Below are 43,473 nucleotides of genomic sequence, written 5' to 3' on the forward strand. Positions count from 1 at the left end.
TCTGTTTGCTCACAAAACGGGCATTTTACCTCAACCGTTGCCATCAGGCTCTTCTTCTAAATATTTAGGAAAACAGATGAACATTCTACCTGACGATCACCGAGTTGAATACGTGACCAAAAATCTGTGAGCAATACGCGCGGTAACGCATCGTTCCTAAATATTCTACACCACAGCCTTGAATCGGTTCCGGGCTAGCGCTGACCGCTGCCATGACGCGACCTTCACGCAGCAAGGTTGCCGAGTGTTCCTGATCCTCGACAAGGATATCGAGCAAAATACTGGATTGGTGACAGGCATCGTCCATCGCATCCAGAAACCATCCGTCTATTGAATCCGCATTCACAGCCACTGAAAGACTCTGCCTGGCCGGCATTTCAAGCGTGCTGAAAAGCTCACTCTCCAACATATCTATCTGTTCAGCGTGTCTAAGTAACGCTTGCCCCGTCAGCGTTGCCCGACACGGATTGCCCCTTACGATCAGTACCTGACCAAGCTGATCTTCTAACTGCTTGATACGCTGGCTGATAGCAGACGGTGTGACGTGGAGTTTACGAGCCGCAACTTCAAAGCTGCCGCTACGGACAATCTCCATGAACGCTCTCAAACAGGGGTAATTCAAGTGCATGGTTATTTTTTCTTAACAATATCATGATGATTTAATTTGCCTTAATTAAAGGTTCGATACAACTTTCACAACGTGACGAATGCCATATGCGATGTTGAAGAAAACTCAGGGGGATGTGGAGCAAAAATTACGGAAGGATTGAAGATGTCACCCGGCAACCGTTAGGCTGCCGAGTGACGGTGTCACTTTTATTTTAACAACGCACGAGGTGACACGTGCTGCTGTTCCAAACGAAAATGCTCTATCGCCTGCGCTAACGACATGGACTGATCTTCCAGCGAACTGGCCGCAGCCGACATTTGCTGTACCAGCGCGGAGTTTTGCTGCGTGACGCCATCCATTTCATTGACGGCAATCGTGACCTGACTAATGCCTTTCGCCTGCTCATCCGATGCCGTGACAATCTCACCGATGATACTTTGTACCGAGCTGACGGCGTGTGTCATATCCTGCATGGTTTTACCGGCATCGTTCACCAGTTTAACGCCGCTTTCAACACGCTGACTGGATTCCTCAATCAGTGCAGCAATCTCTTTCACCGCACTGGCGCTGCGCTGTGCCAGGCTGCGAACTTCCGATGCCACAACGGCGAATCCTCTTCCCTGCTCGCCCGCTCGCGCCGCTTCTACCGCGGCGTTCAGCGCCAGAATGTTGGTCTGGAAAGCGATGCTGTTAATCATGGCGGTAATATCACCAATCTTCTTCGCACTCTCATCAATCTGCGACATCGTCTGAACCACCTGACTGACCAGCGATTCGCCGCGCTGAGCAATCTTCGTGGCATTCTCTGTCAGCGTCGTGGCCTGATGAGCATTGTTGGCATTGTGTTTCACCGTAGCGGTGATCTCCTCCATACTCGCCGCGGTTTGTTCCAGCGCAGCGGCCTGCTGCTCCGTACGCGATGCCAGATTGAGGTTACCGCTGGCAATTTCCGCCGCGCCTTGTCGCACGGAATCACTGGCGTCTTTGATCTGTCCGACCACCTGACGCAGCTGTGACTGCATCGTATTCAGCGCGAAGAACAGACTGTTACGATCGTTGGGTTGCACGTCAATCACATTACTCAGTCGACCTTCAGCAACCGCCAGCGCAATGGTGGCCGCTTCGCGTGGTTCACCACCCAGTGGTTTAAGCACTTTACGGCTGAATACCCAGCCCAGCAGCGCGCTCACCAACAGGATACTGATCACCATCATGATGACGGCATTCATTAACTGGCGTTCAGACGCCGCCATCACCTGGCTCACAGGGACAACAATGGCCAAATGCCATTTATCTGTGCTGTTGCCGATAGCAATGGGTTGCCAGGTAATCAGGGCTTCTTCACCCAAAATGGCATCGTCGTGTTGTACCACTGAGGACGTGAAGTTGTCCGTCGGCCCTTGCCAGGCTTTGCTCGTCTGGGATTTATCCGGATAAGAGATGACTTTACTCTCACTGGATAGCAGCATCGCGTAGCCGCCGCCTTCCCAAGGCTTAATCTGGTTAACTTTTTGCTGTAATGACGCAAGGGAAATGTCTGACGTAACGACGCCCCACAGTTTACTCTGGCTGACAATCGGTGCGGCGACTGATGTCAGTAGCGTAGGTACGCCGTTGTAAGCATAAGAGTAGGGTTCGATGAGCGTATCTTTCTGGCTCTTTTGCGGCAACAGATAATAATCGCCCTGGCCGGGAGTCAGGTAGGACTGCAGAGGGTGCATCTTGTAATTACCAGCCTGATCGCGGTCAACAAACCAAGCGTAGCGGCCTTTAGGTGCCTGACCCGGCTGATCGGCAAACTCGGCGTCACGACCGTCAAACACATTCTCTTCAAAAATGACTGAAATCGAGAGGTATTCTGGGTTATCCCGCAGGGCATATTCCATCATTTTATCGACCACCGCGCGGTCTTTAATACCTGCAGCGGGCAATGCAGCCAGCCCTTGTCCGAGGTTATGCGCCACATCTCGGGCGTAGTTGAGTTCCTGTTGAATTCTTAATGCTTCGCTTTGGGCTATCTGCTGTAAATAGCGTTCGGCCAGAGATTTTTGTTCCTTACTAGACTGCCAGCTGAGCACCCCAATGGTGACGGCGAAACCGAGTGCGATAGTTAATGCGCCAGTTAGCAGCACTTGAGCGCGGGTGCTCATTGGTTTTTTTTGTATTAATTGTTTGGCCATTATGGCTCCCCTAGAGTTGATACTTATCGTAATCAACATTCCGTTGCAATGAGCTCCTACTATTTGTTTATCGGCGTCTTTTTTTTGAACTTTAGTTACACAGATGTGAACAAAATGGTGGTATCGGGAGTCTGTGGTCGTTGAGGTGTACTTGCCCTGTTTCGCTGGGTTAATGGCCGTCTGATGGAGGGTTCGGTTCCAGGTTTTTGTGCATGTTAAAACCGGTGATTTGGAAGCCATTTTTTTCATATAACGCCTTGGCAACCGGATTATGTGCAGCCACTCTTAGCCCGATTTCGCCAATACCTAATGCCGTGAGCGCGACGTCCATTGCGGCAAGAGAGGCTTTACCGAAACCACGGCCCCGCCACGCGGGCAGAAGGCAAAAATCAGAGACCCAGGCTGCGTGTTCTTTCAGAACTACCCACAAGTAGCCAATGATGACGCCTGCATTATCTGAGGAATGAATGCACCATAACTTATTGGCTCTCGTGTGAACACCCTGCGGTAGCGCAATATCGATCGATTGCGTGGCGATCGCCCTCGCCTTTTCCGCCTCATATCCCCGGGATTCTTGTAGATCCTGGGCATATTCAAGAATAAAAAACTGGCGATATTCGGGGTAATCCCCCTCAGCCATATCCGTTAAATTTACCATTGTGTTCACTTTCCCAGTTCAGAGTAACGGCCAGTCTCGCAACCGTAATTTATCAAATCACTTATGATCAACGTAATCAATAGCGTGGAACAGATTGCGCGGTTCGGGTAACACGAAACGGAACCGCGCAGAAACATCAGGATGGGGTGTCAGATGCCGTTCTGGCCGCACGTTCACGGGCGGAAGACGAACAGATAAATGCCAAAATCACCATGACAAGTACCGGCAGCATGGCGATGCGTAACCCCGCAACCTCGCCAAGGAAGCCCAGTGCAGGCGGGCCGACGAGGAAAGCAAAGTAGCCCAACGTTGCCGCAATCGTGACGCGAACGGCACTGTTTTCTCCGCTTCCTGCGGCAGAAATGGTGAGCGGGAACCCCAGCGATGCACCGATACCCCAGAAGATAACCGCAGCGGCGGCCAGCAGCGGCGCATTAGAGAAAATGACCAGTGTCAGCCCAAGTGCGGCGGAAGCGGCGCTGAAACGGAGCATATTGACCTTGCCGAAGCGATCGACAAAGTATCCGCCGGCAAAGCGCCCCAGCGTCATACCGGCAGTGAAGCCGACATAAACCAGCGTCCCCGACGTGTGACCAAAGTTGTGACCATCGATCATCAATAGTGGCAACCAGTCGTTGGCAGAACCTTCGGCAAGCGCCATCGCAAGAATAACCACACCGAGAATCAGCAAACGGCTGTCTTTAAGTTCGTTGAAGACCTGCGTCTTGTAGTCGCCCTTTTCCTCTTGCTCAGAACGGGCCAAATCGCTCAGCCACGGCATTTGGCGCATCAGCACAATCGCGGTAAGTATCGACAGTGCTACGGCCACCACAAAATGCAGCGTAGTATTGATGCCAAACGCCGTCATCGCCATCCCTGTCAACGCGCCGACCAGCGTTCCCAGGCTAAAAAAACCGTGCAGCGTGGTCATCAGGCTTTTATTCAGATGCTGTTCAAACGCCGCCCCTTCAATGTTGATAGCAATATCAACCAGACCAACTCCCGCGCCGAAAATCAACAATCCCATAAAGGCGCTGGGCGTGCTTTGAATCGAAAGCGACGCCGCAAGTATAAGTAGCCCAAGAAGCAGCAGCAGGAATCCTCCGGCCATGGTTTTACGGATGCCGAGGACATTAATGACTTTACCTGCCCCCAATACGCCGAGCATTGAACCACATGAAAAACCAAACAAAATCATGCCCATCGTTTCCGTTGAGGCATTCAGAACGTCACGCATCACAGGGGTTCGGGTCACCCAGGTTGCCCACGTAAAACCGGGAATGAACATCAGCCCGAACAGTGCAAATTTATTGATAGCGGGTTTTGTGGTCATAGCTCTCGTCGTCTTTATTTAAATGGCTTCGTACATATGTACGAATAACTATCGCACGAATATACACCGTTTTGCATCTGTTTCATCAGGTTCTTTTTTTAATCGGAAATGCCTGACAAGATCGCGCCAAGCGAAATCAGGAGGTCAGTTTGATTACCGTATTGAGGATGTCTTCACGGCTGACAGCTTCATTATTGAGATAGTTATGGATCGTATATCCTTCAATCACCGCATCCAGTGAACACGCGGTTGCAATGCTGAAATGGAGGTGAAGCGATTTTCTGCTGCGCGTCATCCACTCCTGCAATATCAGCCGATACTCTTCTTTTCGCGATGCCAGCGCGTACAGTTCAAAACTTAACGTCAGGTGACGCGACGTTGCCCAGATATCTCCACAGATCAGATCAACCACGGCTTCACGCGCGCTGTCGATATCCTTTGCCTGCTTGAGGCGGACACGGAATGCATGTGAGATACCATCGACCATATAGATGAACGCGCTGCTCAACAGCAATTCAATACTGCTGTAGCGGTAGGTTAGCGTCCCCGGTGACAATCCGGCCTGCTGCGCTATTTTTCGGTAGGTTGCCCCTCTCACGCCGTGATCCAGTATGACTTCCAACGCAGCTTCAAGAATTCTGCTTTGTGTATCTTTGCCATCATGCGTTGCATCGTGTGATGGTGACGTCATCCTGTTTCCCCTTAGCTGGCAATTCTGACTGTCATAACGTTTATAATAAAAAAAACCGCCAGTGAGTGCGATCCCACTGGCGGCTTTATGGTAAACGAAAAGCGGCTTAGCCTCTCAATTTACTGTGGTATTCGCCTTTTAATGTGTTGATTTCAGCCAATACCGCTTTGGCTTCGCTCAATTTACCGGCATCCGCCAGAGCCTGTGCGCTGTCCACTTTTTGCAAAATCTTATCCAGACCTTCCACATAGGCTTTTCTGTCTGGGCCATCGGCAGGCTGTTTGGCGAAATCAGGTGGCACCTGCGTTTTAGCGTGCTCGACGTGCTCACGGAATGTGCTCAGCGCGGTTTTCAGCGCAGCGGCATCGTCCGCTTTAGTGGCGGCGGTATAACTTTTCTGCATACCACGCATGTCTTCCGACGTGCTAGCGTTTGCCAAAACAGGGGTCAGCAAACTACCGGCCAACAGCACAGAAAAACAGATCTTGGTCATTTTATTCATCTTGAACTCTCGCTTGTGTTCCACAGCACGACATACTCAGAGAATCTGACCACCACAAACCGGCCAGCCCAATGTTGCTCTTGTTATATTGCGTCCTACGCCATAGCCCGTATCACGCAGCGATGACAATGCTAATTTTATGGTTATTATCGTAAAGATGTTAAATTATTTTTAATCGTTTCGCTGTTTTTAATTGTATAAATGTAAAAAGGCTTACTGACACGACGCCAGTAAGCCTTTTGATCAACACAATTTTTATCGGAACAGCCTGGCTCAGCTGTTTGTTCTTAGTCCAACTACTCGAACTTAATTCAACTGATAGGCCAGCGTAATCTCGGCCTTGAGCACTTTTGATACCGGGCAGCCCGCTTTCGCTTTTTGGATGATGCTATCAAACGTCGCTTCATCAATACCCGGCAATTTCACCGTACTGTGCAGTGCGATTTTGGTGATAGCGAACCCGCCATCGACTTTATCCAGCGACACATCCGCCGTGGTATCGATCGACTCAGGTTTATGTCCTTCTTCACCTAACATCAGCGAGAGCGCCATAGAGAAACAGGCCGCATGGGCCGCGCCAATCAGCTCTTCCGGGTTCGTGCCGGGCTTACCCTCAAAACGGGTATTGAAGCCGTAAGGTTGCTGTTGCAATGCACCACTTTCCGTTGAGACGGTGCCTTTTCCCTGCTTGATATCCCCTTCCCAATGCGCTTGCCCTTTCTTATGAATCGTCATGCTGTCTCCTCTTCATCGTTCTAGATTAGCCATTGGCAGCTATCCGCGTTGGCGCGAAATAATATTGTCGACCTACCCTTTAAACCGTAGAACACCTTCTGAATAAATCCAAGTAAATTATTCACGCGCATAATCATTTTGCTCTATAGAAATAAACCCAGTGATATATTCACTGCTTTACTTTTTTAAGATAAAACCGATTTACCTATTTATACAAAAGACCGATTATTCAGGTGCCAAAAAATGGATTTCCGTTTTAGCGTTTTTATTTTTACCACTCACCTATGTTATTAATCTTGAATCATATTGGATGTGAAACATGAATAAAATAACCTCATTAGCCTTGTCTGCATTATGCGTTATTCCCCTAATTAATACCGCTCACGCCCAGTGGGAGCTGGACGACATCTGTTACGGCTACGCTACCGCAACAGGCTCTGGCTATCAGGGCGGTGCCCTTTTGCTGGATCCGATCCCGCAGAACATGGAGATCACGGCGTTAAACCGGAATCAACTGGATTACCGTGGCGTGAAGGCATCGCTGGCTGGGGCCTACCTAAAAGTGAATGGACCAAAAGGCAGTACGGTGGTTTATGTCACTGACCTCTATCCCGAAGGTGGCGATTGTGCATTGGATTTATCGTTTAATGCTTTTGAGAAAATAGGCGATCTGCGAGATGGGAAAATTAATATCGACTGGACGCTGATCGAAGCGCCAGTAAATGGCAACGTTATTTATCGTATAAAGGAAGGTTCAAATCCTTATTGGGCAGCGGTGCAATTCAGGAACGTAAAATATCCCGTTATTGAAATGAAATATATGCGCAATAACCAATGGATTGCTGCACAGAAAACCGATTATAACCACTTTATTGTTGAACACGTTGGAATGAACGATATTCCCATTGAATTTACCGACGTAAAAGGTAATGTCCTCAGCGATACGCTGCCGCCGATGTCACAAAGCACCTCATCCGCTTACCTGATCACGGGTAACGTACAGCTTTAATTCTCACGGCCTTGAGGGAGGCTGACGTCGCGCAGCATCCCTCGTTTCCGCAAATCACTACTGAAAGAAAATGCATCATTTTTATCAGCATTTTCATCATATTATCTGGATGTGGTCAGTTGCACGTGCGTAAACTTCTCGTTTCCCACTTTTTCTATTGCTCAAATATTTGTTAGTTTTATCACTTCTTTAAGCGTTTGATTCGCCATCATTCGCACTACAGTATACCCTGTCGCAGATTACACTCTATTTTCTGCTTTAGGCATCATTACAAAAGGTCTCTTTTGCGTGGCAAAATTATTTTTACGTAGTGGAAGTTTGGATGATTTTCTGGCGCTGGGTGAGAACGGGCAGCCAGTTTACTCATCAGCACTTCAATTGCGGGAAACGTTACGTCTCAGAAAACAACAGCAGATTGCCGATTGCCTGGCGATTCCCCAACCCAACGAGCATGGCGACCGCATTGACTGGTATTCGCCGGTTGACGGTAAAGTCACCTCCTGGATTGCCGCGAGCGAAGAAGAACGAGAAAAGGCGTTGGCGTTACTGGAAACCTATCAAGCTGCGGTGGCCGACATCAGCCAGCGTGCGCAAAATGCAGAAAAAGCAGGGCAGAAACTTTTTGGTGTCCTGCTGGCAAAAGCGATACAGTTCCCTGGCGCGAACCACGTCTATTTGGTTGATGGCAAACCCGTCTTAACGTTCTGGGGCTTCGTCAATCTTGATAAGAAATCCCGTCTTGATGCATTGGACTGCCTGCGACCTGTCATCAAGGAAGCGGAACCGCTTTTTGTTGCTCCCGTTCCCGCAGCAAGTACACCAACACTGCCGCTGGTTGAACCCGTTTCCGAGCCTGAACCTGAACCACAGCCGGTCAGCCCACCGGAAGCCGTCGAGCCCGCGCCAGCCGTCGCCGCGGCGATACCAGCCCGCCTGCCGTTTTTCCGCCTGTGGTGGCTGTTACCTGCCGCCGCGCTGTTAGCGATTTTGTCATTGCAAATACGTGGCTGCGTGTCAGGACAAGACGACAAGCCAGCATCCGATTTAGCCGCGACGGTCAAGCCAGAAAAACGCGCCCTGCCATCTTCTACTCCAGCTGAACCTGCGCCGCAGCAAGAAAGCACACCTGTTCCACCTGTCGCAGAAAAAGAGGTCGTGAAAGCCGCTGAGCCACCAGTTTCTGCTGCGCCTGTAGCAGAAGCGGTCAAACCAGAAACTCCTGCGGCCACGGAACCAAAAGAACCTGTTGCGCCGCCAGTTGAGCCCGTTGTTGAGCAAGTGCCAGCGATTCCTGCGGGCAAAGACGATCTCGTCATGCCAGCCGACGAGGTGAAAATCGGCTCCATCAAATTCCTGAACGGCAACTGGCGCGTCATTGTTGATGGCAAAGCGCCGATTACCGGCAGGCCGCCTAGCCTGCGCTACCAGATTCAAAATGGAAAAGGCACGGCACGTATCACTCATGGTGACGGTGTCACGTGTCGCGCTAACGTTGAGGCAGGATTAATGAGCTCTGGCAATCTGATTATCAACAGCCGTTCCGGTGCCCGCTGTTCCGATAATTCTCGTTTCCAAATGCCAGAACTGGTCTGTAAACAAGGCGCTTCCGGCGCTGCGGCGGAGTGTATCGGTCGTTACGACACAGACACCGTTTTCCCGATGACGATAAAGCGCGAGAGTAAATAATCATGCTGGCGACAATTACCGATTATAAACAACGCATTACGTTGATTCAGGACAGCGGAATTCAGTTTTTGGATTTTGCCTTAAAGCCGCAGTTTTCGGCTGAGCAGCCTAACCGCTATGTGCGTAAAAGTGCCAACGGCCCTCTGCTGCACCTGCTGTACGATGAACACTCGGACAAATTCCTGCTGCCTTCTGCCACTGGGATGCCGCCGGAGGTAGTGAAGCCTGAGCTGAGTATTTCGCTTGAGCAATCGCTGAAGCTGCTGGAGAACATCTGGCTGCCGCTGCCTTTCTTCCGCTTTAATCCGCCGCGCACCTTCATGGGCGGGCCGGATAACTGGGCGCGGATGCAGATTCTTGCGTTAGATAAGCCCGACCAGGACGGCAACACGCACCGTATTTGTCTGGCGTTCGATACCAAAACTTACCCGGAAGGCCACGAATACGAGTCGCTGGCACCTAATGCCAATGACATTAAAACCGGCGGGAGTTTCGCGCTGGCTTATCACAGCGACGAACTGGGTGAATTCCTTGATGAAACCTGGGTCGACGGCTGGCTGCGCGAAGTCTTTACTCAGCGGGTTAAAGCGTTGGAAAACCGCGACAGCCACGATGTGAAAGTGGCGCTCAGAGGGTTTGAATATCAGGCACATTACCTGAATGTGTTGGATATGCTGGGAAATCAGCTCGAAATACCGGAAATCCGCATTAATACCAGCACGCTGCAGGAACCGGCGGTCAACGTTGACCTGATTTTGGATGTCGGTAACTCGCATACCTGCGGCATTCTGGTTGAGGATCATGCAGACGAAAGCAACGGTCTGAAGCAGACCTATGAACTGCAATTGCGCGATCTGAGTGAGCCACATTATCTGTACAACGAACTGTTTGAGAGCCGCGTTGAGTTCTCGCAGGCGAAGTTCGGTAAAGAAAACTTCTCGGTAGAAAGCGGCCGCGATGACGCCTTTATCTGGCCATCAATCACCCGTGTCGGACGCGAAGCCAGCCACATGGCGCTGCTGCGTCAGGGAACGGAAGGATCGAGCGGGATTTCCAGCCCGCGCCGCTATCTGTGGGACGAAGAAAGCTATGCGCCAGGCTGGCGTTTCAGCCAGACCGACGCGCATTCGCAGACCGAACCGTTAGCGACAGCCATGCCGTTGACCATCATGCTGAATGATGAAGGCCAGCCGCTCTACAACCAGCCGCTGGAAGAGCGTTTACCGGTGTTTTCACCGCACTACAGCCGCAGTTCGATCATGACATTCATGCTCTCCGAATTGCTGGCACAGGCGCTGATGCAGATGAACAGCGCCGCTCAGCGCTTGAAGATGATCCACAGCAGCGCGCCGCGCCAGTTGCGAAATATTATTCTGACGCTGCCTTCCGCGATGCCGAAACCCGAGCGTGAAATTTTCCGTCGCCGTATGCATGAAGCGATCGCGCTGGTCTGGAAAGCGATGGACTGGCATCCGATGGATGAGGATTTCACCACGCCAGCCGACAAGCAGCAGAGCCGGGTTCCGGTGCCTGACGTGCAAATCGAGTGGGACGAAGCCACATGCGGACAGATGGTTTACCTCTATAACGAAGCGCAGGTGAACTTTGGCGGCCGTGCGGAAGATTTCTTCGCCAGTATGGCGCGCCCCGATAAAGAACTTGATGAGGGTGAACCCGCTGGCAAAACGCTGCGCATTGCCTCAATCGACATCGGCGGCGGCACCACCGACCTCGCCATTACGCAATATCTGCTCGATGACGGTGTCGGCAACAACGTTAAAATCATTCCCCGCCTGCTGTTCCGTGAAGGCTTTAAGGTAGCTGGCGACGATATTCTGCTGGATGTGATTCAGCTTTACATCCTCCCTGCGCTACAGGCTGCGCTGAAAACCGCTGGAATGGCCAGCCCGGATGCGCTGATGGCGAAGCTGTTCGGCAATGAAGGCCGTATGGACGCACAGCTCACGCTACGCCAACAGGTGACGTTGCAGGTCTTCATCCCGATTGGCCGGGCGATTCTGGAAGCCTATGAGCGCTTTGATCCGCTGGACACCAGCGCCGAGATCGAATCCACCTTCGGCGAATTGCTGGAACAGGCACCAACGGAAAAAGTGCTGGAATACATCAATACAGAAGTGCAACGCGAACTGCCAGTCAGTGACAAGGTCTTCGATATTTTGCAGGTGCCGCTGATTCTCAAACTGAGCAAACTGCACGGCGAATTCCTGTCTAACAAGATGAACATCACGCAGAATCTGCGCCTGATGTCTGAAGTGGTGTCGCTGTATTCATGCGATGTGCTGCTGCTGACCGGTCGCCCTTCGCGCTTCCCGGGGATTCAGGCACTGTTCCGTCACCTGCAGCCACTGCCGATTAATCGGATGCTGTCGCTGGATGGTTATCACACCAATGACTGGTATCCGTTTAACAAACGTGGGCGCATCGACAACCCGAAATCCACTGCCGCCGTCGGCGCGATGCTGTGCCTACTGGCTCTCGATCTGCGCCTGCCGGGCTTTTACTTTAAGGTCGGTGATTTCCAGCCTTATTCTACGGTGCGCTATCTCGGCATGATGGACAGCAGCAACGCGCTGACGCTGGATAACGTTTACTATAGCGATATCGATCTGGATGCGCCGGATTTCGAGCTTGACCCGAAACTCAGTTTCCAGGTGCGTGGCTCACTCTGCCTCGGCTTCCGCCAGTTGGACAACGAGCGCTGGCCTGCGTCCTCACTTTATATGCTCTCAATCGTCGATCAGGATTTGGCGCGTAAGGTCGTCGGCGACAGTAAGCTTCGTGTCCGACTGGCCGTAACGAAAGGCGATGATCAAGACAGCCCCGAACGCTTTGAGATTGCCGATGCGGTGCTGGAAGACGGCACCCGCGTTCCACCACAGCATTTACGACTCAAATTGAACACATTATCCGCTAACGGCTCAGGTGCGACCCATTATTGGATCGATAGTGGGAGTGTATTTAAAAAATGAAACGATTAACGCCCAAACAGCTCTCTACCCGACTTCACGGCCAGCTACAGGCCGTCGCGCAAGGTGTTGAACAGGCTATCGACTGGGTTGAAAGCACACGCCAGAACGCCCCGCGTCTGGATATCGAAGCCGACCGCCTGATCGTCAAACTGCGTCGTAATCACAATAAAGCGCAACACCTGTCCGACGTGGCGCAGAAAGAGATCGCCATCGGCTTTTTTGGCCTGTCTCAGGCGGGAAAATCTTACCTGATCGCGTCGCTGGCCGGGGGCGAAAACGGCAAGCTGGAAACCGCTTTTGAAGGGCAACAGCTGGATTTTATCGATAACATTAATCCGTCCGACCGCGCAACCGCGCTAGTCACTCGCTTTAGCCGACAGTCAGGCGTGAAGAACAAATCGTTTCCCGTTCAGCTGCAACTGCTCAGCGAACTGGATATCGGTAAGATCATGGCCAACGCGTTTTTAAACGATCTCAATCAAGAGACCACGTTTGAAGAACTGGACGAGCGCCATATTGCCGAACACATTAAAACGCTGTTGATGCACCGTCAGCCAGAACTGGTTGAGGGGATGAGCCGCGATGAAGTCGTCGAACTCTGGGACTATCTCGCGCGGCACGATGTTAAGCGGCAAAAACAGTTGGAAGCCCACTTCTGGCCAGTTGCGATTGAATTAGCGCCTTACCTCACCGTTGACGATCGCGCCCAGCTCTTCTCCGTACTGTGGGGCGAGCTGAATTCACTGACTACCGCATATCGTCATTTCAGCCACACGCTGCAACACCTGTCCGGTACGCGCAAGCTGTTAGCGCCGCTGCGGATACTGGTGGATGATGAATTAAATCCGGCAGACGGTCTGATCGACGGTTCTGCGCTGGAACGCTTGCACAGTGCCGACGATCCCGGCGTGTTAGTGCGGCCGGTTCAGAATGGCCGTGCGGGGAAAACGACGGAGCTTTCGCTGGCTGAATTAACAATGCTGACGGCGGAGCTGCTTATCCCACTGCATTTGCCGCCTAAAGAAGCGCTGTTCGAGCAGGTTGATGTGCTGGACTTCCCCGGTTTTGGTGAGATTCGCGAGGCGCGGAACGAGCCACCAGCAAGACAGCAAAGCACACAGCATCCACTTGCGCACACGCTATTGCGAGCGAAACGCGCCTATCTGCTGGAGCGCTATACCGATAATCAGGAAATGAACGTACTGATGGTATGCAGCGCGGCGGGCAACCGCGCTGACGTTAAAGTGGTCGGCAAGGCGCTGGACCACTGGGTTAAACAGACGCAAGGCGAAAACGCGCAGGTTCGTAGCCACCGTAAACCGGGGCTGATTTGGGCGGTCACCCGTCACGATCGCCGTATTACGCACGGGCAAAACTATGATGCCGCGGTACAGCGCTATGTCGGTAATCCGGGCGACGCCTGGGGAACGATGCTGGCGATGGATAAACGCGGCGTGGCGCGGATGGCAACGTGGCTGGGCGCGGAAGTTCACCGGGATGTAAAACTAGGGCGCATCAGCGAACAGCTTAGCGAACTCCAACGAGAACTCAGCGATAACCTGCTGGGTAATTGGTATCTGCCCGTTGATGTTGACGATCCGGCGGAAAAACAACGCATTGCAGAGACCTTGCTCAAATCGCTCCAGACTCGCACCGGCGTGCACGGTGAACTGTTGGAACGGCTGCTGCCTTCGCGTGATGAGCTGCGCCGCCTGTACCTGCAGCAGAAAGGGGCAAGCTATGGCGGTTTCCACGCTGATGCCGAAGACCTTTCCACCCCATCAGCGCATAGCGATCCGTTTGGTGTCGGAATCGAAATCGATCTGTTTGCTGATGAACCGATCGCTATCGATCAGCCTGCACCGCCGATTTTGACGATCGATCACGGCTATGAGGCAGATTACGCGCATGGCGTTTATCGTTACTGGATTAACTATCTACGTGGCCTGCCGGAAAATGCCCCGCTTCTCGATTTGTTGAACGTGCCGAAAGCGACGATCGAAATGCTGGTTGAAGAATTGATTACCGGCAGTATCCGTTTGCGGATCGAAGAGGCACTGGTCGATATGCTGGTCGACGGTGAGCAATTGGGTATTAATCGCGAGAATAAAGCTGACCGGCAGGTTTCACGCGTGCTGACCATTCTCGGTGACTTCGTTGCCTGGCTCGGCTTCCAGCAGCTCGATGAATCCCTGCGCCCTGCCAGCCGCATCAATCGTGGTCATAAGATTTTCGCTAAACCCGAAAAGCAGGCCGTCAGCTTTGGTGCTTCACAACGCTTAACCAAGTTGTCGCTCACGCCGACCAACAATACCGCGTTTTATATCTATGACTGGCTGGTGGGTCTGAATGAAATGATCATCCAGAATGCGGGCTATTCCGCTGCGCGAGAAGTCAGCGATGAACAGCGTGAGCAGTTGGGCACGATTCTGGCGTTGATTAAGCCTGCTGAAAAATAATATTCGGCCTATTGCTATCGCCCGAGAAAACATGGCGTGACATTGTCACTAACTTTTACGCCATGTTTTCTCTGTAATACCTTCCCTCTACATGCCTTTACCGCGCCTATCGTTCTGAAAAATCTTATTGACGAACGCTGGATTCAATCTATACCTAAGTTGATATCTTTCAATTAATAAGCGTTGACGTTCCTCTATCTGTTAGCCATTTCCACGGCGTGGGAGTGGGTGACCTTAACAGGAGTGGTTATGACGATAGAACAAGCGCGCGAGGAAGACGGCATTTCGGTAGAGAATGGCGAGCATGATCCTATTCTGCTGAAAATAAGGGAATTTTATCGAGAACTGACAGCCGAGAAATTAACGGAGCTGGGTGATATCTATCATCAGGATATTCACTTTATCGATCCCGTTTCCAGTCACAATGGGTTGAATGCGTTACATCGCTACTTTTCTCATTCACTCGACAATCTGAGCTACTGTCAGTTCGAGATCGCTGATGTCCATACCTTCCGCGGTGGTGCAACGATGTTCTGGACGATGCACTATGCGCACCCGTCGTTAAAGCGTAACGCGTCGCTGACATTAGCAGGCTGTAGCCACCTGCTCTTCGCCGACAACAAAGTGATCTACCACCGTGACTATTATGATATGGGCGAGATGCTTTATCAGCATGTTCCCCTGCTTGGTTCGCTTATCCGCTACCTGAAATCAAGAATTCAGTCATGAGACAGCACCAACAGCAGCGTAAACGTAGTAATGGGCACAACCGCAGCGGGTTTTGTGGTGCCTATGGGTACAACGGTTTCCGCAAAGATGGCGTCAAAAGCGTGCTGAATGTCGCCAGCCAACTCCATCAGAGCGTGCAAGATGAATAGCGCCTTATATGTTGGCAAGGTTCGTCATCGACGCTTTACGCCCGTCACGCATTGTTTTGACTATGCGTTATTCATGACGTTAATCGACTTGGATGAGATTCACGCTTTGCCGCATGTCGGCATTGCACTGGAGCGCTTTTCCCCTGCGTCATTTTGTCGCGGCGATTACCTCGGTGGCGGCGATATAAAAACCAAAGCGCAGGATCGGATTGCAGAACTAACCGGAGAACGCCTCACGGGGAAGGTGCTATTGCTGTGTCAACTGCGCTATCTGGGCTGTTATTTCAATCCGGTCAATTTCTATTATTTGTACGATGAGCATAACGAACTACGCTGGTTATTGGCAGAAGTGCGTAATACGCCCTGGAACGAACGCCATACTTATGCCGTCGTCCCCGATGGCTCTACGCCGGTTTCCAAAGCGTTTCATGTGTCGCCTTTTAACCCGATGGATATGGTGTATCACTGGCGGCTCACTCCGCCCGACGCGCGTCTGAGGATCCACATCGAGAACCACAGACAAGGACGCGAGTTTGACGCGACGCTGGTGCTGCATCGTCAGCCGCTCACTCGTGCCGCCCTGCGCACTCAGCTTTGGTCTTTGCCGTTAATGACGATGAAAACCGCCTGCACCATATATTGGCAGGCTTTGAAACTGTGGATTAAACGCTCGCCCATTTATCCTCATCCGCAGTCTGGAAAGAAGGACAACCCATGAGTTCAACGGAAACACAGTTGGTGCGCCACCCAAGCAATATCGCTCGCTATATGCGGGCCAGAAAAGTGGTCTTTCTTCTGCTTAGTCGACTAGAAGGCGGAGGGTTGCGCCTTCACGAACCAGAAGGCAATGAAACGTTATTCGGGGATCGGCACGCGGCACTGCAAGGTGACATCACGATACATAACCACCGTGCTTATCGCCGTGTCTTGCTGGGTGGCAGCATCGCTGCGGGTGAAAGCTATATCGATGGCGACTGGAGCTCAAGCAACCTCACGCTCGTTCTCCAGCTTTTGGCGCAGAATCAGGCGCTAGTCGATACGCTTGAAACGCGCTTTGGCTGGCTGATGGGGCCATTTCATCGTGTCATCCACTGGTGCCGTCGTAATCGTCCGCAGCAGGCACAGAAAAATATTGCCGCCCATTACGATCTGGGTAACCATTTTTACCGCAGCTTTCTCGATAGCGAGATGCTCTACTCCAGCGCCTGGTATCAGCAACCCGAAATGACGCTGGAAGACGCACAGCGCGCCAAGCTGCGTCGCCTCTGCGAACAGTTGGCGCTCTGTGAAACGGATCACTTACTGGAAATTGGCACTGGCTGGGGAGGATTAGCCGAGCTGGCCGCGCGTGAATATGGCTGCTATGTCACCACCACCACGCTGTCACAACAGCAGTATGACTACGCGGTTGAGCGCATTCAGCACGCGGGGCTGAGCCATAAAGTCACGGTTCTGCTACAGGATTACCGCGCCTTAACCGGCCAGTATGACAAACTGGTCTCGGTCGAAATGATCGAGGCGGTCGGAAAGGCTTATTTGCCCACCTTCTTCAAGCGCTGCCAGCAACTGTTGCGCCCACAAGGCCGCATGGTGCTTCAGGCAATCACGATTGCCGACCAGCGCTATAGTCACTACAGCCGCAATGTCGATTTCATCCAGCGTTATATTTTCCCCGGCGGTTTTCTGCCCTCGATTACCGTGATGACCACCACCATGACGCGGCATACCGACTTTATCACCCGCGACCTGTTTGATATCGGTCAGGACTATGCCCGCACCCTCAGCGAATGGCGACAGCGATTTTATCAGCAGTGGCATATGCTGAGTGCTCAGGGCTTTGATGAAACGTTCCAACGCCTGTGGGTGTTTTACCTTTGCTATTGTGAGGCGGGCTTTCGCGCACGCACTATTAGCACGGTACAGCTCACCGCAGAAAGACCATGAGCACAAAGCATCGCGACTGATTCTCTACACTCAACCCTAAGAGGCAAAAGACAATGAAACTGAAGGCACTTATCCTGACAGGCGTGTTCTTTTCCTGTTCCACCTTCGCGGCAAGCACCACGGTGACGCTGAATGAAGCACTGCCAACGGGCACGGGGGGAAGTATCGGTGAGGTATCCATTGCGGAAACGCCGTACGGCCTGCTTTTCACGCCGAACCTGAAGGGATTAGAAGCGGGTATTCATGGGTTCCATGTGCATGAAAATGCCAGCTGTGAACCTGCCGAGCAAGACGGCAAACCAGTTCCCGCTCTGGCGGCAGGTGGTCATCTCGATCCGACAAAAACCGGCAAACACCTTGGCCCGTATAACGATCAGGGACATTTGGGCGACCTGCCCGGTCTGGTTGTGAATGCAGATGGCACGTCAACCTATCCGATTCTGGTCCCCCGGATAAAATCACTGTCTGAGGTGAAAAATCATGCGTTGATGGTTCACGTCGGCGGAGATAACTACGCGGACACGCCAGCAAAACTGGGCGGTGGTGGAGCCAGAATGGCGTGTGGTGTGATTAAGTAAGGCATAACACGATGCCATATCGTTTGTGACATGGCATCGCACATTAACAGCGGGAGTTAGCGGATCGCACGTTTTAATATGCGGTTAGCGCCACTGAGGAAATCATCGGCAACCTTATTCACCTCTCCGTTACCGTAATCCAGTTTTTGTAAACTGCTTGTCCACAGCTGAACCAATTCCTGATTTTCCATAAACGGTGAAACGGGCACCTTAGTCGCAGGTTGCTCCGCTGCCGCCCGATAGGCATTCGCTAACAGGTTACCGGGGTTGATCACGCCGATATCCTCTAGCAGTTTTTGCGCTTTCGGGTTAGCAGGCATCCCGTTTTGCAATCCTAATGCCTTCACGCCCTCCGGGTTACTCAGCATGAAACTCATCAGCATCGCCGCCTCTTTAGGATGCTTACTGTTCTTGCTGATGGAGAACAGTGAAGACGGTTTGGAGATCAGCCCCGAATCTTTGGCATTAGGCATGGTGAGGAATGGCCCCGTTTCCAACACCGCATCCTTCGGCATATTGCTGGAATAGGTATAAATGGCCGAATCCCATAAGTACATCCCGGCTAATTCACCGTTAATCCAAGGGCGAATTTCATAGACGTTGGTGCGGCCGAACGAGGAGAAATAGCGCTGATCGGGTATCACATGGGAATCAACCAGCTTTTTATAAAAGCCGAAGAGTTCCCGTACCTGATCGCGGCTATAGGCAATGCTCTGCTTCTTCTCATCGATCATATCAATGCCGTATTTCTGTGCCATGTAACTACGGCCGAGCGTCAGAATATCCAGCACATCGCTTGAACCTTGAGCAACGCCAAGTGGGTAATAGTTGTCGCCTAGTTTTTGTTTAAACACCGGACCAGCGGCAAACAGCTCATCCCAGGTTTGCGGATAGGCGATGCCTGCTTTATCCCAGGTGGTTTTATTGTAAATCATGCTGCGGGACGTCATCGAAATCGGTAGACCTTGTAGCTTCCCTTTTACGTCTGCCGTTTTCAGGGCGTTAGGCGGAAAATCTCCCAGCCCCAAAATATCTTTTTGCTTATTCAAATCATAAAAGCCGTCGCCATTGCGGGAAAACTGCGGCAGCCAGTTCCAGTCGATACGAATCACATCAGGCTCTTGCCCCCCTGCCATCTGGGTTGACAGACGGGAAAGGTAGCCATCCCAACCAGCATATTCGGCTTTGACGGTAATCGTCGGGTTGGCTTTTTGGAACGCGTTAATTGCCGCGAGTGTCGCCTCATGCCGCTGATTGCCCCCCCACCAGGAGATACGGATCTCGGCGGCGTCAGCGGAGTGAGAAAATGCCGCGCCCACGGGCAGCGCAGCACAGAGCAGGAGTAGGTGAGATAATTTGTTCCGTGTTTTCGCCATAATAGAACCCTTATAATAGTATTCGGAGGTTTCCACCTGTCTGCCGGTATGCGGACAGACAGGTACTACGGATGCGGAAGCATTTTCTGCCTGAAATGGCAGGTACTCTGATTAATTCCCTCTTTTCAGGTTAACGGCCAGTTCGCTTATTTTCACTGGCAGTTCGGTGCGTAATGATCGATTGGCAGCGATGCCAGTTAAAATAGACATGGCCCCATCACGATAATCTGCTGCGCGATGTAATGGATCGGGTTCCGGTGTCCCAAACAGATCGTTCAACATGACCTGATCGCCGCCGCCGTGTCCGCCCGCTTTAAATTCAACCGGTACGACATAAGGCTCGTCAAACATCGGATAGATCTTTATTTCACATTCATTCAGCGCACCTTCATCCTCTTTTTGTCCGCCTCCGTTTACATAAGATTTTTCTACCAGTTTCATTTCTAACCGGCCCTTACTGCCATTAAACACCACGTTCAGCCCTTCCCAGGGTAAATAGGCGTTTAATGAGTACGTCATGATAGCTTTGCTCTTATAGCGCACCATCACACCCAGTACATCTTCAATATTAATACCGTCATCGAACACGCTTTTATCGCGGTAATAGCCGTCTTCATGTTCAGCGTCTAAATATAAGGCGGTCAGCTGTTCGCTTTTATTCATGTGCAGCGCAAACGGGTCGTTTTCTGCCGCCGCGCTGTTATGTGAACGGGAATAAAATTCTGTGACACCGCGCGCTTCGGCATTCGCTTTACCGTAAAAGCGTAAATCACCCTGCGCATAGACCGTTTCCGGTTCGCTATTCAGCCAGAAATTCACCAGATCAAAATGGTGCGTGGATTTGTGTACCAACAACCCGCCGCTATTGTGTTTGTCACGGTGCCAGCGACGGAAATAATCCGCTCCGTGCTCGGTATTCAGCAGCCATTCAAAGTGAACAGAATAGACTTCGCCAATCACCCCGGCAGCAATTAATTCACGGACTTTACTGTGATGCGGGGCGTAGCGGTAATTAAAGGTCACGCGCAATTTACGGCCAGTACGGTTAATCGCATCGATAATCGCCTGACATTTCTCTTCATCAATCGTCATCGGTTTTTCACTGATGACATCACAGCCCAATTCCATTGCCCGGATAATATAGTGATGATGCGTCCGATCCAGAGACGTCACAATAACCACATCCGGCTTGGTTTCCGCGATCATCTGTTCAAACTGTTCGGCGCGGTACGTCGGCACATTATCGTGCCCATATTTATGGACAATCTGGTTGGCGTAATTCATTCGCGTCTGGTTTGTATCGCAAAAAGCAACAAACTGTCCCTGATCCTGATAATCCCTGGCGATCGACTCCAGATAAAGGCCCGCGCGGCCTCCCGTTCCCACTACGGCATATTTTTTTTTCATTCTGCGCATTTCCTCCAAATAACATAGGACACATAGCTATTCGTACATCAAAACAGGACGCTAAAACGTTTACCGGATTGACTGGCAAGGGGATGGTTGAGTGATTTTCATTATGACAAGCCATACCCACACGCTGATGCCTTTGCCATAAAAAAATAGAGCATCCCAACATCGTTCACCTTCATATTATTGCCATGTGATGATGTTGTCTGGCACTAGGATGAAGATTGACATGTTCCATCTCTCATAAATACAAATTGAGTATTTCCTACATTAACGATTGATTTTATTGGCAATGTTAGATGAAGTGCATCCCCATACCTTATGTTGGATGTGCATTGCCTCTCTTAAGTATTCGTACGTCAACGGGATTCGCTCTCACATGGCGTGACCCAACACGAGTGACGAGCGTGACACTTTTCTCTTTTTCCACCTTACCGCGTGACATATCTCGCATTTTATTTTCAATCCGTCCGAGGATGCCGGATAATCAGCACGTAACTCATGAGAGAAGCAAGAAAGCGATAAGCGCGTAAGGAATCACTATGCAGACTTTTTTTCAGGACACTATGGCAACTCCGCTTGGGGAGTTATTGATTATTGCGGATGAAAATAATCATTTGCGTGCCGTCGAGTGGCGCGAGTATGAAGATGATTTATTTCGCCTGCTCAATCGTAGTTATCGAAATGATCCTTTTTCGTTACAGCCGCGTCATAATCCCGGTGGCCTGACAGAAAGCCTGCAACGCTATTTTGATGGTGAATTAGCGATTATTGATACGCTGCCCGTTGCTTCTGTAGGGACCGAATTTCAACAGCAGGTCTGGAAGGAATTACGTCGAATCCCCTGTGGAGAAATTACCACGTACGGCGAACTCGCAACGCTACTGGGACGCACCGGCGCAGCACGTGCGGTTGGCATGGCAAACGGCTCCAACCCTGTCAGCATCGTGGTTCCGTGCCATCGCGTCATCGGTACAGGCGGTGCGTTGACGGGCTATGCGGGTGGCATTCACCGTAAACAGTGGCTACTCGCTCACGAAGGTTATTTACCTCGACAGCTATTTACCTAGACTGAATAGTTTGCCGTTATAATTTTTACGCTTCGCGACACGCGATCATGCCCTCCGAATTGCTTATCATCGTTAGCAATTCGGATTAATCAATGTGTTAACTATTCGGTAACCTAATGGACGAAAATATTATCTCCTCACAGGTCTTATATATCGGAATATTTTCCAGAAAAATCGAAAAATTATAGTTAGTTCACTATTTATTGGTCTATTCCAGTGATTACCGGTCTTATCAGAGCCGATAAAAGCTGTTAAAATTGACCAATATCAATTATTGCCTGAGCAAAGCCTATGATCCCGGAAAAGCGAATTATCCGACGCATCCAGTCTGGCGGTTGTGCAATCCACTGTCAGGATTGCAGTATCAGTCAGCTATGCATCCCTTTCACCCTGAATGAACACGAGCTCGATCAGCTCGACAACATCATTGAAAGGAAGAAGCCTATCCAGAAGGGGCAGGCACTGTTTAAGGCTGGCGATGAACTGAGGTCGCTGTACGCTATCCGCTCCGGTACGATAAAAAGCTATACCATCACGGAGCAAGGCGACGAGCAGATTACCGGCTTTCATCTGGCGGGTGACCTGGTAGGCTTTGATGCTATCGGTACGGCCCAACACCCGAGCTTCGCGCAGGCGCTGGAAACCTCAATGGTTTGCGAAATTCCTTTCGAGACGCTGGACGATCTCTCAGGGAAAATGCCTAACCTGCGTCAACAGATGATGCGCCTGATGAGCGGCGAAATCCGTGGCGATCAGGACATGATTCTGCTGCTGTCGAAGAAGAATGCTGAAGAGCGTCTGGCGGCGTTTGTCTACAACCTTTCCCGCCGTTTCGCTCAGCGTGGTTTCTCGCCGCGTGAGTTCCGTCTGACCATGACGCGCGGTGATATCGGCAACTATCTGGGGCTGACCGTTGAAACCATCAGCCGTCTGCTGGGGCGTTTCCAGAAAAGTGGTACGCTGGCGGTAAAAGGAAAATACATCACGATCGAGAATCTCGATGCGCTTTCCGAATTAGCAGGCTCTTCACGCAAGTAATCTTTCCAGCCTAACTATCTGACGTTGCCGCTTTTTTACTGTGGCAACGTCAATTTTACCCTCCTCTTTTCCTCCCCACCCGTGATATTTCCTATTTTGTTATTCTGCAGCTTATCTCTGTTGTCCAAAACGATTCCATTGCGGTACTCTTGAATGACAGGCTGTGGAGTAACAGCTGTTTGGAGGAGCTATGGCAAAGTATCAGAACTTACTGGTAGCTATTGACCCAAATCAGGATGACCAACCAGCGCTGCGTCGGGCGGTTTACCTGGTTCAGCGACTTGGCGGCCGTATCAAGGCATTTCTGCCGATTTATGATTTCTCTTATGAAATGACAACCCTGCTTTCTCCCGATGAACGGGTGGAAATGCGTCAGGGTGTTATTCAGCAACGAACCGAGTGGATTGCGGAACAGTGCAAATACTACATCGAAGCGGGTGTTTCGATAGAAATCAAAGTGGTGTGGCACAACAAGCCCTTTGAAGCCATTATTCGGGAAGTGATTTCCGGTCAGCATGACCTGTTGCTGAAGATGGCGCATCAGCACGATCGGCTGGAAGCCGTTATCTTTACGCCAACCGACTGGCAATTACTACGCAAGTGCCCTTGCCCCGTGTGGATGGTAAAAGATCAGCCTTGGCCAGTCGAAGGTCGCGCGTTAGTTGCCGTCAATCTGGCTAGCGAAGACCCGTATCACGATCCGCTTAATATCAAACTGGTATCGGAAACGCTGGAGCTGGCACAGCATGTTGATCAGACTGAGGTTCATCTGGTCGGCGCCTACCCTGTTACCCCCATCAATATCGCCATTGAACTGCCTGATTTCGATCCCAGCGTCTATAACGATGCAATTCGAGGGCAGCACCTTATCGCCATGAAGTCGCTACGGCAGAAATTCGGCTTGGATGAACGCGTAACGCACGTGGAAAAAGGGTTGCCGGAAGAAGTGATACCCGATCTGGCGGAACATCTGCAAGCGGGCGTCGTGGTGTTAGGGTCGTTGGGCAGAACCGGCCTTTCCGCTGCCTTTATCGGCAACACCGTCGAGCATGTTATCGATCACTTGAAGTGCGATTTACTTGCCATCAAACCTGATGATTTCGTGTCACCGATTACGTTCGAAGACGGTGATAACAGCTGATTGCTCGCATCATCACGCTCAACATCAAATAATGCCAGCCTCAGTGCTGGCATTATTTTTTGGCGATGCCGCGCATCACTATATTTGAGATGTAAAAAAGGGGCGACTTCGCCCCTTTCGTTTTCTACTTCCCGTACGCTTACAGCGCTTTCAGAATCGCTTCAACGCTGTCTTTGGCATCGCCAAACAGCATTTGCGTGTTCTCTTTAAAGAACAGCGGATTCTGTACGCCTGCGTAACCGGTATTCATGGAACGCTTGAACACGATAACATTCTGCGCTTTCCACACTTCCAGCACTGGCATGCCAGCGATTGGGCTGTGTGGATCTTCTTGCGCCGCCGGGTTAACGGTGTCATTCGCGCCAATGACCAGTACGGTATCGGTATCGGTGAAATCATCATTAATTTCATCCATTTCCAACACGATGTCGTAAGGTACTTTTGCTTCAGCCAACAGCACGTTCATGTGACCAGGCAGACGCCCTGCAACTGGGTGAATACCAAAGCGAACGTTAATGCCACGTGCGCGCAGTTTTGCGGTGATGTCATGCACAGGATATTGCGCCTGCGCGACGGCCATACCGTATCCCGGCGTGATGATGACGGAAGTTGAGTTCTTGAGTAAATCAGCCACGTCTTCTGCTGAAGCCTCGCGGTATTCACCCACTTCTTCACTCTCACCAGAGGACACGCCATCCGTACCAAAACCACCGGCAATCACGCTGATAAAGGAACGGTTCATCGCTTTACACATGATGTAAGACAGAATCGCACCCGAAGAACCCACCAGAGCACCGGTCACGATCAGCAGGTCATTGCTCAGCATGAAGCCCGCTGCCGCTGCCGCCCAACCGGAGTAGGAGTTCAGCATAGAAACAACGACCGGCATGTCCGCACCGCCAATCGATGCAACCAGATGCCAGCCAAATACCAGTGCAATCCCCGTCATCAGGATCAATGCCAGCACCTGCAGCGCTACACTGCCCGTATTGACGAAAACCAGCAGCAGCAGGAAGGACACAACCAACGCCGCCAGATTCATTTTATGGCGATGAGGCAGCATCAACGGCTTGGAAGAGATCTTGCCGCGCAGCTTACCGAAAGCAACAACGGACCCCGTGAAGGTCACAGCACCGATGAAGATACCCAAAAAGACTTCCGTCAAATGGATATTGACCATCACCGGATCGGTAATTTCACCGTGGTCGAGGAAGCTGTTAAAGCCAACCAGTACCGCTGCAAAGCCCACAAAGCTGTGAAGAATCGCGACCAGTTCTGGCATTTCGGTCATTTCGACCTTACGCGCCAGATAAATACCGATTGATCCACCGATCGCCATTGCGACGATGATCCAACCCACGTTGCCAGAATCCGGCCCCAGAATCGTCGCGATCAGCGCAAGCGCCATCCCGCTGATACCAAAGATGTTCCCTTGTTGCGACGTTTCGTGCTTGGACAACCCAGCCAAACTGAAAATAAAGAGAATTGCGGCAACAATGTATGCAGCAGTTACTAATCCACCAGACATGTGTTACCCCTTAGTTTTTACGGAACATTTTCAGCATGCGCTGAGTCACGGTGAAACCACCGAAAATATTGATGCTGGCGATCAATACGGCAATGAATGAGAAGAACGACACCCATCCGCCGTGGCCGATCTGCAACAATGCTCCGACAACGATAATGCCTGATATTGCGTTAGTGACTGACATCAATGGCGTGTGCAAGGCGTGGCTGACATTCCAGACAACGTAATAACCCACCACGCAGGACAGCGCAAAAACGGTAAAGTGAGACAAGAACTCTTTAGGCGCAACATCGGCCAGCCAACCAAACAGCAGGATGGCGATCACGAGGAACGCATATTTCTTCCACGGCGACGTCGGCTTGGCGTCTTCCTTCACCATGGCAGCGGCAGGTTTTGCCTGCTGTGGCTGTGCGGAAACCTGAATGGGCGGTGCCGGCCAGGTGATCTCACCTTCTTTAATAACGGTCACGCCGCGAATCACGGTATCGTCAAAATCGACGTCGATCTCGCCGTCTTTCTCTTTACATAGTAATTTCAGCAGGTTAACCAGGTTCGTACCGTAAAGCTGTGAGGATTGCGTCGGCAGACGGCTGGGTAAATCGGTGTAACCGATAATTTTGACGCCGTTTTCCGTCACGGTGACGCGATCGGCTACGGTCAATTCACAGTTCCCGCCCGTTTGTGCCGCTAAATCGACAATCACGCTGCCGGGCTTCATGCTGAGCACCATTTCTTTGGTGATCAGGCGCGGTGCCGGTTTTCCAGGGATCAGTGCCGTAGTGACGATAATGTCGACTTCTTTTGCCTGAGCGGCAAACAGTTCCATTTCGGCTTTGATAAAGGCTTCAGACATGACTTTGGCATAGCCGTCGCCGCTGCCTGCTTCTTCTTCAAAGTCGAGTTCGAGGAACTCAGCCCCCATGCTCTTAACCTGCTCTTTTACTTCAGGGCGGGTATCAAAAGCACGAACGATAGCACCTAAGCTACCTGCGGCACCGATCGCAGCCAAACCGGCTACGCCAGCCCCGATAATCATAACCTTAGCAGGCGGAACCTTACCTGCGGCGGTAATCTGCCCGGTAAAGAAGCGGCCAAACTCGTGAGCAGCTTCAACGATGGCACGATAGCCCGCGATGTTAGCCATCGAGCTGAGCGCATCCAGTGACTGCGCGCGCGAAATACGCGGCACGGAATCCATCGCCATCACCGTCACCTGACGGGCAGCCAGCTTCGCAAGCAGTTCTGGATTCTGCGCTGGCCAGATAAAGCTGACAACCGTACTGCCCGCTCGGGTCAGTTCGATTTCATCATCCTGTGGCGCATTCACCTTCAGGACGATATCGGCTTGCCAGACTTCCGAACTGTCAACAATCGACGCACCGGCTTCTTCGTATGCCGCATCGTCAAAACTTGCCAGTTTTCCCGCTTCACGTTCTATCGAGACCGTAAAGCCCAGTTTCAGCAGCTGTTCAACCGTTTTCGGCGTCGCTGCTACACGGGCTTCATTGGCCAACCGCTCTCTTGGTACACCAATACGCATGCTGATACCCTTTTCGCTTATTTTAACGAAGGTTATTATTCTCACCCTATTCTGTTATACGAATTCGCCGAGACCTACTGCACCCTGTATCCCCGCATTCACGCGGTAGGAAGAGGGTCTTATCATCTTCTTACCACTCGTTTTTTGAGGCGTCTCACTGTAGGCGAACTCATTTATAACGTACTGAAAATGTGATCGATGATCCATAAATAAAATGAATTTCACAGAAAAGCCGAGTTATCACAGGTTCTGTCAGCCTTTCTTGGTCGAAAATCATGCTCTTCTCTGCCTTTTGTAGCATTATTACAGAAGTATTTTTCTGGGCTGTTTCACAAAAACGATGTGTTACAAGGTTGTTAATGCGATAAATTGTATAAATATCCCTTATGATGTTAAAACAATCATTAACCGTTATTATTAGCACTTTTCTTGTTGCGAGCCGAAGTATCATGGCTTTTCAGCCCGCTGAAAATGCTAAAGCACAAGAATTTATTCCGTGCGATAATCAGCCCTATTCCGTTACAGGTTGATTGCTATACCTTAAATAATTCGAGTGGCAGGAAGGCGAAAGGATTTTTTATGAAGCTGAAGACTACTGTTATTGCATCTACATTGTTGTTATCACTCTCGGCATTTTCAGCGCAGGCTGCACAGGAACTGACTCCTGAACAGGCAGAATCCCTGCAACCCTTTGAACGAATTACGTTTAAAGGACGTTTTAACGCGATCAATGAAGCGGTAGCCGCAGCCTCAAAACGAGCCGACAAGCTGGGCGCAGAGTCGTTTTATGTACAAGCGATGGATGACGCTAATTCGAGCGGCAACTGGAATGTCACGGTTGATCTGTATCGCAAAGATGCGCCAAAGGCGAATCAGGATGTCCAATTCCGCACCTTCTACGGCGTGAAAGAGCTGCCAAAAGATGTGGCGTATGGATTGGAACCCTATGACACCGTCACCGTTGGCGGATTCTTCCGCAGCCAACCGGACGTCAACGACGCTATTGCGAAAGCAGCAAAAGAGAAAAATGCCGATTCGTTCTACATCGTTCGTCAGGTTGATGTGAACTCGAATAGCGGCAACCAAAAAATTACTGCCTACATTTATAAAGCCGACGCACCGAAGCGCCAAACCCAGAGCACCGACGTCATTCCAGCGGATTCTGATGCAGGCCGTGCGGCGCTGGCTGCGGGTGGTGCAGAAGCCGCCAAGGTGGAAATCCCTGGTGTTGCCAACTCTGGCAGCCCTAGCCGCAACGTAGGTAATTTCTTCGAAACGCAGTCGTCAAAAGGTGGACGTTACACGGTAACGTTAGCAGATGGTTCCAAGATTCAGGAACTGAACAATGCTACTGCAGCGCAGATGGTGCCTTTCGATTCGATTAAATTCCGCGGCAACTACACCAACATGACGCAGGTGTCTGAAGCCGTTGCTAAACGCGCAGGCGAGAAAGGTGCCAAGTACTACCACATCACGAGACAGTGGGAAGGTAAAGGCAACAACCTCACGATCAGCGCCGACCTTTATAAATAACAGCCATCGCGCTGTGTCGTAGAAAACGACGAACGTTATAAACACAAAAACCCGCGATATCGCGGGTTTTTGTTTGAGTAAGATTACTTACTGGTATCCAGTTCTGGGAAGCTTTTTACCAGATCGTCAATCGCTTTGATCTGCTGCAAGAACGGCTCCAGTTTGTCCAGCGGCAGCGCAGACGGACCATCACACTTCGCATTCCCAGGATCCGGGTGAGCTTCAATAAATAGCCCTGCCAGACCGACAGCCATACCAGCACGCGCCAGTTCAGTTACCTGTCCGCGACGGCCACCGGACGCTGCACCAAACGGGTCACGGCACTGTAGCGCATGTGTAACGTCAAAAATCACCGGCGCACCGTTGGAAGCCTGCTTCATGACATTGAAGCCCAGCATATCGACAACCAGATTGTCGTAACCGAAGTTGCTGCCGCGATCGCACAGAATCACCTGATCGTTGCCACCTTCGATGAATTTATCGACGATGTTCCCCATTTGACCCGGGCTGACGAACTGCGGTTTTTTCACGTTGATCACCGCACCGGTTTTCGCCATCGCTTCCACCAGATCGGTTTGGCGTGCCAAAAACGCAGGAAGCTGGATCACATCAACCACATCGGCAACGGGCTGAGCCTGATGCGATTCATGCACGTCAGTGATAATTTTTACGCCAAAGGTCTGTTTCAGTTCCTGGAAGATTTTCATCCCTTCTTCCAGACCAGGACCACGGTAAGAGTGAATAGAGGAACGATTAGCCTTATCGAATGACGCCTTGAACACGTAAGGAATGCCCAACTTCTGCGTGACCGTGACGTAATGCTCACAAATGCGCATCGCCAGATCGCGTGATTCAAGAACATTCATGCCGCCAAACAGCACAAAAGGCAGATCGTTGGCGACGGGGATATCCCCTATCTTGACCACTTTATTCGTCATACTTTTACCTTCATGTCGGGAAATAAATTAACGTAGCATTACTGCAAAACGGTTTCTTAATGTAAGACTGTTTTTTTAATGCAAGACAATCTGTTTCTGCTCTATCGAGTGAATCTGCACTTTTATCATTTCACTCACCGGATCTTCTGGGCACTGTTCAACGAAATAGTTGAGATCGGACAGCGCAATATGGTCGCAATCCAGTTGAGCATAAATCAGGCCGCGATCGCGGATTTCATACGGATCGTCCGGGTCAAACTGCAGCACCGCTTCGCTGGCTCTCAACGCCAGCTCCATCTGCTTTTCTTCCATCAGAGCGACTTTCAGCGTGTCGAGCATTTTACGCACGATCAGGACGTTCTCAGCTTCATCCAGATCTTCATCGAGCAGACGGGTTGACGGGCCGATATTACCTTTCAGCCAGACTTCCAGCACATGCTCACTCAACGTATCGCCATTTAACGGATTGATCAGCCACATTTCTTCGTCGAGCCAGTCGGCGCGCAGAATCAGCTGCGTCGGGAAAATCACCGGCATCAGCGGCAGGCCAAGCTCATTGGCGATATGCAAAAAGATAACGCCAAGCGATACGGGCATGCCCTGGCGAGATTCAAGCACCTGATCCAGCCACAGCGCATCAGAAAGACGATAAACACCGCCCGCACCGCCGAATCCCCAGGTGTGATAAAACAGCTCAATCAGCTTTTCAAGCTGAAGATCTTGCTCAAGGTCGTCAGGAATAGCAGCCCGAGCGTTCTCAACCAACTGTTGCAGATTTTGCCGCACATCCTGAGCGGGAAAGTCGCGGCGAATCGCCTGTGAAACCAACACGACACCATCACTTAGCAGTGACTGGTTGAATTCAAAATCAGCAATAGCACTCATAATTATTCCATCAGCAACGGTGACTGCGTCAGTGCCAGCAGCACGACCACACCAAAGCATATTAAAGCAGATACAAACGCCAACCAGCGAACGTTCTGGCTACGAGGGCGTTTCCCCAAGGCGATAGCGCCAAGAAGGATATAAATGATAACGCCAAACAGTTTTTCCGTCAGCCAGCTTTGCTCGGGAGTAAACGGATACGTATGGCTAAGCATGATTAAACCAATACCGCTGATTAATAACAAGGTGTCGTTAATATGCGGCAGGATTTTCACCCAGCGCTGTTGCAGCATAGCGGATTGTCGGCACAGCCAAAAAAAACGAATCACAAACAGGGAAATACTAATGCCAACCGTTGCCAGATGCAGATATATCGTGGCTGGATAAAGAGTTATCACGTCCATTGCTCCTAATAAATTGGGGCATCCGACCAGCGTCCTAACGACACGCGGTCATTGCCACTGTAGTCCTGACAGGTTTCTATTTGTGTAAATCCTCGGGCCTGCAATAGCTGACGCACCACATCAGCCTGCTGCCAGCCATGTTCCAGCAGCAGCCAGCCACCGTCGTCCAAATAATGCGGCGCAGATTCAATAACAGTGCGTAAATCCGCCAGTCCGTTGTCGGCGGCAATCAGCGCGCTGGCGGGTTCAAAACGGACATCGCCCTGCGACAGATGCACATCATCGGCATCAATATACGGGGGGTTACTGGCGATAAGCGCAAAGCGCGTGTGATCAAGCGGCGAATACCAGCTTCCGGATAAGAAATGGGCGTTGTCGAGCCCCAATTGCTGGGCGTTTTTTGTCGCTAACGCAACGGCATCGGGTTGAACATCAACGCCAGTCACCCGGCAATCACGCCGTTCACTCGCCAGCGCCAGCGCAATCGCGCCGGTTCCCGTGCCCAGATCCAGCACAGCACACGGTGTTTGAGGCAAGCGTAGCAAGGCTTGTTCGACCAGACATTCGGTATCGGGACGAGGAATCAGCGTGGCGGGCGACACGGCCAGCGGTAGTGACCAGAACTCGCGCACGCCGATCAAATAGGCGATAGGTTCCCCCTGTTCACGACGCAGCAGCAGGTCAGTTAACTGCTGCTGTTCAGCCGCGTTCAGCTCAGTTTCACCAAACGCCAGCAGGAACGTGCGGGACTTGCCAGTCACAAATCCCAGCAGAATTTCCGCATCTCGCTTCGGGCTTTCTCCCGCCGCGAGCTGCGCCGCGGCAGAAATTAACCAATCCTGATACGTCATTATTCCTGCTCGGACAACGCAGCAAGCTGATCGGCCTGGTATTCTTGCACAACCGGTTGAATCAGCGTATCCAGTTTCCCTTCCATGACTTCATCCAGTCGGTACAGCGTCAGGTTAATACGGTGATCGGTCACCCTTCCCTGTGGGAAATTGTAGGTACGAATACGGTCAGAACGATCGCCGCTGCCGAGCAGATTACGGCGGGTTGACGCTTCTTCCTGCTGACGTTTCTGCACTTCTGCGGCACGAATACGCGCCCCCAACACCGACAGCGCTTTGGCTTTGTTTTTGTGCTGTGAACGCTCGTCCTGACACTCCACGACAATACCGGTTGGCAAGTGGGTAATACGGATAGCGGAATCGGTGGTGTTAACGTGCTGACCGCCCGCGCCAGAAGAGCGGAAGGTATCGATGCGTAAATCCGCCGGATTGATGTCCGGCATCTCCGCTTCCGGCACTTCCGCCATCACGGCGACTGTACAGGCCGAGGTATGAATGCGTCCTTGAGATTCCGTCGCGGGAACGCGCTGAACGCGATGACCGCCGGATTCAAATTTGAGCTGACCGTACACACCATCACCGGAGATTTTGGCGATAACTTCTTTATAGCCGCCATGTTCGCCATCGCTGGCGCTTACCACCTCAACGCGCCAGCGGCGTGATTCAGCATAACGGCTGTACATACGGAACAAGTCGCCGGCAAAGATCGCCGCTTCGTCACCGCCCGTTCCGGCGCGTACTTCCAGAAAACAGCCGCGCTCATCGTCGGGATCTTTCGGCAACAACAGCACCTGAAGCTGCTGCTCCAGTGCTTCAATCGTCGCTTTGCTTTCTTTCAACTCTTCCTGCGCCATATCGCGCATTTCAGGATCATCCAGCATCATTTCTGCGGTTTGCTGATCCTCTTGCGCCTGCTGCCATTGCTGGAAACAGCGGGTAATATCAGTGAGCTGCGCATATTCTCGCGACAACGTGCGAAAGCGATCCATATCAGCGATGACGCTGGGCTCACCGAGTAACGCCTGGACTTCTTCATGGCGTTCTTGTAACGCTTCCAGTTTAGCAACAATAGAAGGCTTCATGCGGGCGGTTAAATCCTGTAATAGAGATGAATGCTAGTCCAGCCCAAGGCTGTCACGTAAAATTTGTAACCGATGTTGGTCGCCGTCACGAGCGGCTTGCTGAAGGGATTTGGTCGGCGCGTGAATCAGACGGTTGGTTAAACGGTGTGTCAGTTCCTGAATCACCGCTTCAACGTCATTGCCTTGTTGGATGGCGGCCAGCGCCTTGGCCGTCATTTCCGCACGCAATTCATCGGCTTGAGCACGATAATCGCGAATGGTCTCCACCGCGGACTGCGCACGCAGCCACGCCATGAAGTCAGAGCTTTCCTGCTGCACGATAGATTCAGCCTGAACCGCCGCTGCTTTGCGCTGCGCAAGGTTATGCTGAATGATGGCGTGCAGATCGTCCACACTGTAGAGATAAACGTTCGGCAATTTGCCGACTTCTGGCTCAATATCGCGCGGAACCGCAATATCCACCATCAGCATTGGCTGATTCCGTCTCGCCTTCAGCGTCCGTTCCATCATCCCTTTTCCGATAATCGGCAACGTACTTGCCGTTGAACTGATCACGATATCGGCCTGAACGAGCTGTTCGTCCAGCTCTGCCAGCGTGATGACTTCTGCGCCCACTTCCGCTGCCAGCGCCTGCGCGCGTTCACGGGTGCGGTTCGCGATCACCATTTTCTGCACTTTGTGCTCGCGAAGATAGCGAGCGACCAGTTCAATGGTTTCTCCAGCACCAACCAGCAGCACCGTGACATCCGACAGTGATTCAAAAATCTGCCGCGCCAGCGTACAGGCGGCAAATGCCACCGACACCGCGCTGGCGCCGATATCCGTTTCCGTACGAACACGTTTGGCAACGGTAAAGGATTTCTGGAACAGCCGCTCCAGCTCGCTGGACAAGGAGTGACCACGCTGTGATTCGGCAAACGCCTTCTTCACCTGCCCCAAAATCTGCGGTTCGCCTAAGACCAGAGAATCCAGACCGCTGGCCACGCGCATCAAATGGCTAACGGCGGCATTATCCTGATGCCAGTACAGGCTGCCGTTGACCTCTTCCGGGCGCAATTGATGATATTCACACAGCCAGCGAATCAACTGCTCACGCTGGTTTTCCTGTTCGTCAACGCTAAGGTAGAGTTCCGTGCGATTGCAGGTAGACAGCACAACGCCGCCCTGCACCAGCGGTTGCTGTAGCAGACTGTCGAGGGCCACCCCGAGTTTATCTGGTGAGAACACAACACGTTCACGCAGAGAAACCGGTGCGGTTTTGTGATTAATACCAAGCGCAAGCAGGGTCATTAGGCTGTTTCTGAGTAATACCGGTCTTAGTATGGATTTCGTTTGAACCGCATTCTACTTGATGCAGGAGTGCAAGAAAAGCGACAGCACGCGATACACCTCGTCTGAGGTAGTCACTTTTTGACAAAAAACAATAAACGTCATTAACGAATAACAATCATTGACGCTGAGCGGTAAGCCCGTTAGCGTGACGTATTTCACGGACTTCGTTCATTTACAGGATACGACCGACATGCCAACCAAAACCGTCCGATGCCTGCGTTTACTGCCTTTAGCCAGCGTATTGCTTGCCGCCTGTAGCATTAATCAACCGACCCAAACGGGTAAAAGCCCTACCTCGCCAGAGTGGCAACAGCATCAGCAAAAGGTCCAGCAACTCAGCCAATATCAGACACGCGGCGCTTTTGCCTATATCTCCGATAGTAAAAGAGTATCAGCCAATTTCTTCTGGCAGGACACACCGCCGCAACGTTATCGACTGCTGCTGACCAACCCGCTCGGCAGCACCGAATTAGAACTGCGTGCCCAGCCTGACGGCGTGCAAATCACCGACAATCAGGGTAAGCGTTATGTGGGTAAAGATGCCGAATACATGATTCAGCAACTGACCGGCATGGCGATCCCGCTGAATAATCTGCGCCAGTGGATCCTCGGCATCCCAGGTGACGCCACCGAATTCACGCTGGACGAACGCTATCTGCTAAAAACCATCACCTATCGCCAGGGCAACCAAAACTGGAACGTCAGCTATCAGAGCTACAACACCGAGTTAACGCCTCCGCTGCCAACCAGTCTGGAGCTGGTTCAGGGTGAACAGCGTATTAAGCTGAAGATGAATAATTGGATGGTTAAATAAGCGATGCAACCGACGGTTATCGAGACATGGCCTGCCCCCGCCAAACTGAACCTGTTTCTTTATATTACCGGCCAGAGAAAAGACGGGTATCACCTGCTGCAAACGCTATTCCAGTTTCTGGATTACGGTGACACTTTGACGATTCGGCCACGTGATGACGACCAGATTAACCTGCTTACCCCTGTCGACGGTGTAGAGAACGAGAAAAACCTGATCGTCCGCGCCGCACGCTTATTACAGCAGCACTGCGAACGCTACGATATTCGCCCTGCTCGGTTCGGCGCAGACATCAGTATTGAGAAATGCCTGCCGATGGGCGGCGGGCTGGGCGGTGGTTCATCCAATGCAGCGACCGTTTTGGTCGCTCTCAACCATTTGTGGCAAAGCGGGCTGAGCGTGGATACGTTGGCCGAACTGGGGCTGCAATTAGGTGCAGATGTTCCCGTCTTTGTTCGTGGGCATTCTGCCTTTGCCGAAGGCATTGGCGAGCAGTTAACCCCCGCAAATCCGCCAGAAAAATGGTATCTGGTCGCTCACCCTGGCGTGAGTATTGCCACGCCGTTGATTTTCGGCGATCCTGAGTTGACGCGGAATTCGCCAATTCGTGATTTAGAAACTTTATTAAACCAGACCTTCGTCAATGATTGTGAAGCTATCGCAAGAAAACGTTTTCGTGAGGTTGAACAGCTACTTTCATGGCTGCTAGAATATGCCCCGGCGCGCCTGACTGGAACGGGGGCTTGTGTGTTTGCAGAGTTTGACACCGAGTTCGCAGCCCGTCAGGTGCTTGACCAGGCCCCAGAATGGTTAAACGGTTTCGTCGCGAGAGGTGTTAATATCTCTCCGCTACACCGTACGCTTTCTGGGCAACGTTAGGTTTTGCCACACACCGGCTGCCATGCGGCCAGTCTGTAGCAAACTTAATTCATACACCCGTATGCATGTTGTACCTGTTGTTCTTCCTTGCTTGGCAGGTGCAATATTTCTCTGGACGCAAGCCTGAGGTTCTTCTCGTGCCTGATATGAAGCTTTTTGCTGGTAACGCCATCCCGGAACTAGCACAACGTATTGCCAACCGTTTGTACACTAGCCTTGGCGACGCCGCTGTCGGTCGTTTTAGCGATGGCGAAGTCAGCGTGCAAATCAATGAAAATGTACGCGGTGGTGATATTTTCATCATCCAGTCCACCTGTGCACCCACCAATGACAACCTGATGGAACTGGTTGTGATGGTCGATGCTCTGCGTCGCGCTTCCGCGGGACGTATTACCGCCGTTATCCCCTACTTCGGCTATGCCCGTCAGGATCGTCGCGTGCGTTCCGCACGTGTGCCAATCACCGCGAAAGTCGTTGCTGACTTCCTGTCCAGCGTGGGTGTTGACCGTGTTCTGACTGTGGATCTGCACGCTGAGCAGATTCAGGGTTTCTTCGATGTCCCGGTAGATAACGTATTCGGTAGCCCGATCCTGCTGGAAGACATGTTGCAACAGAATCTGGAAAACCCGATCGTGGTTTCTCCAGATATCGGTGGCGTTGTGCGTGCCCGCGCAATCGCTAAACTGCTGAACGACACCGACATGGCGATCATCGACAAGCGCCGTCCGCGTGCCAACGTTTCTCAGGTGATGCACATCATCGGTGACGTCGCTGGCCGTGACTGTGTGCTGGTTGACGATATGATCGACACCGGCGGCACACTGTGCAAAGCGGCGGAAGCGCTGAAGGAACGTGGGGCTAAACGTGTATTCGCTTATGCCACACACCCGATCTTCTCAGGCAATGCTTACGAGAACATCAAGAACTCTGTAATTGATGAAGTGATTGTCTGCGATACCATTCCGCTGGCGGAAAACATTCGTTCACTGCCGAATGTTCGTACGCTGACGCTGTCCGGTATGTTGGCCGAAGCGATTCGTCGTATCAGCAACGAAGAATCCATTTCTGCAATGTTTGAACATTAATCGCCGCTGATCGAGTAATCGATCAAAAACGATAATGAGGGAGCCACCTGTAACAAGGTGGCTTTCTTATTTCTCTACACGTCATACTTCAAGTTGCATGTGCGTTGGCTTCGTTTAAATACTCGGCCCGTCGTGGGCCTCGCCCTAAAGGGCCGCTGCTAACAGCGTTCAAATCTGCTCCTGGCAGATTTGTCACCCGAATCACTTACTTAAGTAAGCTCATCGGGATTCCTTCCCTTGCCGCCTGCCTGAAACTCGAATTATTTAGTGTATACGTGAAAAAAACAAAAAACCGCCATAGCGAGGCTACAGCGGCTCTATTGTTCATTTTCATTAATGCTTATAGCGTATTAATACTTATGGGTAATTAACGGTTATTGATGGCGCTGGCGGCGACAACGCTTATCAAAGTGTTTAACCCACCAGTAACGATCCGCGACTTCTTCACGCCCGCTAATACGCGCCCCCGCCAACCAAAATATTGCGCCAGAAAAAATACTGACCAGATCAATGTAAGTCATATATTCGGGAACATTCAGTTTCGGGAACTGGCTGGCGATAGAAAAACCGATGCCGCCGATCATCATGATCATCCCGATACCCATCAATACATTACCTAGTACTGTCACGTTCTTGCGTTTCATCTGCCACCTCCAGATTAATTCTGTGGATGAATCGGAGTGCCATTACTGTTTACTGTCTTATTATTGATGTAATTATAGACAATAACGTACTTAGATGATTGCGGGAGGGATCACAGATAAGGGGAATGATTAATATTTTTTTACGTTTAAACAAACAAATAGACAAAAATCCGAATAATCACATCACTAAACAAATAACATTATTTTTACATTCCAACACCGATATTTGGCTATACCTCATGCGGTGTGTAAACTAGCGCTTTCGTTTATCACGCTACCCTGCGTCAGTTTAAGCACGTAATCTGGAATATACCGTGAGCAGCATTAAATTAATTGTTGGCCTGGCGAATCCCGGCGCTGAATACGCCGCCACCCGCCATAATGCGGGTGCCTGGTTTGTCGATCGTCTGGCGGACACTTACCGTCAGCCGCTGAAAGAAGAAAGCAAATTTTTTGGTTACACCTCCCGTCTGAATCTGGCTGGGCAAGATGTACGTCTGCTGGTTCCCACCACGTTCATGAACCTGAGCGGCAAAGCCGTCGCGGCAATGGCCACCTTCTACCGCATCCAGCCTGATGAAATTCTGGTTGCACACGATGAGCTGGATTTATTACCGGGAATTGCCAAACTTAAGCTGGGCGGCGGACACGGCGGCCATAACGGTCTGAAAGACATCATCAGTAAATTGGGGAACAACCCAAACTTCCATCGTTTACGCATCGGTATCGGCCATCCGGGTGATAAAAGCAAAGTGACCGGTTTTGTGCTGGGCAAACCGCCGACGAGCGAACAGACGTTGATCGACGATGCCATTGACGAAGCCGTACGCTGCACAGAAATTCTGATGAAAGAAGACATGATCAAAGCGATGAACCGCTTGCATGCCTTCAAAGCGGCATAATCTGGTCAGAATGCGGATGGCAGATCGAGATAAATCGCCATTCCGTGTATAATCGGCCGAAATATTTCCATTCTGACAGGCAAGAGATAGTAATTGCCTGATTAATAAGTTATTTAAGGTGATATAAACATGGGATTCAAATGCGGTATCGTTGGGCTGCCTAACGTCGGTAAATCCACTCTGTTCAATGCGCTGACCAAAGCCGGCATCGAAGCGGCCAACTTCCCGTTTTGTACCATCGAGCCGAACACTGGCGTAGTACCGATGCCCGATCCACGTCTGGACAAGCTGGCTGAAATCGTTAAGCCACAGCGTATCCTCCCTACCACCATGGAATTTGTTGATATCGCCGGTCTGGTAAAAGGCGCGTCCAAAGGTGAAGGTTTGGGTAACCAGTTCCTGACTAACATTCGTGAAACGGAAGCCATCGGCCACGTTGTACGCTGCTTCGAAAACGACAACATCATCCACGTCAACAACAAAGTTGATCCAGCTGATGACATCGAAGTCATCAACACTGAATTAGCACTGTCTGACCTCGACACCTGTGAACGCGCCATTCATCGCGTGCAGAAGAGAGCCAAAGGCGGCGATAAAGATGCTAAAGCTGAGCTGGCCGCGCTGGAGAAATGTTTACCGCAGTTGGAAAACGCAGGCATGCTGCGCTCGCTGGATTTAAGCGATGAAGATAAAGCAGCCATCCGCTACCTGAGCTTCCTGACGTTGAAACCAACGATGTACATCGCCAACGTCAACGAAGACGGTTTCGAAAACAATCCATACCTCGATAAAGTGCGTGAAATCGCGGCCGCTGAAGGTTCTGTCGTTGTGGCCGTCTGCGCTGCCGTTGAATCGGATATTGCCGAGCTGGACGATGCTGACCGTGAAGAATTTATGGCTGAGTTAGGGTTAGAAGAGCCGGGTCTGAACCGCGTAATTCGTGCAGGCTATGAGCTGCTGAACCTGCAAACTTACTTCACCGCTGGCGTGAAAGAAGTTCGTGCCTGGACCATCCCTGTCGGCGCTACCGCCCCGCAGGCCGCTGGTAAGATTCACACCGACTTCGAAAAAGGCTTCATCCGCGCCCAGACTATCGCCTATGAAGACTTCATCACCTACAAAGGTGAACAAGGCGCGAAAGAAGCCGGAAAAATGCGCTCAGAAGGCAAGGAATACATCGTTAAAGATGGCGATGTGATGAACTTCCTGTTCAACGTCTAAATAGCTTCTGTTGTCTCATGCGATATCACAGCATCGCATAAAGACTAACAAATCCCATAAAATCCATGCGCTTGCGTGGATTTTTGCTTTCATGGTGTCTCATATTATCTCATGACAGCGCAGTCAAAAATGAGTACAGGCATGAGTACAAGCAGTTTCCATCTACATTTTAGGTGAGTACAATAGCGGTATAAGAAATAGACAAGGACTCGCTATGCTCACTGATACTCAATGCCGCACTGCCAAGCCGAAAGAAAAACTATATCGACTCAATGACTTCAACGGTCTCTACCTCGAAGTGAAACCCAACGGCAAAAAGGCATGGCGCTATCGGTTTAAACTCAACGGCAAATCTAGCATGTTTGCGCTGGGCGAATATCCAACGGTAAAACTCGCCGAGGCGCGGGAGAAATGCGAGCAAGCACGCAAGCAAGTCACTGAAGGGGTCAACCCGGCACAGGCCAGACAGCTAGATAAAATCCGCAAGGTTAACGATGCCTCCAACACCTTTGAGCTTATTGCCAAAGAGTGGTTGCAGATGAAAGACTGGGCCGACATCACCAAAACGCGCCGCCTTGATATGCTGGAGCGTGTGGTTTTCCCTGCCATCGGCAAACTTCCTATCAGGGAAATCACCCCGCATCACATTCTTAAAATTCTTCAGGAAACGGCTAAACGCGGCGCACCAACAGTAGCCGCTGAAGCACGCCGTACCATTTCATCGGTTTTCGAGCTAGCGGTAGCGACCCTCAGAGCAGACAGCGATCCTGTCTGGCCTGTTCGCAAGGCACTTCCGGCAAACAAAACGCAGCACAAACAGGCATTGAATCCGCAGCAAATCGGGAAGCTATTAAGCTGCTTTGACAACAGTCGCGGCTCATACCAGGTTAACTATTGCATGTGGCTGATGTGGTGGACGCTGGCGCGACCCGCCGAAGTTACCGAGGCAGAATGGGCAGAGTTCGATCTCGATAATGCACTGTGGACCATTCCGGCAACGCGAATGAAAGCCCGCAGAGAACACGTTATTCCCCTTCCCTCCCAAGCGGTCAACATGCTCAGAACGCTACAGGGATTTACCGGGCATCGACAGCACCTTTTTCCGGGCCGAGATAACCCACGTGGCCCGATGACATCTCACTCACTACGCCAGCTACTTAAAAGCCTCGGCTGGAGCGGAATTTATAGCCCTCATGCTACCAGAACCACAGGCAGCACACGGTTAAACGAGATGGGCTATCGGCCTGATGCTATCGAGGCTCAACTTGCACATGCTGATACCAACAATGTTCGCCGCACGTATAACCACGCGACTTATCTTGATGAACGCAAAGTGATGATGCAGGATTGGGCGGATAAGCTTGATGGGTGGGTTCAGGTCACTGTCGAGGTATAATTTCAGCAGCGCGGGTACTGACTCGGCGTTATGAATCCGCGCTGCTCAAATTCCACGTAGAGCTGATTCTCATCATCCCTTCAGATACGGAAGCGGCAGTTTATTGAGACATTTAGTCGATGTGAACGCAGTTCTGGGGGAAACATAAGACAGAGTAGCACCTAATCCATATGCCATAGCGGCTGCCCAAAGAAAAATACAATGATATTTGTAAATACGGTCTGGTCCAGCACATAGAATGCGTACTGTACAGTGAATCATCGAAGTCAAGCTTTCCATGAAAAATATGGTAGTTGATGTCTTGGCAGTCGAAAGAGTACCCTCCAGCAACGCAGCTGACGAACGTGTTTTCGTCGATACCCCCGCTACACCGACATTGTGAGCGGAGCAGCAGCATGAATTACAACTTCAAAAATCTCTCATGCTTTGAGCCTTGCATTGTCGTGTGTTAATCACTGGGGAGCAGGTCACTGCAGTAGGGGGCAACCTGTGGGTACGCAATCAGATGTTTTATCCGCACAGTCCCAAGAAATTGCTGTATTTATATTTACAAGTTGATTTAAATTACAATTGGTTAATTAGCAAGGTGACTGATATTTCATAAGGAATGCTAATGCACAATTCAGCATCTATTAAGCTTGATCTCAACGAATTGCAAGGTTGCGGTCCTCTGCTCAGAAAAAGCAAATTGCAACCCGGCGACGTTCTGTTGGTGCGTGGAAACAATCCATTTAGCTCATTGATCGTTATGATGAGTGGTGGTCAATATTCTCACGCCGCTATTTGGATTCCGGTAGGGAATGCCGATTTCACAGATCTTTTCCTTGCTGAATCTGACACAGCCGGAGTCGGATTCACCTCTATCATTCCAATGAGTCTTTACCAGGAAGGACTGTCGACCTCTGAGACGGTATATTGTATTCCTGATAATCCTAAGAACTGGGTTTTACTGCGTCACCCTGAATGTAAAAATATTGATGCTGCCCAGATGCTTCAAGCGTCAATACAGCTCCAGAAAAATGATTTTTTCAAAACTTATTCAGCTGTGCCACGGTTGCTTGAAGCCGTTACGTTACCAACCCCTTATCATATTCTCTTTAAAGGTCTAGCTCAAACAGTAGAGTGCTTCCGTATTGATAAAGGCACTAGGGGAGCATTCTGTTCAGAGCTGGTCGCAACTTTTTTCTCAACACTTGGCCTTGATCTATTTTCTAATGACCGGCCCCCAAACACCGTAGCACCAAATGATTTTTTATTGCCAGAATGCTGCTTAAAGGTGGTTGCTGATGCGTTTGTAGATACAGACACTCTACCTCCGGGAACTTATGGATACGGCTCTATTGTTCAGGCCAGAAAGGATGACCCTTACCTAAGCGAAATGATAAAGAGTCGTGGTGTTAGCGATCAACTTAGCGCTACCGTTGATAGCTTAAAAAGCAACCTGCGTGAGGTACATGCTAGGCTTACTGAGCGACAGAATAAACAGGCAACCATCATTGAAAACCAGTTTATGCAGAGTATTGAGAAAGCAGAAAAGTGGGGCGATTCAAGTGAGGTTGATAAATTACAGCGTTACGTGACAATGTATAAGTACGGGAACCGCTTACTTCTATGTTCAGATGAGTATGATAAACGTCTGCGTAATGTAGAACCTCCGTCAGAGGATATAGTTTCCTGGAACAATGCGAACGCGACTCTACATTATATTGCCATCGAAATGATGTCTTGTTCTCAAAATGCGTTAATCCGAATCGAAATTATTTCAGGCCTGCGCAGAATAAGGAAAACACACAGTAACTCAAAACCGAGTATACTGGAGTTAGTAAAATTCAGACGCTATCGGGTAAAAATATTGAAAGACTGGCAGAAGCGCAAACATGAATGCTATGAGGTCCGTGATTTTCAGAAACGATTGCTAGTGAAAGGAATGCTCAGCAAGCAAGCGCAGGCCTATATGCGCGATGTGGCCCAAATAACTTGTCAGTGCCTGATTAATGATTTTGCACCTTGAAATAAGCTTGATACTATTTCGGGTCACGTATTCAATATGTAGATCAGGTCATTGCAGATAATGTTCACGTTCGATGAATGTGCCGATTATCTTGTCATGCATTTCCACTGATTTTGAGTACCCGATAGTTTTACGATTCAGTC

39 protein-coding genes are annotated in these 43,473 nt (G+C 50.9%); 20 read left to right on the top strand and 19 right to left on the bottom strand.

Features of this window, described 5'->3' with window-relative positions; all coding sequences use genetic code 11:
* Window positions 1-85 precede the first annotated feature (85 nt).
* The 7 genes from Q3A88_RS17330 to Q3A88_RS17360 all read right to left on the bottom strand — a co-directional run bounded on the left by Q3A88_RS17330 (window position 86) and on the right by Q3A88_RS17360 (window position 6,709).
* Window positions 86-628, bottom strand: coding sequence for an ArgP/LysG family DNA-binding transcriptional regulator (locus tag Q3A88_RS17330; RefSeq protein ID WP_317178338.1), 543 nt, complete (start codon window positions 626-628; stop codon window positions 86-88).
* A 188-nt stretch (window positions 629-816) separates the two neighbouring features.
* Complete coding sequence (locus Q3A88_RS17335; protein WP_317178339.1) at window positions 817-2,790, bottom strand: methyl-accepting chemotaxis protein; 1,974 nt, start codon at window positions 2,788-2,790, stop codon at window positions 817-819.
* Window positions 2,791-2,959: 169 nt separating this feature from the next.
* Window positions 2,960-3,448 carry a GNAT family N-acetyltransferase gene (locus Q3A88_RS17340; RefSeq protein ID WP_317178340.1) on the bottom strand — a complete coding sequence of 163 codons (489 nt, stop codon included), beginning with the start codon at window positions 3,446-3,448 and terminating at the stop codon, window positions 2,960-2,962.
* A gap of 136 nt (window positions 3,449-3,584) precedes the next feature.
* A complete protein-coding gene (locus Q3A88_RS17345) occupies window positions 3,585-4,781 on the bottom strand; it encodes an MFS transporter (protein WP_205530891.1) in 1,197 nt (398 codons plus the stop codon).
* A gap of 136 nt (window positions 4,782-4,917) precedes the next feature.
* On the bottom strand, window positions 4,918-5,472 hold the full coding sequence (locus tag Q3A88_RS17350; protein ID WP_317178341.1) for a TetR/AcrR family transcriptional regulator: 555 nt from the start codon (window positions 5,470-5,472) through the stop codon (window positions 4,918-4,920).
* 106 nt (window positions 5,473-5,578) lie between these two features.
* The gene (locus Q3A88_RS17355; protein ID WP_014915409.1) at window positions 5,579-5,974 is read right to left on the bottom strand and encodes a cytochrome b562; all 396 of its coding nucleotides are present in this window, start codon (window positions 5,972-5,974) and stop codon (window positions 5,579-5,581) included.
* A 306-nt stretch (window positions 5,975-6,280) separates the two neighbouring features.
* Entirely contained in the window at window positions 6,281-6,709 is a 429-nt protein-coding gene (locus tag Q3A88_RS17360; RefSeq protein WP_010275011.1) for an OsmC family protein, read from the bottom strand.
* Window positions 6,710-7,028: 319 nt separating this feature from the next.
* Here Q3A88_RS17360 and Q3A88_RS17365 point away from each other — a divergent pair, with 319 nt between their 5' ends.
* From Q3A88_RS17365 to sodC, 9 genes are all read left to right on the top strand, one after another.
* Entirely contained in the window at window positions 7,029-7,718 is a 690-nt protein-coding gene (locus Q3A88_RS17365) for an expansin EXLX1 family cellulose-binding protein (protein ID WP_010275007.1), read from the top strand.
* Between the two features lie 288 nt (window positions 7,719-8,006).
* Window positions 8,007-9,404, top strand: a complete 1,398-nt coding sequence (locus tag Q3A88_RS17370; protein WP_110162871.1) for an SrfA family protein — start codon at window positions 8,007-8,009, stop codon at window positions 9,402-9,404.
* Between the two features lie 2 nt (window positions 9,405-9,406).
* Window positions 9,407-12,394, top strand: coding sequence for a virulence factor SrfB (locus Q3A88_RS17375; RefSeq protein ID WP_014915412.1), 2,988 nt, complete (start codon window positions 9,407-9,409; stop codon window positions 12,392-12,394).
* The gene (locus Q3A88_RS17380) at window positions 12,391-14,853 is read left to right on the top strand and encodes a putative virulence factor (RefSeq protein ID WP_317178342.1); all 2,463 of its coding nucleotides are present in this window, start codon (window positions 12,391-12,393) and stop codon (window positions 14,851-14,853) included. Before Q3A88_RS17375 ends, Q3A88_RS17380 begins: the two co-directional genes overlap by 4 nt.
* A gap of 249 nt (window positions 14,854-15,102) precedes the next feature.
* A complete protein-coding gene (locus Q3A88_RS17385; protein ID WP_110162868.1) occupies window positions 15,103-15,582 on the top strand; it encodes a nuclear transport factor 2 family protein in 480 nt (159 codons plus the stop codon).
* On the top strand, window positions 15,579-15,731 hold the full coding sequence (locus Q3A88_RS17390; RefSeq protein ID WP_309098186.1) for a hypothetical protein: 153 nt from the start codon (window positions 15,579-15,581) through the stop codon (window positions 15,729-15,731). The genes Q3A88_RS17385 and Q3A88_RS17390 overlap by 4 nt, the downstream gene beginning before the upstream one ends.
* Window positions 15,724-16,449, top strand: a complete 726-nt coding sequence (locus Q3A88_RS17395) for a DUF1365 domain-containing protein (RefSeq protein WP_317178343.1) — start codon at window positions 15,724-15,726, stop codon at window positions 16,447-16,449. The genes Q3A88_RS17390 and Q3A88_RS17395 overlap by 8 nt, the downstream gene beginning before the upstream one ends.
* On the top strand, window positions 16,446-17,675 hold the full coding sequence (locus Q3A88_RS17400) for a cyclopropane-fatty-acyl-phospholipid synthase family protein (RefSeq protein WP_317178344.1): 1,230 nt from the start codon (window positions 16,446-16,448) through the stop codon (window positions 17,673-17,675). Before Q3A88_RS17395 ends, Q3A88_RS17400 begins: the two co-directional genes overlap by 4 nt.
* 53 nt (window positions 17,676-17,728) lie before the next feature.
* A complete protein-coding gene (gene sodC, locus Q3A88_RS17405; protein WP_233989334.1) occupies window positions 17,729-18,253 on the top strand; it encodes a superoxide dismutase [Cu-Zn] SodC in 525 nt (174 codons plus the stop codon).
* 56 nt (window positions 18,254-18,309) lie between these two features.
* Here the strand turns inward: sodC and Q3A88_RS17410 are convergent, their stop codons facing one another.
* Together Q3A88_RS17410 and Q3A88_RS17415 are read right to left on the bottom strand one after the other, a co-directional pair.
* Window positions 18,310-19,629, bottom strand: coding sequence for an ABC transporter substrate-binding protein (locus Q3A88_RS17410; protein ID WP_233989335.1), 1,320 nt, complete (start codon window positions 19,627-19,629; stop codon window positions 18,310-18,312).
* Between the two features lie 111 nt (window positions 19,630-19,740).
* Window positions 19,741-21,036 carry a Gfo/Idh/MocA family oxidoreductase gene (locus Q3A88_RS17415; protein ID WP_317178345.1) on the bottom strand — a complete coding sequence of 432 codons (1,296 nt, stop codon included), beginning with the start codon at window positions 21,034-21,036 and terminating at the stop codon, window positions 19,741-19,743.
* A gap of 545 nt (window positions 21,037-21,581) precedes the next feature.
* Here Q3A88_RS17415 and ogt point away from each other — a divergent pair.
* From ogt to uspE, 3 genes are all read left to right on the top strand, one after another.
* On the top strand, window positions 21,582-22,109 hold the full coding sequence (ogt, locus tag Q3A88_RS17420) for a methylated-DNA--[protein]-cysteine S-methyltransferase (protein WP_193399101.1): 528 nt from the start codon (window positions 21,582-21,584) through the stop codon (window positions 22,107-22,109).
* Window positions 22,110-22,400: 291 nt separating this feature from the next.
* Window positions 22,401-23,147, top strand: coding sequence for a fumarate/nitrate reduction transcriptional regulator Fnr (fnr, locus tag Q3A88_RS17425; protein WP_010274971.1), 747 nt, complete (start codon window positions 22,401-22,403; stop codon window positions 23,145-23,147).
* A gap of 190 nt (window positions 23,148-23,337) precedes the next feature.
* Window positions 23,338-24,288, top strand: a complete 951-nt coding sequence (gene uspE, locus Q3A88_RS17430; RefSeq protein ID WP_110162864.1) for a universal stress protein UspE — start codon at window positions 23,338-23,340, stop codon at window positions 24,286-24,288.
* Window positions 24,289-24,427: 139 nt separating this feature from the next.
* On the opposite strand, the gene pntB is transcribed toward uspE, so the two are convergent.
* Complete coding sequence (gene pntB, locus Q3A88_RS17435; protein WP_110162863.1) at window positions 24,428-25,816, bottom strand: Re/Si-specific NAD(P)(+) transhydrogenase subunit beta; 1,389 nt, start codon at window positions 25,814-25,816, stop codon at window positions 24,428-24,430.
* 10 nt (window positions 25,817-25,826) lie between these two features.
* The gene (pntA, locus tag Q3A88_RS17440) at window positions 25,827-27,356 is read right to left on the bottom strand and encodes a Re/Si-specific NAD(P)(+) transhydrogenase subunit alpha (RefSeq protein WP_039519573.1); all 1,530 of its coding nucleotides are present in this window, start codon (window positions 27,354-27,356) and stop codon (window positions 25,827-25,829) included.
* A gap of 579 nt (window positions 27,357-27,935) precedes the next feature.
* On the opposite strand from pntA, the gene ydgH reads away from it, so the two are divergent.
* Complete coding sequence (gene ydgH, locus Q3A88_RS17445) at window positions 27,936-28,889, top strand: DUF1471 family protein YdgH (RefSeq protein ID WP_110162862.1); 954 nt, start codon at window positions 27,936-27,938, stop codon at window positions 28,887-28,889.
* Window positions 28,890-28,972: 83 nt separating this feature from the next.
* Here the strand turns inward: ydgH and kdsA are convergent, their stop codons facing one another.
* The 6 genes from kdsA to hemA form a co-directional block, all read right to left on the bottom strand.
* Entirely contained in the window at window positions 28,973-29,827 is an 855-nt protein-coding gene (kdsA, locus tag Q3A88_RS17450) for a 3-deoxy-8-phosphooctulonate synthase (protein ID WP_317178346.1), read from the bottom strand.
* A gap of 75 nt (window positions 29,828-29,902) precedes the next feature.
* On the bottom strand, window positions 29,903-30,712 hold the full coding sequence (sirB1, locus tag Q3A88_RS17455; RefSeq protein WP_010274939.1) for an invasion regulator SirB1: 810 nt from the start codon (window positions 30,710-30,712) through the stop codon (window positions 29,903-29,905).
* A 2-nt stretch (window positions 30,713-30,714) separates the two neighbouring features.
* The gene (locus Q3A88_RS17460; RefSeq protein ID WP_317178347.1) at window positions 30,715-31,116 is read right to left on the bottom strand and encodes a SirB2 family protein; all 402 of its coding nucleotides are present in this window, start codon (window positions 31,114-31,116) and stop codon (window positions 30,715-30,717) included.
* Between the two features lie 5 nt (window positions 31,117-31,121).
* The gene (prmC, locus tag Q3A88_RS17465; RefSeq protein ID WP_317178348.1) at window positions 31,122-31,967 is read right to left on the bottom strand and encodes a peptide chain release factor N(5)-glutamine methyltransferase; all 846 of its coding nucleotides are present in this window, start codon (window positions 31,965-31,967) and stop codon (window positions 31,122-31,124) included.
* Window positions 31,967-33,049: a peptide chain release factor 1 gene (gene prfA, locus Q3A88_RS17470; RefSeq protein WP_014915429.1), complete on the bottom strand. Its 1,083-nt coding sequence runs from the start codon at window positions 33,047-33,049 to the stop codon at window positions 31,967-31,969. Before prfA ends, prmC begins: the two co-directional genes overlap by 1 nt.
* A gap of 33 nt (window positions 33,050-33,082) precedes the next feature.
* Window positions 33,083-34,339 (bottom strand): glutamyl-tRNA reductase, encoded by a 1,257-nt coding sequence (gene hemA / locus Q3A88_RS17475; RefSeq protein WP_205591354.1) that lies wholly within the window; start codon window positions 34,337-34,339, stop codon window positions 33,083-33,085.
* A 232-nt stretch (window positions 34,340-34,571) separates the two neighbouring features.
* Here hemA and lolB point away from each other — a divergent pair, with 232 nt between their 5' ends.
* From lolB to prs, 3 genes are all read left to right on the top strand, one after another.
* A complete protein-coding gene (gene lolB, locus Q3A88_RS17480; RefSeq protein WP_039288033.1) occupies window positions 34,572-35,195 on the top strand; it encodes a lipoprotein insertase outer membrane protein LolB in 624 nt (207 codons plus the stop codon).
* 3 nt (window positions 35,196-35,198) lie between these two features.
* On the top strand, window positions 35,199-36,071 hold the full coding sequence (gene ispE / locus Q3A88_RS17485) for a 4-(cytidine 5'-diphospho)-2-C-methyl-D-erythritol kinase (RefSeq protein ID WP_233990358.1): 873 nt from the start codon (window positions 35,199-35,201) through the stop codon (window positions 36,069-36,071).
* A gap of 137 nt (window positions 36,072-36,208) precedes the next feature.
* A complete protein-coding gene (prs, locus tag Q3A88_RS17490) occupies window positions 36,209-37,156 on the top strand; it encodes a ribose-phosphate diphosphokinase (protein WP_010274915.1) in 948 nt (315 codons plus the stop codon).
* Window positions 37,157-37,530: 374 nt separating this feature from the next.
* Here the strand turns inward: prs and ychH are convergent, their stop codons facing one another.
* Window positions 37,531-37,800: a stress-induced protein YchH gene (gene ychH / locus Q3A88_RS17495; RefSeq protein WP_014915433.1), complete on the bottom strand. Its 270-nt coding sequence runs from the start codon at window positions 37,798-37,800 to the stop codon at window positions 37,531-37,533.
* A 314-nt stretch (window positions 37,801-38,114) separates the two neighbouring features.
* On the opposite strand from ychH, the gene pth reads away from it, so the two are divergent.
* The 4 genes from pth to Q3A88_RS17515 all read left to right on the top strand — a co-directional run bounded on the left by pth (window position 38,115) and on the right by Q3A88_RS17515 (window position 43,330).
* Complete coding sequence (pth, locus tag Q3A88_RS17500) at window positions 38,115-38,702, top strand: aminoacyl-tRNA hydrolase (protein ID WP_110163320.1); 588 nt, start codon at window positions 38,115-38,117, stop codon at window positions 38,700-38,702.
* Between the two features lie 129 nt (window positions 38,703-38,831).
* Window positions 38,832-39,923: a redox-regulated ATPase YchF gene (ychF, locus tag Q3A88_RS17505; protein ID WP_039275079.1), complete on the top strand. Its 1,092-nt coding sequence runs from the start codon at window positions 38,832-38,834 to the stop codon at window positions 39,921-39,923.
* Between the two features lie 214 nt (window positions 39,924-40,137).
* Window positions 40,138-41,319 carry a tyrosine-type recombinase/integrase gene (locus Q3A88_RS17510; protein ID WP_317178349.1) on the top strand — a complete coding sequence of 394 codons (1,182 nt, stop codon included), beginning with the start codon at window positions 40,138-40,140 and terminating at the stop codon, window positions 41,317-41,319.
* Window positions 41,320-41,932: 613 nt separating this feature from the next.
* On the top strand, window positions 41,933-43,330 hold the full coding sequence (locus Q3A88_RS17515; protein WP_317178350.1) for a hypothetical protein: 1,398 nt from the start codon (window positions 41,933-41,935) through the stop codon (window positions 43,328-43,330).
* A 48-nt stretch (window positions 43,331-43,378) separates the two neighbouring features.
* Here Q3A88_RS17515 and Q3A88_RS17520 read toward each other — a convergent pair.
* Window positions 43,379-43,473: IS1 family transposase (locus Q3A88_RS17520; protein WP_317177888.1), on the bottom strand; the 95-nt coding region annotated here is incomplete at its 5' end.

This window comes from Pectobacterium sp. HCp5_1 (assembly GCF_032905925.1).
In the GTDB taxonomy this organism is placed as follows: domain Bacteria; phylum Pseudomonadota; class Gammaproteobacteria; order Enterobacterales; family Enterobacteriaceae; genus Pectobacterium; species Pectobacterium brasiliense_A.

What these genes read in the sequence shown, in the direction of transcription:
- Q3A88_RS17330 (WP_317178338.1), bottom strand. Translation starts at nt 628, where the DNA reads ATGCACTTGAATTACCCCTGTTTGAGAGCGTTCATGGAGATTGTCCGT.
- Q3A88_RS17335 (WP_317178339.1), bottom strand. Translation starts at nt 2,790, where the DNA reads ATGGCCAAACAATTAATACAAAAAAAACCAATGAGCACCCGCGCTCAA.
- Q3A88_RS17340 (WP_317178340.1), bottom strand. Translation starts at nt 3,448, where the DNA reads ATGGTAAATTTAACGGATATGGCTGAGGGGGATTACCCCGAATATCGC.
- Q3A88_RS17345 (WP_205530891.1), bottom strand. Translation starts at nt 4,781, where the DNA reads ATGACCACAAAACCCGCTATCAATAAATTTGCACTGTTCGGGCTGATG.
- Q3A88_RS17350 (WP_317178341.1), bottom strand. Translation starts at nt 5,472, where the DNA reads ATGACGTCACCATCACACGATGCAACGCATGATGGCAAAGATACACAA.
- Q3A88_RS17355 (WP_014915409.1), bottom strand. Translation starts at nt 5,974, where the DNA reads ATGAATAAAATGACCAAGATCTGTTTTTCTGTGCTGTTGGCCGGTAGT.
- Q3A88_RS17360 (WP_010275011.1), bottom strand. Translation starts at nt 6,709, where the DNA reads ATGACGATTCATAAGAAAGGGCAAGCGCATTGGGAAGGGGATATCAAG.
- Q3A88_RS17365 (WP_010275007.1), top strand. Translation starts at nt 7,029, where the DNA reads ATGAATAAAATAACCTCATTAGCCTTGTCTGCATTATGCGTTATTCCC.
- Q3A88_RS17375 (WP_014915412.1), top strand. Translation starts at nt 9,407, where the DNA reads ATGCTGGCGACAATTACCGATTATAAACAACGCATTACGTTGATTCAG.
- Q3A88_RS17380 (WP_317178342.1), top strand. Translation starts at nt 12,391, where the DNA reads ATGAAACGATTAACGCCCAAACAGCTCTCTACCCGACTTCACGGCCAG.
- Q3A88_RS17385 (WP_110162868.1), top strand. Translation starts at nt 15,103, where the DNA reads ATGACGATAGAACAAGCGCGCGAGGAAGACGGCATTTCGGTAGAGAAT.
- Q3A88_RS17390 (WP_309098186.1), top strand. Translation starts at nt 15,579, where the DNA reads ATGAGACAGCACCAACAGCAGCGTAAACGTAGTAATGGGCACAACCGC.
- Q3A88_RS17395 (WP_317178343.1), top strand. Translation starts at nt 15,724, where the DNA reads ATGAATAGCGCCTTATATGTTGGCAAGGTTCGTCATCGACGCTTTACG.
- Q3A88_RS17400 (WP_317178344.1), top strand. Translation starts at nt 16,446, where the DNA reads ATGAGTTCAACGGAAACACAGTTGGTGCGCCACCCAAGCAATATCGCT.
- sodC (WP_233989334.1), top strand. Translation starts at nt 17,729, where the DNA reads ATGAAACTGAAGGCACTTATCCTGACAGGCGTGTTCTTTTCCTGTTCC.
- Q3A88_RS17410 (WP_233989335.1), bottom strand. Translation starts at nt 19,629, where the DNA reads ATGGCGAAAACACGGAACAAATTATCTCACCTACTCCTGCTCTGTGCT.
- Q3A88_RS17415 (WP_317178345.1), bottom strand. Translation starts at nt 21,036, where the DNA reads ATGAAAAAAAAATATGCCGTAGTGGGAACGGGAGGCCGCGCGGGCCTT.
- ogt (WP_193399101.1), top strand. Translation starts at nt 21,582, where the DNA reads ATGCAGACTTTTTTTCAGGACACTATGGCAACTCCGCTTGGGGAGTTA.
- fnr (WP_010274971.1), top strand. Translation starts at nt 22,401, where the DNA reads ATGATCCCGGAAAAGCGAATTATCCGACGCATCCAGTCTGGCGGTTGT.
- uspE (WP_110162864.1), top strand. Translation starts at nt 23,338, where the DNA reads ATGGCAAAGTATCAGAACTTACTGGTAGCTATTGACCCAAATCAGGAT.
- pntB (WP_110162863.1), bottom strand. Translation starts at nt 25,816, where the DNA reads ATGTCTGGTGGATTAGTAACTGCTGCATACATTGTTGCCGCAATTCTC.
- pntA (WP_039519573.1), bottom strand. Translation starts at nt 27,356, where the DNA reads ATGCGTATTGGTGTACCAAGAGAGCGGTTGGCCAATGAAGCCCGTGTA.
- ydgH (WP_110162862.1), top strand. Translation starts at nt 27,936, where the DNA reads ATGAAGCTGAAGACTACTGTTATTGCATCTACATTGTTGTTATCACTC.
- kdsA (WP_317178346.1), bottom strand. Translation starts at nt 29,827, where the DNA reads ATGACGAATAAAGTGGTCAAGATAGGGGATATCCCCGTCGCCAACGAT.
- sirB1 (WP_010274939.1), bottom strand. Translation starts at nt 30,712, where the DNA reads ATGAGTGCTATTGCTGATTTTGAATTCAACCAGTCACTGCTAAGTGAT.
- Q3A88_RS17460 (WP_317178347.1), bottom strand. Translation starts at nt 31,116, where the DNA reads ATGGACGTGATAACTCTTTATCCAGCCACGATATATCTGCATCTGGCA.
- prmC (WP_317178348.1), bottom strand. Translation starts at nt 31,967, where the DNA reads ATGACGTATCAGGATTGGTTAATTTCTGCCGCGGCGCAGCTCGCGGCG.
- prfA (WP_014915429.1), bottom strand. Translation starts at nt 33,049, where the DNA reads ATGAAGCCTTCTATTGTTGCTAAACTGGAAGCGTTACAAGAACGCCAT.
- hemA (WP_205591354.1), bottom strand. Translation starts at nt 34,339, where the DNA reads ATGACCCTGCTTGCGCTTGGTATTAATCACAAAACCGCACCGGTTTCT.
- lolB (WP_039288033.1), top strand. Translation starts at nt 34,572, where the DNA reads ATGCCAACCAAAACCGTCCGATGCCTGCGTTTACTGCCTTTAGCCAGC.
- ispE (WP_233990358.1), top strand. Translation starts at nt 35,199, where the DNA reads ATGCAACCGACGGTTATCGAGACATGGCCTGCCCCCGCCAAACTGAAC.
- ychH (WP_014915433.1), bottom strand. Translation starts at nt 37,800, where the DNA reads ATGAAACGCAAGAACGTGACAGTACTAGGTAATGTATTGATGGGTATC.
- ychF (WP_039275079.1), top strand. Translation starts at nt 38,832, where the DNA reads ATGGGATTCAAATGCGGTATCGTTGGGCTGCCTAACGTCGGTAAATCC.
- Q3A88_RS17510 (WP_317178349.1), top strand. Translation starts at nt 40,138, where the DNA reads ATGCTCACTGATACTCAATGCCGCACTGCCAAGCCGAAAGAAAAACTA.
- Q3A88_RS17515 (WP_317178350.1), top strand. Translation starts at nt 41,933, where the DNA reads ATGCACAATTCAGCATCTATTAAGCTTGATCTCAACGAATTGCAAGGT.